Origin of the sequence: Aeromicrobium sp. IC_218, from assembly GCF_004336805.1 — a bacterium.
In the GTDB taxonomy this organism is placed as follows: Bacteria; Actinomycetota; Actinomycetes; order Propionibacteriales; family Nocardioidaceae; genus Aeromicrobium.
The window spans coordinates 1-47,251 of sequence record NZ_SJXM01000019.1 but is presented as its reverse complement, the minus strand read 5'-3'; the positions used below and the strand labels follow the sequence as shown (position 1 = coordinate 47,251).

The 47,251-nt window shown below is 73.8% G+C and carries 51 protein-coding genes and 1 riboswitch; of the genes, 18 read left to right on the top strand and 33 right to left on the bottom strand.

Features of this window, described 5'->3' with window-relative positions; translation table 11 throughout:
- The first annotated feature begins 41 nt into the window (after nucleotides 1-41).
- From E0W78_RS15775 to E0W78_RS15765, 3 genes are all read left to right on the top strand, one after another.
- Complete coding sequence (locus tag E0W78_RS15775) at nucleotides 42-956, top strand: DNA-3-methyladenine glycosylase (protein ID WP_131404890.1); 915 nt, start codon at nucleotides 42-44, stop codon at nucleotides 954-956.
- A gap of 5 nt (nucleotides 957-961) precedes the next feature.
- On the top strand, nucleotides 962-1,615 hold the full coding sequence (locus E0W78_RS15770; RefSeq protein ID WP_165570540.1) for a maleylpyruvate isomerase N-terminal domain-containing protein: 654 nt from the start codon (nucleotides 962-964) through the stop codon (nucleotides 1,613-1,615).
- A 72-nt stretch (nucleotides 1,616-1,687) separates the two neighbouring features.
- Nucleotides 1,688-2,185: a universal stress protein gene (locus E0W78_RS15765; protein WP_131404889.1), complete on the top strand. Its 498-nt coding sequence runs from the start codon at nucleotides 1,688-1,690 to the stop codon at nucleotides 2,183-2,185.
- A gap of 1 nt (nucleotide 2,186) precedes the next feature.
- Here the strand turns inward: E0W78_RS15765 and E0W78_RS15760 are convergent, their stop codons facing one another.
- On the bottom strand, nucleotides 2,187-2,636 hold the full coding sequence (locus E0W78_RS15760) for a GNAT family N-acetyltransferase (RefSeq protein WP_242686386.1): 450 nt from the start codon (nucleotides 2,634-2,636) through the stop codon (nucleotides 2,187-2,189).
- 22 nt (nucleotides 2,637-2,658) lie between these two features.
- The gene (locus E0W78_RS15755; protein WP_131404888.1) at nucleotides 2,659-3,282 is read right to left on the bottom strand and encodes an L-threonylcarbamoyladenylate synthase; all 624 of its coding nucleotides are present in this window, start codon (nucleotides 3,280-3,282) and stop codon (nucleotides 2,659-2,661) included.
- A 130-nt stretch (nucleotides 3,283-3,412) separates the two neighbouring features.
- Between E0W78_RS15755 and E0W78_RS15750 the strand changes: the two genes are divergently transcribed.
- Genes E0W78_RS15750 through cobA form a run of 4 tightly spaced genes read left to right on the top strand, consistent with a single transcriptional unit; the run spans nucleotide 3,413 to nucleotide 7,603 of the window.
- The gene (locus E0W78_RS15750; RefSeq protein ID WP_131404887.1) at nucleotides 3,413-4,195 is read left to right on the top strand and encodes a phosphoadenylyl-sulfate reductase; all 783 of its coding nucleotides are present in this window, start codon (nucleotides 3,413-3,415) and stop codon (nucleotides 4,193-4,195) included.
- Between the two features lie 11 nt (nucleotides 4,196-4,206).
- The gene (gene cysD / locus E0W78_RS15745) at nucleotides 4,207-5,118 is read left to right on the top strand and encodes a sulfate adenylyltransferase subunit CysD (RefSeq protein ID WP_131404886.1); all 912 of its coding nucleotides are present in this window, start codon (nucleotides 4,207-4,209) and stop codon (nucleotides 5,116-5,118) included.
- Entirely contained in the window at nucleotides 5,118-6,401 is a 1,284-nt protein-coding gene (locus E0W78_RS15740) for a GTP-binding protein (RefSeq protein ID WP_131404885.1), read from the top strand. The genes cysD and E0W78_RS15740 overlap by 1 nt, the downstream gene beginning before the upstream one ends.
- The gene (cobA, locus tag E0W78_RS15735; RefSeq protein ID WP_131404884.1) at nucleotides 6,401-7,603 is read left to right on the top strand and encodes a uroporphyrinogen-III C-methyltransferase; all 1,203 of its coding nucleotides are present in this window, start codon (nucleotides 6,401-6,403) and stop codon (nucleotides 7,601-7,603) included. Before E0W78_RS15740 ends, cobA begins: the two co-directional genes overlap by 1 nt.
- 34 nt (nucleotides 7,604-7,637) lie before the next feature.
- Here cobA and E0W78_RS15730 read toward each other — a convergent pair whose 3' ends face one another.
- Genes E0W78_RS15730 through E0W78_RS15720 form a run of 3 tightly spaced genes read right to left on the bottom strand, consistent with a single transcriptional unit; the run spans nucleotide 7,638 to nucleotide 8,917 of the window.
- Complete coding sequence (locus tag E0W78_RS15730) at nucleotides 7,638-8,117, bottom strand: hypothetical protein (protein WP_131404883.1); 480 nt, start codon at nucleotides 8,115-8,117, stop codon at nucleotides 7,638-7,640.
- Nucleotides 8,118-8,151: 34 nt separating this feature from the next.
- Nucleotides 8,152-8,559 carry a hypothetical protein gene (locus E0W78_RS15725; RefSeq protein WP_131404882.1) on the bottom strand — a complete coding sequence of 136 codons (408 nt, stop codon included), beginning with the start codon at nucleotides 8,557-8,559 and terminating at the stop codon, nucleotides 8,152-8,154.
- Entirely contained in the window at nucleotides 8,552-8,917 is a 366-nt protein-coding gene (locus E0W78_RS15720; RefSeq protein WP_131404881.1) for a hypothetical protein, read from the bottom strand. The genes E0W78_RS15725 and E0W78_RS15720 overlap by 8 nt, the downstream gene beginning before the upstream one ends.
- A 106-nt stretch (nucleotides 8,918-9,023) precedes the next feature.
- On the opposite strand from E0W78_RS15720, the gene E0W78_RS15715 reads away from it, so the two are divergent.
- Complete coding sequence (locus tag E0W78_RS15715) at nucleotides 9,024-9,764, top strand: alpha/beta fold hydrolase (protein WP_131404880.1); 741 nt, start codon at nucleotides 9,024-9,026, stop codon at nucleotides 9,762-9,764.
- Between the two features lie 3 nt (nucleotides 9,765-9,767).
- On the opposite strand, the gene gcvP is transcribed toward E0W78_RS15715, so the two are convergent.
- Entirely contained in the window at nucleotides 9,768-12,587 is a 2,820-nt protein-coding gene (gene gcvP, locus E0W78_RS15710; protein WP_131404879.1) for an aminomethyl-transferring glycine dehydrogenase, read from the bottom strand.
- Nucleotides 12,588-12,656: 69 nt separating this feature from the next.
- A riboswitch (glycine riboswitch) is annotated at nucleotides 12,657-12,742 on the bottom strand.
- 104 nt (nucleotides 12,743-12,846) lie between these two features.
- Here gcvP and E0W78_RS15705 point away from each other — a divergent pair.
- The gene (locus E0W78_RS15705) at nucleotides 12,847-13,623 is read left to right on the top strand and encodes an SDR family NAD(P)-dependent oxidoreductase (protein ID WP_131404878.1); all 777 of its coding nucleotides are present in this window, start codon (nucleotides 12,847-12,849) and stop codon (nucleotides 13,621-13,623) included.
- On the opposite strand, the gene E0W78_RS15700 is transcribed toward E0W78_RS15705, so the two are convergent.
- The 10 genes from E0W78_RS15700 to E0W78_RS15655 form a co-directional block, all read right to left on the bottom strand.
- The gene (locus E0W78_RS15700; RefSeq protein WP_131404877.1) at nucleotides 13,620-14,210 is read right to left on the bottom strand and encodes a MerR family transcriptional regulator; all 591 of its coding nucleotides are present in this window, start codon (nucleotides 14,208-14,210) and stop codon (nucleotides 13,620-13,622) included. The genes E0W78_RS15705 and E0W78_RS15700 overlap by 4 nt on opposite strands.
- Nucleotides 14,211-14,362: 152 nt before the next feature.
- On the bottom strand, nucleotides 14,363-16,000 hold the full coding sequence (locus tag E0W78_RS15695) for a RecQ family ATP-dependent DNA helicase (RefSeq protein ID WP_207392790.1): 1,638 nt from the start codon (nucleotides 15,998-16,000) through the stop codon (nucleotides 14,363-14,365).
- A gap of 65 nt (nucleotides 16,001-16,065) precedes the next feature.
- The gene (locus E0W78_RS15690) at nucleotides 16,066-16,530 is read right to left on the bottom strand and encodes a bifunctional nuclease family protein (protein ID WP_131404876.1); all 465 of its coding nucleotides are present in this window, start codon (nucleotides 16,528-16,530) and stop codon (nucleotides 16,066-16,068) included.
- A 5-nt stretch (nucleotides 16,531-16,535) separates the two neighbouring features.
- A complete protein-coding gene (locus E0W78_RS15685) occupies nucleotides 16,536-17,249 on the bottom strand; it encodes a MerR family transcriptional regulator (protein ID WP_131404875.1) in 714 nt (237 codons plus the stop codon).
- On the bottom strand, nucleotides 17,246-17,707 hold the full coding sequence (locus E0W78_RS15680; RefSeq protein WP_131404874.1) for an FHA domain-containing protein: 462 nt from the start codon (nucleotides 17,705-17,707) through the stop codon (nucleotides 17,246-17,248). The genes E0W78_RS15685 and E0W78_RS15680 overlap by 4 nt, the downstream gene beginning before the upstream one ends.
- 90 nt (nucleotides 17,708-17,797) lie before the next feature.
- A complete protein-coding gene (gene gcvH, locus E0W78_RS15675) occupies nucleotides 17,798-18,175 on the bottom strand; it encodes a glycine cleavage system protein GcvH (RefSeq protein ID WP_131404873.1) in 378 nt (125 codons plus the stop codon).
- A 29-nt stretch (nucleotides 18,176-18,204) separates the two neighbouring features.
- Nucleotides 18,205-18,897: a DUF881 domain-containing protein gene (locus E0W78_RS15670; RefSeq protein ID WP_131404872.1), complete on the bottom strand. Its 693-nt coding sequence runs from the start codon at nucleotides 18,895-18,897 to the stop codon at nucleotides 18,205-18,207.
- A complete protein-coding gene (locus tag E0W78_RS15665) occupies nucleotides 18,890-19,222 on the bottom strand; it encodes a small basic family protein (protein ID WP_131404871.1) in 333 nt (110 codons plus the stop codon). The genes E0W78_RS15670 and E0W78_RS15665 overlap by 8 nt, the downstream gene beginning before the upstream one ends.
- Complete coding sequence (locus E0W78_RS15660) at nucleotides 19,219-20,007, bottom strand: DUF881 domain-containing protein (RefSeq protein ID WP_131404870.1); 789 nt, start codon at nucleotides 20,005-20,007, stop codon at nucleotides 19,219-19,221. Before E0W78_RS15660 ends, E0W78_RS15665 begins: the two co-directional genes overlap by 4 nt.
- Entirely contained in the window at nucleotides 20,004-20,588 is a 585-nt protein-coding gene (locus E0W78_RS15655) for a CDP-alcohol phosphatidyltransferase family protein (RefSeq protein ID WP_131404869.1), read from the bottom strand. Before E0W78_RS15655 ends, E0W78_RS15660 begins: the two co-directional genes overlap by 4 nt.
- A gap of 227 nt (nucleotides 20,589-20,815) precedes the next feature.
- Here E0W78_RS15655 and E0W78_RS15650 point away from each other — a divergent pair, with 227 nt between their 5' ends.
- On the top strand, nucleotides 20,816-21,433 hold the full coding sequence (locus E0W78_RS15650) for a superoxide dismutase (protein ID WP_131404868.1): 618 nt from the start codon (nucleotides 20,816-20,818) through the stop codon (nucleotides 21,431-21,433).
- Nucleotides 21,434-21,563: 130 nt separating this feature from the next.
- Here E0W78_RS15650 and E0W78_RS15645 read toward each other — a convergent pair whose 3' ends face one another.
- Genes E0W78_RS15645 through E0W78_RS15630 form a run of 4 tightly spaced genes read right to left on the bottom strand, consistent with a single transcriptional unit; the run spans nucleotide 21,564 to nucleotide 25,326 of the window.
- Nucleotides 21,564-23,555 (bottom strand): cytochrome c oxidase assembly protein, encoded by a 1,992-nt coding sequence (locus E0W78_RS15645; RefSeq protein WP_131404867.1) that lies wholly within the window; start codon nucleotides 23,553-23,555, stop codon nucleotides 21,564-21,566.
- Nucleotides 23,552-24,082: a copper resistance protein CopC gene (locus E0W78_RS15640; protein WP_165570539.1), complete on the bottom strand. Its 531-nt coding sequence runs from the start codon at nucleotides 24,080-24,082 to the stop codon at nucleotides 23,552-23,554. Before E0W78_RS15640 ends, E0W78_RS15645 begins: the two co-directional genes overlap by 4 nt.
- Entirely contained in the window at nucleotides 24,063-24,776 is a 714-nt protein-coding gene (locus E0W78_RS15635) for a YcnI family protein (RefSeq protein ID WP_131404865.1), read from the bottom strand. Before E0W78_RS15635 ends, E0W78_RS15640 begins: the two co-directional genes overlap by 20 nt.
- A gap of 31 nt (nucleotides 24,777-24,807) precedes the next feature.
- Nucleotides 24,808-25,326 carry a hypothetical protein gene (locus E0W78_RS15630; RefSeq protein WP_131404864.1) on the bottom strand — a complete coding sequence of 173 codons (519 nt, stop codon included), beginning with the start codon at nucleotides 25,324-25,326 and terminating at the stop codon, nucleotides 24,808-24,810.
- Nucleotides 25,327-25,413: 87 nt separating this feature from the next.
- Between E0W78_RS15630 and rocD the strand changes: the two genes are divergently transcribed.
- Entirely contained in the window at nucleotides 25,414-26,616 is a 1,203-nt protein-coding gene (gene rocD, locus E0W78_RS15625; protein WP_131404863.1) for an ornithine--oxo-acid transaminase, read from the top strand.
- A 3-nt stretch (nucleotides 26,617-26,619) separates the two neighbouring features.
- Here rocD and E0W78_RS15620 read toward each other — a convergent pair whose 3' ends face one another.
- A complete protein-coding gene (locus E0W78_RS15620) occupies nucleotides 26,620-27,432 on the bottom strand; it encodes a fused MFS/spermidine synthase (protein ID WP_242686385.1) in 813 nt (270 codons plus the stop codon).
- Nucleotides 27,433-27,497: 65 nt separating this feature from the next.
- On the opposite strand from E0W78_RS15620, the gene E0W78_RS15615 reads away from it, so the two are divergent.
- Entirely contained in the window at nucleotides 27,498-27,995 is a 498-nt protein-coding gene (locus tag E0W78_RS15615; protein WP_131404862.1) for a MarR family transcriptional regulator, read from the top strand.
- 33 nt (nucleotides 27,996-28,028) lie between these two features.
- On the opposite strand, the gene E0W78_RS15610 is transcribed toward E0W78_RS15615, so the two are convergent.
- The 3 genes from E0W78_RS15610 to E0W78_RS15600 form a co-directional block, all read right to left on the bottom strand.
- Nucleotides 28,029-29,339: an HNH endonuclease signature motif containing protein gene (locus tag E0W78_RS15610; RefSeq protein WP_131404861.1), complete on the bottom strand. Its 1,311-nt coding sequence runs from the start codon at nucleotides 29,337-29,339 to the stop codon at nucleotides 28,029-28,031.
- 535 nt (nucleotides 29,340-29,874) lie between these two features.
- A complete protein-coding gene (locus E0W78_RS15605) occupies nucleotides 29,875-30,282 on the bottom strand; it encodes an NUDIX domain-containing protein (protein WP_242686384.1) in 408 nt (135 codons plus the stop codon).
- Between the two features lie 3 nt (nucleotides 30,283-30,285).
- Nucleotides 30,286-31,053 carry an inositol monophosphatase family protein gene (locus tag E0W78_RS15600; protein ID WP_131404860.1) on the bottom strand — a complete coding sequence of 256 codons (768 nt, stop codon included), beginning with the start codon at nucleotides 31,051-31,053 and terminating at the stop codon, nucleotides 30,286-30,288.
- A gap of 66 nt (nucleotides 31,054-31,119) precedes the next feature.
- On the opposite strand from E0W78_RS15600, the gene E0W78_RS15595 reads away from it, so the two are divergent.
- Complete coding sequence (locus E0W78_RS15595; RefSeq protein ID WP_131404859.1) at nucleotides 31,120-32,637, top strand: protein kinase; 1,518 nt, start codon at nucleotides 31,120-31,122, stop codon at nucleotides 32,635-32,637.
- Nucleotides 32,638-32,688: 51 nt separating this feature from the next.
- On the opposite strand, the gene E0W78_RS15590 is transcribed toward E0W78_RS15595, so the two are convergent.
- Both E0W78_RS15590 and E0W78_RS15585 read right to left on the bottom strand, forming a co-directional pair.
- On the bottom strand, nucleotides 32,689-32,871 hold the full coding sequence (locus tag E0W78_RS15590) for a hypothetical protein (RefSeq protein ID WP_131404858.1): 183 nt from the start codon (nucleotides 32,869-32,871) through the stop codon (nucleotides 32,689-32,691).
- Entirely contained in the window at nucleotides 32,868-33,731 is an 864-nt protein-coding gene (locus tag E0W78_RS15585) for a manganese catalase family protein (RefSeq protein WP_131404857.1), read from the bottom strand. Before E0W78_RS15585 ends, E0W78_RS15590 begins: the two co-directional genes overlap by 4 nt.
- Before the next feature lie 257 nt (nucleotides 33,732-33,988).
- Between E0W78_RS15585 and E0W78_RS15580 the strand changes: the two genes are divergently transcribed.
- On the top strand, nucleotides 33,989-34,738 hold the full coding sequence (locus tag E0W78_RS15580; protein WP_165570538.1) for a sigma-70 family RNA polymerase sigma factor: 750 nt from the start codon (nucleotides 33,989-33,991) through the stop codon (nucleotides 34,736-34,738).
- Nucleotides 34,735-35,475, top strand: coding sequence for an MBL fold metallo-hydrolase (locus E0W78_RS15575; protein WP_131404855.1), 741 nt, complete (start codon nucleotides 34,735-34,737; stop codon nucleotides 35,473-35,475). The genes E0W78_RS15580 and E0W78_RS15575 overlap by 4 nt, the downstream gene beginning before the upstream one ends.
- Nucleotides 35,476-35,481: 6 nt before the next feature.
- Here the strand turns inward: E0W78_RS15575 and E0W78_RS15570 are convergent, their stop codons facing one another.
- On the bottom strand, nucleotides 35,482-36,198 hold the full coding sequence (locus E0W78_RS15570) for a hypothetical protein (RefSeq protein ID WP_131404854.1): 717 nt from the start codon (nucleotides 36,196-36,198) through the stop codon (nucleotides 35,482-35,484).
- 146 nt (nucleotides 36,199-36,344) lie between these two features.
- Between E0W78_RS15570 and E0W78_RS15565 the strand changes: the two genes are divergently transcribed.
- The 3 genes from E0W78_RS15565 (at nucleotide 36,345) to E0W78_RS15555 (ending at nucleotide 38,251) form a co-directional block, all read left to right on the top strand.
- Nucleotides 36,345-36,731: an SPW repeat protein gene (locus E0W78_RS15565; RefSeq protein WP_131404853.1), complete on the top strand. Its 387-nt coding sequence runs from the start codon at nucleotides 36,345-36,347 to the stop codon at nucleotides 36,729-36,731.
- Between the two features lie 121 nt (nucleotides 36,732-36,852).
- Nucleotides 36,853-37,833 (top strand): NYN domain-containing protein, encoded by a 981-nt coding sequence (locus E0W78_RS15560; protein WP_131404852.1) that lies wholly within the window; start codon nucleotides 36,853-36,855, stop codon nucleotides 37,831-37,833.
- A gap of 13 nt (nucleotides 37,834-37,846) precedes the next feature.
- On the top strand, nucleotides 37,847-38,251 hold the full coding sequence (locus E0W78_RS15555) for a PPOX class F420-dependent oxidoreductase (RefSeq protein ID WP_131404851.1): 405 nt from the start codon (nucleotides 37,847-37,849) through the stop codon (nucleotides 38,249-38,251).
- Here E0W78_RS15555 and E0W78_RS15550 read toward each other — a convergent pair.
- From E0W78_RS15550 to E0W78_RS15525, 6 genes are read right to left on the bottom strand one after another with little or no spacing between them, the layout of a single operon-like run.
- Complete coding sequence (locus E0W78_RS15550) at nucleotides 38,205-39,398, bottom strand: hypothetical protein (protein ID WP_131404850.1); 1,194 nt, start codon at nucleotides 39,396-39,398, stop codon at nucleotides 38,205-38,207. The two genes, E0W78_RS15555 and E0W78_RS15550, sit on opposite strands and share 47 nt — an antisense overlap.
- A complete protein-coding gene (locus E0W78_RS15545; RefSeq protein WP_131404849.1) occupies nucleotides 39,392-40,462 on the bottom strand; it encodes a glycoside hydrolase family 6 protein in 1,071 nt (356 codons plus the stop codon). The genes E0W78_RS15550 and E0W78_RS15545 overlap by 7 nt, the downstream gene beginning before the upstream one ends.
- Complete coding sequence (locus tag E0W78_RS15540) at nucleotides 40,459-42,042, bottom strand: cellulose synthase catalytic subunit (protein WP_165570537.1); 1,584 nt, start codon at nucleotides 42,040-42,042, stop codon at nucleotides 40,459-40,461. The genes E0W78_RS15545 and E0W78_RS15540 overlap by 4 nt, the downstream gene beginning before the upstream one ends.
- Complete coding sequence (locus E0W78_RS15535; RefSeq protein WP_131404847.1) at nucleotides 42,039-44,867, bottom strand: glycosyltransferase family 39 protein; 2,829 nt, start codon at nucleotides 44,865-44,867, stop codon at nucleotides 42,039-42,041. Before E0W78_RS15535 ends, E0W78_RS15540 begins: the two co-directional genes overlap by 4 nt.
- Entirely contained in the window at nucleotides 44,864-46,048 is a 1,185-nt protein-coding gene (locus E0W78_RS15530; RefSeq protein ID WP_131404846.1) for a hypothetical protein, read from the bottom strand. The genes E0W78_RS15535 and E0W78_RS15530 overlap by 4 nt, the downstream gene beginning before the upstream one ends.
- The gene (locus E0W78_RS15525; RefSeq protein WP_131404845.1) at nucleotides 46,045-47,217 is read right to left on the bottom strand and encodes a glycosyltransferase; all 1,173 of its coding nucleotides are present in this window, start codon (nucleotides 47,215-47,217) and stop codon (nucleotides 46,045-46,047) included. The genes E0W78_RS15530 and E0W78_RS15525 overlap by 4 nt, the downstream gene beginning before the upstream one ends.
- Nucleotides 47,218-47,251 lie beyond the last annotated feature (34 nt).

The window sequence follows — 47,251 nt, the reverse complement described above, 5'->3', positions numbered from 1 at the left end:
CCTCCCCCTCGGGTGTCGGGTGCCCGTGTCAGGCTGGAGGCATGAGCCCTGACGTCGACGCCGTGGTCGAGCTCGGCTTCGGCGTCGACCTGTGGCGCACGCTCTCGCCGCTGCGGCGCGGCCCCGGCGACCCGACGATGCGGCGGCTGGGCGACGTCGTGTGGCGCACCAGCCGCATGCCGTCCGGGCCGGTCACCTACGCGCTCGTGCAGCTCGACCCTCGTCGGGTCCGGGTCCGGGCGTGGGGCGACGGCGCCGGCGAGCTGCTCGACGGGGTCCCCGACCTGCTCGGCGCCCGGGACGACCCGGCCGGGTTCGAGCCGATCCACCCGCTGCTGGCCGACGCGCACCGCCGCTTCCCCGGTCTGCGCGTGCCGGCCACCCACCGCGTCCTGGAAGCCCTCGTCCCGGCGATCATCGAGCAGAAGGTGGTCGGACTCGACGCCTTCGCGTCCTTCCGCCGCCTGGTCACCCGGCTCGGCGACGCCGCGCCCGGACCGGCTCCCGACGGCATGCGGGTCTTCCCCACCGCCGAGACGTGGGCCTCGATCCCGACCTGGGACTGGCACCGCGCCGGCGTCGGCCCCGAGCGCGCCCGGACGCTGCAGGCCGCCGCGCGCCTCGCGCCGAGCATCGAGCGGCTCGGTACCGACGACCCCGCCCGGCTCTACTCCGGGCTCCGCAGCATCCCCGGCATCGGCGTCTGGACCGCCGCCGAGGTCGGGCAGCGCGCCCTCGGCGACCCCGACGCCGTCTCGATCGGCGACTACCACCTCCCCGCCGTCGTGGGCGTCCCGCTGACCGGCCGTCCGCTGCCCGAGCCCGACGTCGAGGCGTTCCTCGAGCCCTGGCGCCCGCACCGGTGGCGGGTCTTCCGTCTGCTCGGTCTCAGCCCGCACGCGCAGGCACCGCGGCGCGGTCCGCGGATGTCTCGCATCGACTACCGGGCGCTGTGACGGCCGTGAGCACCGCCGACCTGCTCGCCGAGGTCTACGAGCGCGTCACGCAGGTGGTGCGCCGCCCGGAGACCTGGGCGCGTCCCACCCGCACGAGCTGGACCGTCCACGAGCTGCTCGCCCACCTGCTGCTCGACGCCCGCCGCGCCCTGGTCACGCTCAGCACCCCGGCCGACTCCCTGCCCGACACCGACCGCGTGTCGTACTGGCGCGGCTTCCGGCCCCAGGACACCGACGGCGCGCGGGCGCACGTCGCCCTCGTCCGTGCGACGGCGGCCGCCCACCCCGACCCGGCCGCGTTGGTCGACGAGTGGGTCGAGACCTCGCGCGCCGCGGCGCACGCGTGCCGCGTCGCCGAGCCGGACGTGCTGGCCACGCAGGGGCACGCGATCGCCACCGGCGACCTCGTGCACACGCTGCTGCTGGAGGCGACCGTCCACCTGCTCGACCTCACCGTCGACGTGCCGGACGCGCCGGAGCCGCCGGACGCCGCGCTGGCCGAGGTGCGCTCTGTGCTCGTGCCGCTCGCCCGCGGGCCGCTCCCGGCCGGCTGGGACGACCTCACCGCCGTGCTCAAGGGCACCGGACGCTCGCCGCTGGACGACGCCGACCGGGCCGAGCTCGGCGAGCAGGCCCGCCTGTTCCCGCTGCTCGGCTGAGCCCTGGTTGTGCCCCGCACCCGACCCGCCGGGCCCGGCCGACGCGGCACGGAGCGTGGATAGAGTCGGGTCATGAGCGCAGACAGCCACCTCATCCTGGTCGGTCACGACGGATCCTCGTTCGCCGACGACGCCCTCACCTGGGCCCTCGACCTCGCGCGCCGCTCCGGTGCGTCCGTCAAGGTCCTGCGGTCCTGGACGATGGCCACCGCGCCGCGTCCGGACACCTGGGAGCGCGGCTACGTCCCGCCGCTGTCGGACTTCGGCGACGCGGTGCGCAAGGCGCTGGAGGCCGACACCGCGGCCATCCGCGCGCGCTACGACGACGTCGCGGTCGAGCTGGACGCGCCGCACGGCTCGGCGGCCAACTCGCTCATCGAGGCCTCGTCCGGCGCCAACCTGCTCGTGGTCGGCCCGCGCGGCCTCGGCGGCTTCAAGGGCCTGGTGCTCGGCTCGGTGAGCGAGCAGTGCGTGCGCCACTCGCAGTGCCCGGTGGTCGTGGTCCGCGGCGAGATCGACGTCGCCGGCACCGAGCGCCAGATGCACCTCGACAGCACCTTCGAGGACTGAGCTACAGCTCCTTGGCGTAGCAGAGCGACCACGCCGATCCGACGTACGGGCCGAACGGCTCGATCGCGGCGTACCCGGACGACTCGTAGAGCCCGACCGCCTCGTGCTGGCGCGTGCCCGTCTCCAGCACGAGGCGCGTCCAGCCGAGGTCGCGGGCCTTCTGCTCGAGGGCGGCGAGCACGATCCTCGACGCCCCGCGACCGCGGTGGGCCGGGTCGACGAACATCCGCTTGAGCTCGCCGTGCTCGGCGTCGATCGCGCGCAGGGCGCCGCACGCCAGCGCCTCGCCGGACTCGTCCTCCAGCACCACGAAGACCGTCACGTCCGCCGCGCTCGGCGGCGTGCTCGGGTCGCTGTCGTCGGTGCCGTAGCGCTCAGCCATCTCGGCGCGCTGCGCGGCGCGGAGCCGCTCTCCGGCGGGGTCGTCCCAGGGACGCTCGTGCACGATCACCCGGCGATCGTGCCAGGTCGGCTCACTCGAAGCGGGACGGGTCCCCCGCGCCGACGCGGACGACCTGCGGCTCGTCCTCGGACAGGTCGACGACGGTGGTCGGCTCGCCCACGACCTCGTCGCCCGGGTCGACGATCGCGTCGACCTGGTTGTCCAGCGCCTCCTGGATCTCCCACGCCGTCGTCATGGCCGTGGTCTCCCCCGGCAGGATCAGCGTGGTCGACAGGATCGGCTCACCGAGCTCGGCCAGCAGCGCGGTGACGATCGGGTAGTCCGGGATGCGCACGCCGACGGTCTTCTTCTTGGGGTGCAGCAGCCGGCGCGGCACCTCGCGGGTGGCCGGCAGGATGAACGTGTACGGGCCCGGCGTCGCGGCCTTCACGGCGCGGAAGATCGAGTTGTCGACGTGCACGAACTGCCCCAGCTGGGCGAAGTCGCGGCACACCAGGGTGAAGTGGTGCTTGTCGTCGAGCCGGCGGATCTCCTTGATCCGGTCGATGGCGTCCTTGTCGCCGAGCTGGGCGCCCAGCGCGTAGCCGGAGTCCGTCGGGTAGGCGATGAGCCCGCCGTCGCGCAGGATGCCCACCGCCTGGTCGACCGTTCGCTGCTGGGGGTTCACGGGATGGATGTCCAGGTAGCGCGCCATGCCCCGAGCGTACGGTCCCGCGCCCCCTCCCGACACCCCGCGACGGGCCCGCGTCCGCGATGCGGATCGTCCCCGGACGCCTCGCCCGGCGACCGTAGGCTGGACACGTCCGCCAGGAAGGGGGTCGACCATGACCAGCACGTTCGCCGAGCAGCGTGAGCGCCAGCGCGCCCACGACGACGCCCGCACCGCCCACCACGAGGCCCGCGACCTGCCGCCCCGCCGCGACACCGCGACCCTGCGGGCGATCGCCGAGGAGGCGTCGCAACGGCTCGCCGGGGCGACGACCGACGAGGTGCTCGCCTGGGTCGCCGAGGAGTTCGGCTACCGCACGGCCGTGGCCTGCTCCATGCAGGACGCCGTCCTGCCGCACGTCGTCGCCGGACACCTGCCCTGGGTCGACACGCTGTTCCTGGAGACGGGCTACCACTTCGCCGAGACGTCCGGCACCCGCGACGCCGTCGAGTCGGCCATGGAGCTGACCATCGTCGACGTCATGCCGCGCCAGAGCGTCGCCGAGCAGGACGCCGAGCACGGCCCGCGCCTGTACGAGCGCGACCCGGCCCTGTGCTGCGCTCTGCGCAAGGTCGAGCCGCTCACCCGGACGCTCGCCGAGTACGAGGTCTGGATCACCGGCGTGCGCCGCGACGAGGGCCCCACCCGGGCCGACACGCCGCTGGTGACCTGGGACGAGAAGAACCACCTGGTCAAGGTCAACCCGCTGGCCGCGTGGACGTTCGACGAGCTGCTGGCCTACGCCGGCGAGCACGACGTGATCCTCAACCCGCTCATGGCCGACGGCTACCCGTCGATCGGCTGCGCGCCCTGCACCCGACGGGTGGCCCCGGGCGAGGACCCGCGGGCCGGACGCTGGGCGGGGTTCGCCAAGACCGAGTGCGGCCTGCACACCTGACGAGAGAGCCGATGACCGACACCGACACGCGTCGCCTGACCCAGCTGCAGTGGCTGGAGTCCGAGGCGATCCACATCATCCGCGAGGTGGGCGCCGAGTTCGAGCGTCCCGTCCTGCTGTTCAGCGGCGGCAAGGACTCCGTCGTCATGCTGCACCTGGCGGTGAAGGCGTTCTGGCCCGCGCCGGTGCCGTTCGGCGTCCTGCACGTCGACACCGGGCACAACTTCCCCGAGGTGCTGGCCTTCCGCGACGCGACGGTCGAGCGCCTGGGCATCCGCCTGGAGGTGGCCAGCGTCCAGGACTACATCGACGACGGACGCCTGCGCGAGCGGGCCGACGGCACGCGCAACCCGCTGCAGACCCAGCCGCTGCTCGACGCGATCGCCGGCCACCGCTTCGACGCGGTCTTCGGCGGCGGCCGCCGCGACGAGGAGAAGGCCCGGGCCAAGGAGCGCGTGTTCAGCCTGCGCGACGAGTTCGGCCAGTGGGACCCGCGCAACCAGCGGCCCGAGCTGTGGAACCTGTACAACGGGCGCCACCGCCCCGGCGAGCACGTGCGCGTCTTCCCGCTCAGCAACTGGACCGAGCTGGACGTCTGGCAGTACATCGCGCAGGAGAAGATCGAGCTGCCGGGCCTGTACTACGCCCACGAGCGCGAGGTCTTCGAGCGCGACGGGATGCTGCTGGCCGTCGGCGAGCACTCCCAGCCGCGCGACGGCGAGACCGTCGAGCGCCGCCAGGTCCGCTACCGCACCGTCGGCGACATGAGCTGCACCGGCGCCGTCGAGAGCGACGCCGTCACCGTCGCCGACGTCGTCACCGAGGTCGCCGCCACCCGGGTCACCGAGCGCGGCGCCACGCGCGCCGACGACCGGATGTCCGAGGCCGCCATGGAGGACCGCAAGAAGGAGGGCTACTTCTGATGAGCACGCTCCTGCGCCTGGCCACGGCCGGCTCGGTGGACGACGGCAAGTCCACGCTGGTCGGACGCCTGCTGTTCGACTCCAAGTCGGTGCTGGCCGACCAGTTCGACTCGATCGAGCGCGTCAGCCGCGACCGCGGGCTGGCCACCGCCGACCTCGCGCTGCTCACCGACGGGCTGCGGTCCGAGCGCGAGCAGGGCATCACGATCGACGTCGCCTACCGCTACTTCGCCACCGCGAACCGCTCGTTCATCCTGGCCGACTGCCCCGGTCACGTGCAGTACACGCGCAACACGGTCACCGGCGCGAGCACCGCCGACGTGGTCGTGCTGCTCGTGGACGTCCGCCACGGCGTGCAGGAGCAGACCCGGCGCCACCTGGCCGTCGCGTCGCTGCTGCGCGTCCCGCACGTCGTCGTCGTGGTCAACAAGATCGACCTGGTCGACTTCGACGGCGGCGTCTACGCCGACGTCGCCGAGCAGGTGCAGCAGACCGCACGCGGCCTCGGCCTCGCCGACGTCACCACGGTGCCGGTGTCGGCGCTCGAGGGCGACAACGTCGTCACCGCCTCCGCGCGCACGCCCTGGTACGACGGGCCGACCCTGCTGGAGCTGCTGGAGACCCTCTCCCCCGTCGGCGACCCCGACGTGGAGCCGCTGCGGTTCCCCGTGCAGCTCGTCATCCGCCCGCAGAGCGCCGCCGACGACCGGTTCCGCGACTACCGCGGCTACGCCGGCCAGGTCGCGTCCGGCTCGGTCCGCGTCGGCGACCCGGTCACCGCGCTGCCGAGCGGACGCACGTCCACCGTGGTCGGCATCGACACCGCCGACGGCGAGCTCACCGAGGCGTTCGCGCCGCAGTCGGTGACGCTGCGCCTGGCCGACGACATCGACCTGGCCCGCGGCGACCTGCTCGCCGGCTCCGACGACGTCCCCGTCGCCACGCAGGACGTCGAGGGCACGCTCGCGTGGCTGTCGGACGCGCCCCTGCACCCGGGTGCGCGCGTGCTGGTCAAGCACGGCACGCGCACGGTGCAGGCGATCGTCCGCACCATCGACGGCGTGCTCGACCTCGACGCGGCGGCGCTGGTGCCCGCGACGTCCCTGGGGCTCAACGACATCGGGCACGTGACGCTGCGCCTGGCCCAGGCCGTGCCGGCCGAGCAGTACACCCGCTCGCGGAGCACCGGCGCGTTCCTGGTCGTCGACCCGCAGGAGGGGCACACGCTCGCCGCCGGCATGGTCGGCGACGCGCTGCTCGCGCACGCGGCCCCCGTCGGCTGATGGAGCACCCGCCGCTGCCGCTGAGCCTGCGCCTGGCCGGCCGCAAGGTCGTGGTCGTCGGCGGCGGGCACGTCGCGACGCGGCGCGCGGCCAGCTACGTCGACGCCGGAGCCCTCGTGACCGTCGTGTCGCCCGAGCTGTCGGACTCGCTGCGCGCGAGCGTCGACCGCGGTGACGTCACCTGGGTCGAGCGCACGTACCGCACGGGCGACCTGGACGGTGCGTGGCTCGTGCAGACGGCCACCGCCGAGCCCGGGGTGGACGACCGGGTGTCCGCCGACGCCGAGGACGCGCGGGTCTGGTGCCTCAAGGGCGGCGACCCCGACGGCGCGACGGCCTGGACGCCGGCGGTCTCGCGGGTCGACGACGTCGTGGTCGCGGTGAGCGGCGGTGGCGACGCGCGCCGCGCCGCCGTGCTGCGCGACGCGATCGCCACCGCGCTCGAGGCCGGGGAGCTGCCGCTGCGCCACCGCACCCACCACCCCGGCGGCCGCGTCGCGCTGGTCGGCGGCGGGCCCGGTGACCCCGGCCTGCTGACCGCCCGCGGGCGCCGCCTGCTGGCCGAAGCCGACGTCGTCGTGGTCGACCGGCTCGCCCCGCACACCGTGCTCGACGAGCTCGACCCGGACGTCGAGGTGATCGACGTCGGCAAGAAGCCCGACCACCACCCCGTGCCGCAGGAGGAGATCAACCGCCTGCTCGTCGACCGGGCCCGGGCCGGCAAGGTCGTCGTCCGGCTCAAGGGCGGTGACCCGTACGTGTTCGGCCGCGGCGGCGAGGAGCGCGAGGCCTGCGAGTCCGCCGGCGTCCCGGTCGAGGTCGTCCCGGGCGTCACCAGCGCGATCGCCGTGTGCGCGGCGGCCGGCATCCCGGTCACCCACCGCGGCGTCGCCAACGGCTTCAGCGTGCTGACCGGCCACGAGGAGCTCGACACCCTGCCGGTCGAGCCGTCGCACACCGTCGTGCTGCTCATGGGCGTGCGCCGCCTGCGTGAGAGCGCCGCGGCGCTCGTGGCGGCGGGACGCTCGCCGGCGACGCCGGTCGCCGTCGTCGAGCGCGGCACCACGCCGCAGCAGCGGGTCACCGTCGGGACGCTGGAGACCATCGCCGACGAGGCGGTCCGCGTCGGCTGCCGCGCCCCGGCCATCACGGTGCTGGGCGACGTCGTGCGCCTCTCCCCCGCCTGGCGCCCCGCTCCCTGAGCCGCGACCCGCTCCCTGAGCCTGTCGAAGGGAGCTACTCCCAGCCGTCGACCGGCAGCTGCGGACGCAGCCAGCGGACGAACGCCTTGCGCCCCTGTCGCATGACCTGGCCGTGGGCGGCGACGAACGCCGGACGCGCGACCGGTCCGACCACGCGCATCCATCGGCGGGTGGTCTCGACCTCCCAGTCGATCTCGATCGCGCTGCACTCGCCGTCCGGCCGCACCCGCACGATGCCGTGGCCCTGCAGGTCACCGCTCGCGCGGACCGTCACGCGGTCGGGCCGTCGCACCTCGACGTCCGTCAGCACGAACCGCAGCACGTAGCCCAGGTGGCTGGCGGTGACGACGTGCATCCCCTCGTGGTCGTGCCCCTCGACGGTGACGGCGTCCCACCACACGAACGGGTCGCCGGAGTCGAGCAGCGACTCCACGACGTCCCAGGCGTGGTCGACGTCCGTCGGCAGCGCCCAGCGCGACTGCAGCCGGTACTGCGCGGTCCCCTCGACGCTCATGCGAGCCTCCCTGCGTGCGGCCGGCGAGCTCGGTCTACCGGCGTGCGGTGCGCCGCAGCCACCACAGCCCGACGAGCGGCAGCAGCAGCGGCACGTACCCGTAGCCTGCACCGAACCCGGACCACACGGAGTCGTCGGGGAACAGCTCGGCGTCCGCGAGCGACAGCACGCCGACCGTCAGGACCCCCACGAGCTCGAACCCGATGGTCACCACGGCGAGCCGCCGGTTCGACCGGGCGAGCGCCACCGTGGCCAGGACGTAGACCACGCCGGCGACCGCCGAGAGCAGGTACGCGACCGGCGCGGCCCCGAAGTCGGTGGCCAGCTGGAACGCCGACCGGGCGGTCGCAGCCAGGGCGAAGACCGCGTAGACGGCCACGAGCATCCGGCCGAAGCCGTGCGACGTGTCGTGCGGCGTGGTCGCCCCGCGCGGCTCAGACATAGCTCCCCGTCCAGATGTCGACGACCCGCACCATGAGCACGGCGACGGTCAGCATGGCCACGACCAGCACGCCGGTGCCCCACCGCGACTTCTCGGCGATGGCCCAGACCAGGGCGACGGGCACGGCCAGCACGGCGGCCAGGAAGTAGGAGACGAACAGCACGCCGTCGACGTCGCGGCTGGTGCCGGCCAGCGCGACGCACCCGGCGACGAAGGCACCGACGAGCACCAGCTCCAGCGCGGCGGTGGCGTAGAAGAACCCGTTGTCGACCTGCCGGTCGCGCACCATGAGCACCACCGCCCACGCACCCACCAGCAGCGCGCCGACCGCCAGCGCGTACCCGACGACCTCGTTCACCTGTGCTCCGCTCCTCGGCTCGACCGCCGACCAGTGTCCCACGCGGGTCCTCGCCCGTCGGCGGCCAGGGTCGGACGCTGACAGTGATGCTGTCATGATGGTGCGCATGTCCGACCCGATCGTGCTGATCTGTCCCGCCATGGCCGTGCCGGGCGCGTTCTACCGACCGCTCGTCGCCGGCTTCGCCGAGCGGGGCTGGGAGGCCGAGGCGCTCCCCCGCCGCGGCTTCGTCAAGGGCGAGCCGGTCGCGTCCCGGACGAACGACTGGTCGTACGCCGACGAGACGGCCGACGTCGCCCGCGCCGTCGAGCGGGTCCGCTCCGAGCGGCCCGACCGGCCCGTCGTGCTGCTCGGGCACAGCCTCGGCGGGCACCTGGCCGTGGCCAACCAGCTCACCGGCACGCCGGCCGACGGCGTCGTGCTCGTCGGTGCGGGCGCCCCCTGGTTCCGGCTCTACCCGCACGGCGGCGCCCACATCCTGCTGCTCAACGCGCTCGTCCGCGCCAGCAACGCGACCCGCGGGTTCGTGGCTCCGCCGCTGTTCGGAGCGCCTGGAGCCCGCACCATCATGGCCGAGTGGTCGCGGTTCTCGATGCGCGGCACGCCGCCGTGGGGTCCCGGCCGCGTGAGCCAGCCGACGCTGGCCGTGCACCTGCAGAGCGACCACTACGCCGTCTCGGCCGCCACCAAGTGGTTCGGCGAGCGGTTCGTCGATCCGGACGCGATGGAGCGTTGGGTCTACGCCCAGCACGCCGCGCCGGAGGGCGGCACGACCGACCACCTGCACTGGGTGCGCACCCCGGCACCGGTGGTCGAGCGCGTCCTCACCTGGTGGAAGGACCAGTAGCCCTCACGCCTCGGCGAACGCCTCCAGCGGCGGGCACGCGCAGACCAGGTTGCGGTCGCCGTACGCCTGGTCGATGCGCGCCACCGGCGGCCAGTACTTGTCGTCGGTGCTGCCCGACGGGAAGACACCGGTCGCGACCGGGTAGGCGTGCGACCACTCGAGCAGCTCGCGGGCGGTGTGCGGCGCGTTCACCAGCGGGTTGTCGCCCTCGGGGTACTCGCCGGCCGCGACCGCGTCGATCTCGCTGCGGATGGCCAGCATCGCCTCGACGAACCGGTCGAGCTCGGCCAGGTCCTCGGACTCGGTCGGCTCCACCATGAGCGTGCCCGCCACCGGGAAGCTCATCGTCGGGGCGTGGAAGCCGTAGTCGATGAGCCGCTTGGCGACGTCGTCCACGCTCGTGCCGGACGCCTTGCTGAGCGGACGGACGTCCAGGATGCACTCGTGCGCCACGAGTCCGTGCTCGCCGGCGTAGAGCACCTCGAACGCGCCCTTGAGCCGGGCGGCCACGTAGTTGGCGCTCAGCACGGCCACCGAGGTCGCCTGCGTCAGGCCCTCGGCGCCCATCATCGCCACGTACGCGTACGGGATGGGCAGGATGCCGGCCGAGCCGAACGGGGCCGCGCTGATCGCGCCGACGCCCTCGCGACGGGCCGGGTCCGGGTGCAGCGGGTGGGTCGGCAGGAACGGACGCAGGTGCTCGGCCACGGCGACCGGACCGACGCCGGGGCCGCCGCCGCCGTGCGGGATGCAGAACGTCTTGTGCAGGTTCAGGTGCGAGACGTCGCCGCCGAACTCGCCGGGCAGCGCGTGCCCGACGAGCGCGTTGAGGTTCGCGCCGTCGACGTACACCTGGCCGCCGTGCTCGTGCACGACGTCGCACAGCTCGGTGATGCCGTGCTCGTACACGCCGTGGGTCGAGGGGTAGGTGACCATGATCGCCGCGAGGTCGTCGGCGTGCTTCTCGCACTGGGCCCGCAGGTCGTCCAGGTCGACCTCGCCGCGCTCGGTGGACTTCACGACGACGACCTTCATGCCGGCCATGACCGCGGACGCGGCGTTGGTGCCGTGCGCCGAGCTGGGGATGAGGCACACCGTGCGGCCCTCGTCACCCCGGCTGCGGTGGTACGCCCGGATGGCCAGCAGGCCGGCGAGCTCGCCCTGCGAGCCCGCGTTGGGCTGGATCGAGACCGCGGCGTAGCCGGTCACGGCGGCCAGCCAGCCCTCGAGGGTGCCGACGAGCTCGATCATCCCGGCGGCGTCCTCGGCCGGCACGAACGGGTGCAGGTCGGCGAAGCCGGGGTAGCTGATCGGCTCCATCTCGGCGGCGGCGTTGAGCTTCATCGTGCACGAGCCGAGCGGGATCATGCCCCGGTCGAGCGCGTAGTCGCGGTCGCTGAGCTTCTTGAGGTAGCGCAGCAGCTGGGTCTCGCTGCGGTGCTGGGAGAACACCGGGTGGGTCAGGATCGCGTCGGTGCGCAGCAGCTCCTCGGGCAGCGCGCGGACGCCCTCGGGGGCGGTGGCGTCGGCGCCGAACGCCTCGAGCACGGCCTCGACGTGCGCGGCAGTCGTGACCTCGGACGTGGTGACGCCGACCGTGTCGTCGTCGACCCGGCGCAGGTGGATGCCGGCCACGCGGGCCCGGGCGACGACGTCGTCCGCCCGGCCCGGCACGCGGGCGGTGACGGTGTCGAAGAACTGCTCGTGCAGCACGTCGACGCCACCGGCGCGCAGACCGGCGGCGAGCGACGTGGCGTGGTCGTGGACGCGCTGGGCGATCTCCCGCAGGCCCTCGGCGCCGTGGTGCACCGCGTACATGGACGCGGCGACGGCGAGCAGCACCTGCGCGGTGCAGATGTTCGACGTCGCCTTCTCGCGGCGGATGTGCTGCTCGCGGGTCTGCAGCGCCAGGCGATAGGCCGGACGACCCTGGGCGTCGACCGAGACGCCGACCAGGCGGCCCGGCAGGTGGCGCTCGAGGCCCTCGCGGACGGCCATGTAGCCGGCGTGCGGGCCGCCGTAGAACATCGGCACGCCGAAGCGCTGGGTCGAGCCGACCGCGACGTCGGCACCGAGCTCGCCGGGCGAGGTGAGCAGGACGAGCGCCAGCGGGTCGGCCACGACGACGGCCAGGCCCCCGGCGGCGTGCGTCGCCTCGATGACCGCGCGCGGGTCGGACACGGCCCCGTCGCTGCGCGGGTAGGCCAGGATCGTGCCGCTGCAGTCGTCGACCGGCAGGCCCTCGCGCACGTCGGCCTCGACCAGCGCGATGCCGAGCGCCTCGGCGCGGGTCCGGACGACCGCCAGCGTCTGCGGGTGCAGGCCGGTGTCGAGGACGACGGGCGCGGCGTCGCGGCCCCGGACCGCGCGGCGCACCAGCGTCATCGCCTCGGCCGCGGCCGTGCCCTCGTCCAGCAGCGACGAGTTGGCCGTCGGCAGGCCGGTCAGGTCGCCGACCAGGGTCTGGAAGTTGAGCAGCGCCTCGAGCCGGCCCTGGCTGATCTCGGGCTGGTACGGCGTGTAGGCGGTGTACCAGGACGGGTCCTCGAGCACGTTGCGCCGGATGACCGCCGGCGTCGTGGTCGGGTGGTAGCCCAGACCGATCATGGCGACGCCCGGGTTGTTGCGGGCGGCCAGGTCACGCAGGCCGGCGAGCGCGGCCGCCTCGTCCACGGCCTCGGGCAGGCCCATCGAGGCGGCCGTGCGGATGCCCTCGGGCACGGCGGCGGCCATGAGCGCGTCGAGCGTGGGGTAGCCGACGGCGGCGAGCATCTCGTCCTGCTCGGCGGCGGTCGGGCCGATGTGGCGGGCGGCGAAGGTCACGGACGTGCTCCTGAGGGTCGGGGCCGGGACGCCCTCCCCTCCTGTCGCCGCGCGCGGTTCCAGGACTGCCTGTCACGCGGGGTCCGGGTGCCTGAGAGTTCCGGGAGGAATTGCCCCTTCGGCGCCGCCTGAGCGGTCTCTCCCCTGCGTGGTGATCAGCGCGGCCAGCCTAGCAACATCCGGCGGAGACGTCCGTCACGCGGGCACGGTACGGCCGCGCGCCGCTGGGTACGTCCCGTCCGACCCCCGAGGAGGAACCATGACCGACCACGACCGTCCCTTCGCCCTGGTGACCGGCGCCTCGTCCGGCATCGGCCTGGAGCTGGCCCGCGTCATCGCGGCGAACGGCTTCGACCTGGTCGTCGTGGCCGAGGAGCCGCGCATCCACGACGTCGCGGCCGAGCTCGGCGCGGGCACGCAGGCGTTCGTCACCGACCTCGCGACCCGCCAGGGCAACGAGGACCTGGTCGCCTGGCTGGACGCGCTGCGTCGGCCGATCGGGGTGGCCGCCCTCAACGCGGGCATCGGTGTCGGCGGGCCGTTCGTCGAGACGTCGCTGGACGCCGACCTGCGCCTGGTGGGGCTGAACGTGGCCTCGACGGTGCACCTGGCCAAGGCGGTGTCCCGCTCGATGGTGGCCAACCGGGGCGGACGGATCCTGTTCACGTCGTCCATCGCGTCGCAGATGCCGGGGCCGTACAACGCGACCTACGCCGCGTCCAAGGCGTTCGTGCAGTCGCTCAGCGAGGCGTTGCGGGTCGAGCTGGCCGAGCACGGGGTGAGCGTCACCGCGCTGCTGCCGGGGCCGACCGACACCGAGTTCTTCCGCCGCGCCGGGCTCGAGGGCACGCGGGTGGACGAGGGCACCAAGGACGACCCGGCGATGGTGGCGCAGGCGGGCTTCGAGGCGCTCATGGCCGGCAAGCACGAGGTGGTCACCGGGACGCGCAACAAGCTGCAGCGCCAGGCGGTGAAGGTGGCGCCGGACCCGCTGAAGGCCCGGCTGCACGGCCACCTGAACGAGCGGAAGGACTAGCCGATCTGGCGCGCGCGACGACGGGCGGCGAGCTCGTCGTCGGCGTGCTGCTCGGCCGAGACCGCGCGCTCGCTGGGCAGCTCGTGGAGCGAGCCCTCGATCTCCTTCCAGACACCGCCGATGGCGATGCCGAAGACGCCCTGGCCGCCGCGGAGCAGGTCGATGACCTCGTCGGCCGAACGACACTCGTAGACGCTGGCGCCGTCGCTCATGAGCGTGACCTGGGTCAGGTCGTCGGTGCCGCGCTCGCGCAGGTGGTCGATCGCGGTGCGGATCTGCTGCAGCGAGACGCCGGCCTCGAGCAGACGCTTGATGATCTTGAGGAGCAGGATGTCCTTGAAGGAGTACAGCCGCTGCGTGCCCGAGCCGGTGGCCGAGCGGACCGAGGGCTCCACGAGCCCGGTGCGCGCCCAGTAGTCGAGCTGGCGGTAGGTGATGCCGGCGGCGTTGCACGCGGTCGGACCACGGAACCCGGTGTCGTCCGGGACGGGGGCCAGGTCGTCGTCGAACAGCAGGCCCTGGTCGCCGGCCTGGGCCGCGACCTGCGCGGTGTCGTCCTGCGGGACGTCGTCGTGGGGCGTGATCATCGATGGGACCTTCCGGGTGCGGTCTAGGGGGAAGCGTACCGCGACGAATCCCACGCGTGTAGTCATCGCCAGCAGGTCTCAAGGTAAGGGTGAGGGTTACCCCGGTCAACGACCGACACCCGGCGCGGCGCGTGTCGCTTCGCGCGCCGTCCTCAGCCGGCCTTCGACGGCGTCGCGACGACGTCCAGCAGGTGGTGCTCGCGCACCGTCTCCAGGTCCAGCGTGCGGTACCCGGCACGGTCGAACAGCACCACCACGCGGTCGGCCTCGTACTGCACCGCCCGGCCCGCGCCCCACTCGTCGTGCTCGACCCGCGTGCCGATCGGGTACGGCCGCGTGTCCGCCGGCTCGGACGTGCCGGCCTCGCACGAGTCGCAGCGTCCGCACGGCTCGGGGTGCGACTCCCCCAGCAGCTCGAGCACCAGGCGCCGGCGGCAGTCGGTGGTCTCGGCGTAGCGCCGCACGAGCTCCACCCCCGTCTCCTGGCGGACGCGGACGCGCTCCACCCAGTCGACCGCGGCGGCGACGCGCTGGTCACGTCCGGGCCCGGGCCGCAGCCGGGCTCCCGGGCCGGACTCGCGCACCGAGCCGGTGCGCACGAGCACGTTGAGCGCCCGGCGGCTGCGGGCCGGCGACAGGCCGGCCGCCCGGGCCACGTCGGCCGGACGCAACGGCTCCGACGCCTTGCCCAGCGCGTCCACGACGGCGCGCAGGTCGTCCTCGGACGCCCCGGCCGACGCGGCGAAGAACCGGCGCAGGCCGTAGCCGTCCGGGCGCGACAGCAGCACCGCGCTCGCCGGCTCGCCGTCCCGTCCGGCGCGGCCCGCCTCCTGCCAGTACTCGTCGAGCGTGTCCGGCGGGTCGGCGTGGACGACCAGGCGGACGTCCGGCTGGTCGACGCCGAGCCCGAACGCCGACGTCGCGACGACGGTCCGCAGCGAGCCGTCACGGAAGCCGACGTGCACGCGCTCGCGCTCGGCCCGCTTCATCGCGCCGTGGTAGGCGACGGCGTCGACGCCGGCCTCGACGAGCTCGGCCGCGAGCTCCTCGGCGCGGCGGCGGGTGGCGACGTAGACGAGCCGCGACCCGCCGGACGCGTCCTCGTCGAGCAGCTCGCGGACGCGCTCGGCGACCGCGTCCTCGTCGCGCACCGTCTGGGCCGACAGGTAGATCTCGGGCCGGTCGGCTGCCCCGACGATCGTGCGGACGTCCCGCATGCCGAGGTTGTGCGCGATGGCCCGGCGCAGGTCCGGCGGCGCGGTGGCGGTGAGCGCCAGCACCCGCGGGCGGCCGAGCGCCTCGACCACCGGTCCCAGCGCGAGGTAGTCGGGCCGGAAGTCGACGCCCCAGACCGACACGCAGTGGGCCTCGTCGACGGCCAGCAGCCCGGGGCGCGCCGCGGCCAGGGCGGCGACCACGTCGTCGTCGGCCAGCTGCTCGGGAGCGAGCAGGACGACGTCGAGCTCGCCGGCGGCGGCCTGCTCGAGCACCGCGCGCCGGCGGGACGCGCTGCGCGTGCTGTTGAACGTCTCGGCCCGCACGCCGGCCTCGCGCAGGGCGGCGACCTGGTCGGCCTGCAGCGCGATGGTGGGCGAGACGACGACGGTCAGCCCGCCGAGCAGACGCCCGGCGACGACGTACACGAACGTCTTGCCCGAGCCCGTGGCCAGCACCGCGATCGTGTCGTCCTGCAGCACCGCGTCGATGGCCTCACGCTGCTCGGCCCTCAGGGTCGTGCCCTCGGGCAGGACGTCGGCGGCGGCGGTCTCGACGGGGTCGTTCCGGGACAAGCGGGGCTCCTTCGCTGGGTGGCGGCGGAGCACAGGTACCCGGTGGGGCGGAGCCGAACCGCCCGCTAGCGGTCGAAGTCCTCGGGCTCGATCTCGTCGAGGAACTCGCGGAACTTCTCGATCTCCTCGTCCTCGTCCTGGGACGTGGAGATGGAGGCGGCGTCGAGGACGTCCTCGGCGCACACGATGCGGGTGCCGCTGCGCAGCGCCAGGGCGATCGAGTCCGACGGGCGGGCGCTGACCTGCACGCCGGAGGCGAACACGAGCTCGGCGTAGAAGACGTTGTCGCGCACGTCGACGATGCGCACCTCGGTGAGCTCGTCGCCGAGCGCCTCGACCAGCGTGGCCATGAGCTCGTGGGTGAGCGGACGCGGCGAGACGGTGCCCTGGTGGGCGTAGGCGATGGCCGTGGCCTCGACGGCGCCGATCCAGATCGGCAGGTAGCGGTTGCCCTCGGCCTCGCGGAGCAGGACGAGCGGCTGGCTGGAGGGCATCTCCACCCGGACGCCGACGACCTCGACCTCGCGCACGGGACTCAGCCCAGCCCGTCCTGGAGCATCACGGTGTGCAGGCGGACGGCGAGCGCGGCCAGCTCGGCCACGGCCTGGGCGGCCTGCTGCGGGTCCTCGGACCGACGGCGCGGCTCGACGACCTGGTCGAACAGGCCGATCTCGCGGTCGACGGCCTGGCGGAAGATGCGCAGGTGACGCGGCTGGACGCCGAGCGCGGTGAACTCGGCGACCAGCGCCGCGACCTGCAGCGCGTGGCCGTCGTAGTAGGCCCGGTTGGCCCGGCGCACCAGGCCGAACTGCTCGGCGGCGTCGAGCATCTCCTCGGAGATGCGGGCCGAGGCCAGCAGCTCCTCGCGCGACAGCCGCACCTGGCTGCGCCGGCTCGAGAACGTCTCGGCGCTCGGCAGGCCGTCCTCGGCCAGCTTCAGGTGCGGGACGGCGACCGTCTCGCCCAGCTCGGTGGGCGGGACGACGCCCTGGTCCATGTCGTCCAGGACCTGGCGGATGTGGCTGAGCGGCCAGAAGTCGTCGCGCTGCTTGCGCAGCACGAAGCGGAGTCGCTCGACGTCGCCGTAGGTGAACTTGCGGTACCCGGACGGCGTGCGCTCGGGCTCGATCAGTCCCTGGGACTCCAGGTAGCGGATCTTGGTGATCGTCAGGTCGGGGAACTCGGGCAGGAGCTCGTCCAGGACCTTGCCGATCCCGAGCCGCGGAAGCTCGGCGAACGTCTCGGTCACACCGAGGCTCCCCCGACCGACGCGACGTAGATCAGGCGGTACTTGCCGATCTGCACCTCGTCGCCGTTGCTCAGGGCGATGTCACCGTCGATGCGGTCACGGTTGACGTAGGTGCCGTTGAGGCTGCCCAGGTCGCTGACCTGGAAGCCCGCGTCGACGCGCGTGAACGTCGCGTGACGCCGCGAGACGGTGATGTCGTCGAGGAAGATGTCGCTGTCGGGGTGACGCCCGACCGTGACCGTGTCGCGGTCGAGCAGGAACCGGGCACCGGCACCCGGACCACGCTGGACGAGGAGCAGCGCGCTGCCCTCGGGCAGGCCCTCGACCGCGGCGACGTCGTCGGTCGACATCTCCTCGGTGTCGACCTCGATGCCGCGCACCGAGATGGTCGACGTCTTCTCGACGTCGCTCTCCTCGGCCCCGGGGTTGTCGACCGGTCCGTCCGTGTCCGAGGACATCGCTCGCCTCCTGAAGCTTGCCGTCAAGGGAAGGGTGAGTGTTGGGCTCCAACCTACCAGTGACGGTCCGGCCGGCGCTGCCCGTTCGTGCTACGCGCGGGTGAGGGCGGCGTACGCCTCGGCCTCGAGCAGGCCGGCGCGCGGGTCGTCGTCGCTGGCGCGGATCTTGACCAGCCAGCCCTCGCCGTACGGGTCGGAGTTCACGACCTCCGGGCCACCCTCGAGGGCGTCGTTGCGGGCGATGACCTCTCCGGAGACGGGCGCGTAGATGTCGCTGACCGACTTGGTCGACTCCAGCTCGCCCACGACCGCGCCGGCCTCGACCGTGTCACCCACGGCCGGCAGGTCGATGTAGACGATGTCGCCGAGCGCGTCCTGCGCGTAGTCGGTGATGCCGACGACGGCCACGTCGTCGTCGAGGCGCACCCACTCGTGCTCCTCGGTGTAGTACAGGTCTTCGGGGGTCACTCAAACGCTCCTGGTCGGGGGGTGGGGGGTCATGAGCTGGGACGAGCGTACTCGGGGTCCTGGGTGTCGGCCAGGGCCGTGATGGTGACCGTGTCGCGGGTGTCGATGTCGAGGGTGCCGCCGCTGTTCTCGACCCGGTCGAGCAGGCCGCCACGGATGCGCATGGCCTCGGCGAGCGTGTCCGGATCACCGATCGCCTCGATGACGAACGGACGCGTCACGGTGCGTCCGCCGACCCGCACCTCGTCGCCCTCGTCGACGAAGTAGGTCTGCGCCACGACCCGCGCGGTGCCGTTGACGACGATCGCCTCGGCGCCGGCGTCGCGCAGCTCCTCGACGGCGTCCAGCAGGATCGCCGCGTTCACGTCGTCCTCGGGGTCGGTGATGGTCAGCTCGACGCCGGGACCGCGGGCGCCGAGCGTGCCGGCCAGGATGCCGAGCTGGGTGGCGCGCTTGTCGGCCTGGCGCTGCGCGGCCTGCGACTGCTGCGAGGAGCTGGCCAGCTCGTCGCGGGTGCGGGTGAGCTCGTCGACCTGCTGGGACGCCCGCTCGTTCGCGGCGTCCAGGCTGCGGAGCAGCTCGACCAGCTCGGTCTGGCGCAGCGTCGAGTAGGCCTCGGAGTCGTTGCCGCGCACCTGCACGGTGACCGCGAACGCCAGCCCGCCCAGCAGGACCGCCACCACCAGCTGCGGCACCAGCTTGCGCCGGCGGGGCTCAGGCATGGAAGACCCGTCGGCGGATGGCCGCCATGTTGGCGAAGATGCGGATGCCCAGCACCACCACGACCGCGGTCGAGAGCTGCGAGCCGACGCCCAGCTGGTCACCGACGAACACGATGAGCGCGGCGATGACGACGTTGGAGATGAACGACACCACGAAGACGCGCTCGTCGAAGCGCCGCTCCCCCAGCGCGCGACCGGCGCCGATGACGGCATCGAGCGCCGCGACGATCGCGATGGGGAGGTAGGGCTGCAGGCCGAGCGGCACCGTGGGCTGCAGCCACAGGCCGAGCCCCACACCGACGACGAGTCCGATGACCGGGATCACTTCTTCGCTCCCTCCCACACCTTCGCGTGGCGGACGCGGGCGCGCTCGCCGGGGACGGCCGGGAGCTGGAGCTCATCGGCGCGCTGCATGTCGAACTTCAGGCCCACCTCGTCCTGGCGGATGCGCCAGTACTCGCCGAACGGGCCCTCGGTGAATCCGTCGGCCAGGGCACGGCTGTCGCCGATCGCCTCGACCTTGTACGGCGGGTTGACCGCGGAGTAGTTGACCGTGATCGCGCCGCCGGCCTCGTGGATGGCCGTCAGCGTGCCGATGCGGTGGCCGTCGACCGCCACGGCCTCGGCCCCCGCGCCCCACAGTCCGTTGACGAGCAGGCGCAGGTCGCGGTCGGTCACGCGCACGGCGTCGGAGGCGTCGTCGACGCGCACCACCACGCCCGGGCCGTCGACCGGCACGTCGGCGGCCTGCACCTGGCGCACCGAGTAGTCGGGGTCCTCGTCGCCCGCGGCCGCCTGCAGCGCCGCGACCTCCGAGCGCAGCGTCCGCTGAGTGTCCTGGACGCGTCCGAGCGACTCCTGGCGGGCGCGAATGTCGGACACGAGCGTCTCGCGGGCCACCTGGCGGTCGAGCGACTCGTCGCGGGTCTGGACGATCGCGATGGTCACCATGACGCCGAACAGCACGAGCACCGACGCCGCGACCCACCCGCGCGACCGGGCGTACCGGCCCGCGCGGACCTCGTAGTAGTCGTCGTCGAGCGCGTTCGCGGCGATGGTGTCCAGGACGCTGGGCTCGAACGTGCCCGACGGGGTGCGGACGGGCGTCATGACGCCGCCCGGGTCACCCGCGGCATGGTCGAGAGGAGGCGCTGGACCTGGAAGGCGTAGAGCACGCCGGCCCACCAGTAGAGGCCGACGCCCCAGATGGTGAAGGCCCAGCCGAAGACGTTGGCGAGGTCGGCGACCGTGCCGGACCCGTCGCCGAGCAGCAGCAGCGGGAACGCGTAGAGCAGCGCCGCGGTAGCCGCCTTGCCCAGGAAGTGGACGGGCAGCGAGCTGTAGCCGCGGGTGCGCAGGAACGGCACCAGGCCGAACAGGAAGACGTCGCGCAGCGGCAGCAGGACGGCCAGCCACCACGGGATGATGTCGCGCATGCCCAGGCCGACGACGACGGCCAGGATGTACAGCCGGTCGGCGACGGGGTCGAGGATCGCGCCGATCTTGGACATCTGGCCCAGGTCGCGGGCGAGCTTGCCGTCGAGGTAGTCGGTGATGCCCGAGGCCATGAGGACCAGCAGGGCGATCTCGTCGAGCTCGGGGCCCAGGACGAGCCACAGGAAGACCGGCACGAGGAGCAGGCGCAGGAAGCTCAGCGCGTTCGGGATCGTGAGGATCCGGTCGTCCGCCACCGCGCCTCCTTGGCACTCCTGCGGGCCGGGCGGCCCGCGCGTCAGAGGACAGACTAGGTCATGGCTCCACGCCGCCCGCGTGGTCGGGGCCGACCCCCGCTCGTGTCGGTCGTGCGTCCGCCTGGCAGGACCACCCTTGCGCCCGCACGGGCGCCTGACAGGATGGGGTCACCACCCGACAACAGAACATGAGCCGGGCCACGAGCCCGGTGCCCTGAGGAGGATCCGTGGCTGACTACACCCTGCCCGAGCTGCCGTACGACTACGGCGCGCTCGACCCGTTCATCTCCGGCAAGATCATGGAGCTGCACCACTCCAAGCACCACAACACGTACGTCACCGGCCTGAACACGGCGATCGAGAAGCTCGAGGAGGCGCGCGCCACCGACAGCTTCGGCGCGATCGCCGGCATCGAGAAGAACCTCTCGTTCAACCTCGGTGGCCACATCAACCACTCGATCTTCTGGAAGAACCTCTCCCCGGACGGCGGCGACAAGCCGACCGGCGAGCTGGCCGCGGCCATCGACGACAACTTCGGCTCGTTCGACAAGTTCCGCGCGCACTTCGAGCAGGTCGCCCTGACCATCCAGGGCTCCGGCTGGTCCATCCTCGCCTGGGACACCCTGGGCCAGAAGCTGCTCGTCGTGCAGCTGTACGACCAGCAGTCCAACATCCCGGCCACGCTGATCCCGATCGCGCAGCTGGACATGTGGGAGCACGCCTTCTACCTGGACTACCTCAACGTCAAGGCGGACTACGTCAAGGCGTGGTGGAACATCGTCAACTGGGCCGACGCCCAGGAGCGCTTCACGGCGGCGACCAGCGGCGGCCAGATCATCTTCTGACCGCCCCGGCGCCACGACGGCCGGCATCCCTCACGGGGTGCCGGCCGTCGTGCGTCCCTGGGGTGATGCGACCGGCTGGTCGGGCGCCCCCGTTCCCTGAGCCTGTCGAAGGGACCCGTCACGACCGGGGTCAGCGCTGGATGCGGCGCTCGTGCGGCAGCTGGGCGAGCCAGGCGTTGTACTGCTCGAGCTCGGCGTCGCCGTCGCTGTCGGCCTTGCGGTCCTTGCGCCGCGCCTCGCGCTGGTCCGAGCGCACCCACTGCACCAGCAGCGCCCCCATGACCAGGATGAGCGGCACCTCTCCCAGCGCCCAGGCGACGCTGCCGCCGACGTACTGGTCGCGCAGCAGGTCGGTGGCGAAGGGCCGGTCGAGGTCGAGCCAGTAGCGGTCCGCGATGACCTGGCTGGCCGACATGACCGCCACCGAGAAGAAGGCGTGGAACGGGATCGTGAACAGCAGCATCGCGAACCGCAGCGGCGGAGCCAGCTGGCGAGGGCTGGGGTCGATGCCGATGAGGACGTAGTAGAACAGCGACCCGGCCAGCAGGAAGTGGACGTCCATGAGCGCGTGGCCCAGGTGCCAGCGCATGAGCGCCTCGAACAGCGGCGTGAAGTACAGCCCGTAGAGGCTGCCGACGAAGATGACCGCGGCCACGACCGGGTGCGTCCACAGGCGCGCGAACCGCGAGTGCAGCAGCGACAGCAGCAGCTGGCGTGGGCCGACCTCACCGGGCTGGCGCGGACCGGGCAGCGTCCGCAGCGCGAGCGTGACCGGGGCGCCGAGCACCAGGAAGATGGGCGCCACCATCGACAGCAGCATGTGCGCGATCATGTGCGCGCTGAACATCACGTGCGAGTACTCGGCGAGGCCGCCGAGCGTCGCCCAGCCGACGACGAGCATGCCCAGCAGCCACGAGATCGTGCGGCCGACCGGCCACCGGTCGCCGCGGCGACGCAGCTTCACGACGCCGTAGAGGTAGAGCGCCGTGCCCAGGGCGAGCACGGTGAGCCCGAACCCGCTGGCCGAGTGGCCGAGCAGGAAGCGCGAGACCGACGGGTCGGCCGGCATGGGGCCGCCGATGAGCGTCTCGGCGGCGCTCAGCACGTCCTCGCCGACCGGGGTCGGCGTGCGGGACAGGGCGACGGCCAGGCCGATGGTGCCGGCCATGACCAGCAGCTCGCCGGCGGCGAGGCGCAGGAACGAGCCGCCGCTCCCGGCGATGCGACGCCGGTGCAGCCAGCCGAGCGCGCCCAGGACGACCAGCGCGGCCGTCTTGGCCAGCAGCAGGCGTCCGTAGCCGGACGAGAACAGGTCCGACAGCGAGTCGATGCGGGTGGAGGCGTTGACGACGCCGGACAGCCCGACGATCACGAGCGACCAGGTGGCCAGCGGCGAGAACCGGGCGATCGCCGGCTCGAGCCGCTTGCTGCGGCGCAGCGCGACCCAGCCCAGCGCGCCGAGCCCGCCGACCCAGAGGGTCGCGCCGACGAGGTGCAGCAGCAGGCTGATGGTGGCCAGGTCGTGCCCGCCGGCGGACGCCGAGTGCCCGGTGAGCGCGACCGGCGCGAGGCTGGCCAGCGCGAGGCCGAGCGCCAGCGCGAGGGCCCGCACGCCGACCGTCCAGCGGAGCAGCACCGCCAGGACCAGCGCGAGCGCGGCCTGCAGCAGCATGCCGCGGCCCAGCTCGCTGTCGGCGAACGAGACCACGTAGCCCGGGCGTAGACCGGACAACGGCTGGGCGAAGGTGTCGGCCGCGGTCAGCACGTAGAGCGCCAGGCTGGTCACCGACCAGGCGACGGCCGCCGTGCGCGAGCGGGCGACCGCGTCGACCGCGAGGCCCTCGACCCGGTCGCCGCGGCCGGGAAGCAGGAACACGGCCAGCACCAGGAAGCCGACGACCGTGACCGCCAGGACGTCCGACAGCAGCTTGGCCACCGGCACCCCCCAGCCGACGACGAGGCCCGGGTCGGGGATGCCCGGCGGCGCCTCCTCGGGAGCGCCGCCGCCCAGGCTCAGGAAGGCGACGACGGCACCGAGCGCGACCACGAAGGCCACGGCGGTGAACCGCACGGTGCCGACGCGGGGCGCGGCGTCGCGGGGGGTGTCGGTGGCGGTGCTCATCGGGTGGACCTCCGGCGGAGCGGCACGAGCAGCAGGACGAGGGCGACCACGACGGCGGCTCCGGCCCACCAGACGTGCTCGCGGTGGCGGTGCAGGAACGACTCCTGGCTGGCGTCGGCGCTGGTCGCCACGGGATCGACGGTGTCGCCGGTCGTGGTGGTGAACACGACGGTGCCCTTGACGGGGTGGCCGTCGGCCGACACGACGCGGTACGACATCTCGTGGACGCCGCGCAGGCCGGACGGCTCGACGGTGGCGGTGACCGTGTGGTCGACCGCCTTCACGTCGGCCAGCTCGAGCTGCTCGCCGTCCGGCGCGGTGATCGCGACGTAGGCGGGGTTGCCGATGTTCTCGTTGAACGTCAGCGTGACCTGCTCGGGGACGGCCTCGACGGTGGTGCCGTCGGCCGGGTCGGTCGACAGCAGCGAGGCGTGCGCCGAGGCCGGCCCCGCCCCCACCGCGACCAGCACGGCGGTGAGGGCGAGGGCCAGGCCGAGCCGGACGGGCTCAGGAGTCGGTACGCGCACGACGTCGATTCTCCCGCAGCGCCAAAGCCACGCCGCCGACGCCCACGACCAGGCCGAGGCCGCCGAGGACGCGGGCCAGCGTGTCCGTGCCGTCGTCGGACGACCCGGCCGCCTCGTCGCCCTCGGTGTCGGCGGGCGCGCCGTGGCCACCGTGGCCGTCGTCGGAGGCCGCGGCGAGCGCCAGCGTCGGGGCCGGCTTCTCGGGCTCCTCGTCTCCCGTCGCCACCTGCGACCAGTCGGCCACCTCGCCGTCGGCGTACTCCTGCTTGGTGGGCAGGACGAGGGTGTCGGTCTCGGGCAGCGGACCGCCGGAGAGCTGGAACTCGTCGAACTGGCCGACCCCGATGCCTCCGGCGGTGGCGGTGTAGACGACCGAGCCCACCACCTCGGTGACGGTGAGGTCGCCGACCTCGACCGGCTCGTCGAGCTTCGTCATGACGACCTTCGCCGTCCAGCCCGGCTTGGGCTGGGTGCGGATCGAGGTGACGGGCGTGTCGGTCGGGAAGGTGACGGTCAGCCTCGTGGTGGCGGCGGTGTCTGACTCGTTCGGCACGCGCAGGACGAGCTTGCCGTAGCCGCCCTGGGCGGCGTCGGGCGACGAGACGGTCACGTGGGCGGACGCGGTGGACGGGACGAGCACGACGGCGGTGCCGAGGACGGCAGCGGCCAGCCGCGCACGGGTGGTGCGCTTCATGGGTTTCCTTCGATGGGTGCGGTTCGGTCGGTCAGCAGGGACCGGCCGGAGGACCGCGAAGGACCCGGGGCGTGCGGCGCACGGCCAGCACCGGACGCGGGTGCGCGTCGATGGCGGCGAGCCGGGCGGTGGCGGGCAGCGGGCGGACGTCCGCCAGGAGCCGGACGACGGCCAGGCCGAGCAGCTCGACGAGCCGCCAGCAGGCGGCCTCGCCGCTGGTCAGCACGACGGCGCTGACCGCGGTGGCGACGACGTGCCCGGCGAGCATCGCCGGACCGCCGACCTCCATCGAGCCGCCGGAGGTGTGGACGACCGCCTGGGCGAGCAGCAGCAGGCCGGTCATCTGGCCGGCGGTGAGCCGGCGGCCGCCGAGGGCGTACGCGACGGCGACGACCCCGGCGAGGACGACGGCGACCGAGACCGCGGAGGCGGCGCCACCCATCGCGACGTGGACGCCCGTGGCCGTGACCACGCACACGACGGCCGCCGCGACGGCTCGCACGAGCCGCAGCAGGCGTGCGGTCGGCACGCTGACGCCGGGAAGGTCCACGGCCCCGAGCATAGGCGGCGGGCTCGCCGGCCCGGCCAGGTGGCCGGGGGCCTGGACTTGCGCCGACGAGTCCGCGACCGTGGGGGCATGACGAGCTCAGCCGCGTACATCACCCTCGACGAGCAGTGGGGTGCCCACAACTACCACCCGCTGCCCGTCGTGGTGGCCCGTGCCGAAGGTGCCTACGTCACCGACGTCGAGGGCCGCCGCTACCTGGACTTCCTGTCGGGCTACTCGGCCCTGAACTTCGGGCACCGCCATCCCGCCCTGGTGGCCGCCGCCCACGAGCAGCTGGACCGGCTCACCCTCACGTCCCGGGCCTTCCACAACGACCAGTTCGGCGCGTTCTGCCGCGACCTGGCCGAGCTGACCGGCACCGACATGGTGCTCACCATGAACACCGGCGCCGAGGCCGTCGAGTCGGCGATCAAGGTGGCCCGCAAGTGGGCGTACGAGGTCAAGGGCGTCGCCTACGACAGCGCCGAGATCATCGTCGCGAGCAACAACTTCCACGGCCGCACCACCACGATCGTGTCCTTCTCCGACGACCCGGTCGCCCACGACAACTACGGACCGTTCACGCCCGGCTTCGTCACGGTGCCGTTCGGCGACGCCCAGGCCGTGCGCGACGCGATCGGACCCAACACGGCGGCCGTGCTGATGGAGCCGATCCAGGGCGAGGCCGGCGTCGTCGTGCCGCCCGAGGGCTTCTGGGCGGACGTCCGTGCGGCGTGCGACGAGCACGACGTCCTGCTGGTCGCCGACGAGGTGCAGTCGGGGCTCGCCCGCACCGGCGAGCTGCTGGCCCTCGACCACGAGGGCGTCCAGGCCGACCTCTACACGCTGGGCAAGGCGCTGGGCGGCGGCATCGTGCCGGTGTCGGCCGTCGTCGGGCGCGGCGACGTGCTCGGCGTGCTCAAGCCCGGCCAGCACGGGTCGACGTTCGGCGGCAACCCGCTCGCCTGCGCCGTGGGCAGCGCCGTCGTGGAGCTGCTGCGCACCGGCGAGTTCCAGGAGCGCTCGCGCAAGCTCGGCGAGCACCTGCACCGCCGGCTGGGCGACATGGTCGGCCACGGAGTCGCCGCCGTGCGCGGCCGCGGTCTGTGGGCCGGCGTTGACATCGAGCCGACGCACAAGACCGGTCGTGAGGTGTCCATGGCGCTGCGCGACGAGGGCGTGCTGTGCAAGGAGACGCACCTGCGGACGCTGCGCGTCGCTCCCCCGCTGGTCATCACCGAGGACGAGCTCGACCACGCGCTCGACGCCCTGGAGCGCGCCCTCGACGCCTGAGCCTCAGGCGAAGTAGGTCGCACCGCCCGGTGGAGGTGGCGACGCCTCGGCGTCCGCGTCGGTGAACGGCACGCCCTTCCCGACGCGGTCGTCGACGGCGTGGCCCTCGAGCACGCGGTACGGCAGCGGCGACCCGGCCGCTCGGCGCTGCAGGGACGCGACGGGCAGCGGGGCGGGCGAGGCGACGGCGAGCACGTTGCCGAAGCGACGTCCGGCGAGCGTCCCCGGCTCGGCGGACAGCAGCACGTCGCCGACCTCGGCGCGCAGGCCGGCGACGACCCGCCGGGTGTAGCCGAACGGCGCCCGGTCGGCGAGGTTGAGCGCGACGACGCCGGTGCCGCGCAGCACGCGGCGGAGGTCGGCCAGCGCCTCACGGGTCGTGAGCTCGGCCGGCACACGAGCGGCCGCGAAGGCGTCCACCACGACCACGTCGACGGAGTCGTCGGGGAACGCGGCGAGCCCCGAGCGTCCGTCGACCCCGCGCACCTTGATGCCGCTGCGCCGCGGGAGCGGCAGCTGCTCGCGGACGAACGCGGTCAGCGACTCGTCCGGCTCCAGCACGACCTGGGACGAGCGGGGGCGCGTCGCCGCGACGTACCGCGCCAGCGTCATCCCCGCTCCCCCGACGTGCACGATCCGCAGCGGCTCGCCGGCCGGCTCGATCGCGTCGAGCACGTCGCCGATGCGGCGCACGTAGTCGAAGGCCAGGTAGGTGGGGTCGTCGAGGTCGACGTGGGACTGGTCGGCGCCACCGACCCGGAGCACGTACGCCGAGGGCCGGGCTCCGTCGGGCACCAGCTCGCGGTCGTCGGTCACGGCTGCATCGTACGGACTTCCCGAAGATGGTTTAGCAGGCAACCATCCCGGGTAGGCTCCCCGTCATGACGCAGACCCCCTGGCTCACGCCCGACGAGCTGCGCTCGTGGGTGCGACTCATCGCGGTCGTCGAGATGCTCCCGGGCGCCCTGGACACGCAGCTGCAGCGCGACGCCGGCCTGAGCCACTTCGAGTACTTCACGCTGGCGATGCTGTCCGACGCCCCGGACCGCACCCTGCGGATGACGGAGCTGGCCTCGCAGACCAACGCCAGCCTCCCCCGCCTCTCCCACGTCGTGAAGCGCCTGGTCGCCCGCGGCTACGTCAGCCGCTGCCAGGCCGACGACGACCGCCGCGCCATCGAGGCCACGCTCACCGACGAGGGCCTGGCCAAGATCCAGGAGTCGGCCCCCGGCCACGTCCGCACGGTCCGTGAGCTGGTCGTGGACGCCCTCACCCCCGAGCAGCTGCGCGCCGTGGGCGAGGCGAGCGCGGCGATCCTGACCCGCCTGGACCCCGATGGCCGGATGAACGCGAGCGTGCTGGACAACCTCGAGCGCTGAGCCAGGACCTTTGACGAGCTCAGGCAGCGGGGGTCAGGCGGGTTCCACGACTCGGGGTCGGTGCTTGACGTGGCGGGCGTGGCGCAGCGGCCGCTGTCGTGGATCGATCCGGGGTGGCGGGATGACTTCGACGACGCCGTCCATCGCCAAGCGCGCTGACCAGTCGGAGTCGTGGAGCAGGTGGTGATGGAAGAAGCAGAACAGGGCACCGTTGTCGATGCTCGTGTCACCACCTTCACTCCATGGCTTGAGGTGGTGGGCTTCGCACCAGCCGGGTGGCCGGTCGCAGCCCTTCCACGAACAGCCGCCGTCCCGCTTCGTAAGGGCGATGCGCTGGGACCTGTCGTGGAGACGCCTCTGCTGACCGACGTCGAGCGGCTGGCTCGCGCCGCCGAGAACCACGGGGATCAGACCCGCGTTGCAGGCCAGGCGCCGTGCTTGGGAGGCGGAGAGTCCGGTGTCGGTGGAGAGCATCGCCCGGCCCAGGTCACGGACCAGGGCGTCGTGCTCCATCGAGATGGTCACCGTGGCCGCAACACCGCCGGCCTGCGGGAACGCGTCCTGGGGCAGGTGCTCGACGAGCTCGCAGAGGGCGAGTCCCATGCGACGGGCGTGGTCGAGGCGGCCGAACTCTAGGTCGGAGTGCTCGCCGTCGACGTCCCGGAAGACCGCCCCATCGCGTCGCGGTGAGGCAAGTCCTTCGAGGACGGTCCTGAGCATGTCGGCCTGCATGTCCGGCAGGACCCCGCGGATGGACGACCGACCCTTGCCCATCCGGATGATCGACAGGTGCGTCTCGTTCCAGGCCTGCTTCTCCTGGCGCTCCAGCTGAGCGCCGATGATCTCGTCGGCGGAGTCGGGATCGACGACCTCGACGATGCGGTTCGCGAGCCGGCGCAGGTCGTCCGCCCCGAACTCGCGAGCGTGCTCCAGCAGGGTGGCTTCGGCGTCGTCGTGCTGCTCGTCCACGAACCACTCCGGAAGCTGGTCGAGTGCCTTGAGGATGTTGTGGGCCTGCTCGGTGGTGAGCTGACCGGCGTCCCAGCGCTCGCGGGTGACGGCGCCGCGCGTGGGGTCGAGTCGGGTCAGCGACACGAGCTTCGAGGCCTCGCGACGAGAGACGTTCGTGGTGCTGGCCAGCCACACCGTCGGGGAGGTGCAGCCGTCCTCACGTGGGAGACCCCGGTCCGCCGCTGCCGCCGTGAGTCGGACGGTCAACGCTTGGAGCGCGGCCGCAGCCTGGGCGGCGGCCTGCAGCTCAGCGCGGATCTCACGGTCCGTCAGCGTCCACGGCTCGAGCGCGCTGGACTCCTCCAGCAGTGCCTGAACCTGGTCGCTGATCATCCGAAACCCCCGTCGAACGTTTGTTCTATCCTACCTCGCGGTGGTGACAGGAACAACGCGGAATCCCCGGAATTCCGGGTATTTTTGCGCTTTCGACAAGCTCAGCGAGCGGTACTCAGGCGAGCCGACAAGGCGACCCGGGCACGCACCCAGCCGCCTCGTCATCAGCCCCTCGGGCGACCAGGCACCGAGGCAAGCTCAAGGAGCGGGACTCGGGCGAGCCGACTCACCGCGTCACCCACCCAACCGCGTCGTCGTCAGCCCCTCGGGCGACCACACGAGAATGCTCCTTTCGACAAGCTCAAGGAGCGGGGCTCGGGCGAGCCGACGGACCGGCCCGACCACGCACCCAAGCTCCTTTCGACAAGCTCAAGGAGCGGGTCCGGGCGAGCCGACAGGCCCACCTGAGTACGCACCCACCGCCTCGTCATCAACCCCCGGGCGACCACGCACCGAGGCTCCTTTCGACAAGCTCAAGGAGCGGGGCCGTCGCTCAAGGAGCGGGAGCGCGGCGCTCAAGCAACGGAGCTCAGGCTCACGAACCGGTGCGCTCCGCGGCCAGGATCGGCAGCAGCACCTCGCGGCTGAGCGGCGCGAGGTCGACGTCGCCGGGGTCGGCGGGGTCGATCCAGCGCGCTTCCTCGATCTCGGCCGCGACGACGTGCTCGTCGTGCAGGTCGGCGCGCCAGACGCGGGCGTGGACACGGTGGCCCGGCTCGTTGGCGGCGTCCTCGTCGAACTCCCCCACCCAGGTGAACGCGTCCTCGGCCAGGCGCAGGCCGAGCTCCTCGTCGAGCTCGCGCCGCAACGCCTCCAGCCCGGACTCCCCCGGCTCGGGCTTGCCGCCGGGCTGCATGAACGCGGTGGTGCCGCGCTTGCGCACCATGAGCGCCCGCCCGTCCGCGCCCACGACCAGGCAGGCGACGACGTCGATCACCGGCACCGCTCAGCCCTCCAGCGCGGCGACGACCTCGGCGACGCTGCGGGCGCCGCCGGCGACCGACCAGGTGCGTCCGCCGACCTCGACCTGCCGGGTGGTGCCGCCGGCCCCGGCGACGATCGCCGCGCCCGGCAGCCAGTCCCACGACGGAGTCGTGTGCTGGAACCAGCTGCCGAGCCGTCCGGTGGCCACGCCGACCAGGTCCATCGACCCGGAGCCGAGCATGCGGATGGTGGCCGGCCGCGACACCGCCCGCGTCCACGGGTCGTGCACCGACGGCTCGCCGAAGAAGCCGGGGTGCAGGTAGGTGCCGGCGCTGACGAGCTCGAGCGGGTCGTCGTGCACCGGGCCGACCGGCTCGCCGTCGCGGGTGGTCGGCAGCCCTGGGCCACCCACCACGACGCTGCCCGTGGCGTGGTGCGCGACCGCGCCGAGCACGACCTCGTCACCGTCGACGAGAGCGAGCGCCGAGCACCAGTAGTCGGATCCGGAGGCGAAGTTGTAGGTGCCGTCGACCGGGTCGATGACCCAGCGGCGCCCGGAGCGCGACTCGACCGAGGCGCCCTCCTCGCCCAGCACCCCGTCGTCGGGACGCTCGCGCAGGAGCGTGCCGAGCACGAGCTCCTCGGCGGCGTGGTCGGCGTCGGTCACGACGTCCGAGACGGACGTCTTGCGGGAGATGGTGAGGGCGGCACCGGCCCGCATGCCCGCCGCGAGGGCGGCGGCCTGCGTGACCAGCTCCGCGGCGAGGCGGGCGTCGTCGTCGGTCGGCACGGGGCCGACGCTAGCCCACCGCGGTCGGACGCGCGGAACCGTCCGCCTGGCCCTACTGTCGACCGGGTGGGTAGGGTCATCAACGGTCGGTACGAGCTCGGCGAACGCCTCGGGGCGGGCGGCATGGGCTCGGTGCTGCGCGCCCACGACCGCAAGCTCGACCGCGCCGTGGCGGTGAAGCTGGTCCACGTCGAGCAGGCCCAGGACGAGGTGGGCCGCGCCCGGCTCAAGGCCGAGGCCCGGCTGGCCGGCGGCGTCCACCACCCCGGCGTCGCGGAGATCTTCGACTACGACGAGGACGACGAGACCGGCGCGCCGTTCCTGGTCATGCGCCTGGTCGAGGGCGAGACCCTCTCGCAGGTGCTGCGCCACGAGCGCACCCTCACGCCCGCCCGCACGATGAGCATGGTCGCCGACGTCGCCGAGGCCCTGGCCGCCGCGCACGCGCTGGGCGTCGTGCACCGCGACGTGAAGCCGTCCAACATCCTGCTGACCGAGCAGCGCGCGGTGCTCGTCGACTTCGGCATCGCCCGCTCGCCCGAGAGCGAGCCGCTCACGTCCACCGGCACCCTGCTGGGCACCGTCGACTACCTGAGCCCCGAGCAGGCCCTGGGCCGCAGCGCCGCTCCCCCGTCGGACGTCTACGCGCTCGGCGTCGTCGCCCACCACTGCCTCACCGGCGCCCCGCCGTTCCGACGCGAGACCGCCGTGGCCACCGCCATCGCCCACGCGAAGGACCAGCTGCCCCCGCTCGGCGACGACGTGCCCGACCCCGTCCGCGCGCTCGTCGCCAGCATGACGGCCAAGCAGCCCGACGACCGTCCGACCGCCGAGCAGGCCGCCCGCACCGCGGCGGCGCTGGCCGAGGGGCACAGCCAGGACGCGGCCCCCGCGCCGCGCGAGGTCGGCGCGCCCGCGCTCGAGGACCTGCCCACCGCCGTGACCCGTGTCCGCCCGCGTCGCCGGGCCATGGCCGTCGGTGCCGGTGCCGCGCTCGTCGTGGCCCTGCTCGCCGGCCGCGAGATGCTCGCCACCGAGCGCGAGGTGCCCGACGTCGTCGGCATGTCCGTCGCGGCGGCCACCACGGTGCTGCGCGACGAGGGCTTCGCCGTGGAACGCCAGGACGTCGACGACCCGCGCGCCCCGATGGGCCAGGTGGTCGACCAGACGCCCGACGCGTCCGACGACGGCAGCGACGGCGAGACCGTGGAGCTCTCGGTGGCCTCCGGCATGGTCGTGGTCGACGGACGCGCGCTGGTCGGCTCCACCTACGGCCAGGTGGCGCGCCGCCTGGAGGCGCTCGGGCTGGTGCCGATCCGGCACGAGCACGAGAACCGCACCCGCGCCGGCCAGGTGCTCAGCGTCGAGCGCGACGGCCGCGTCGCGCTCGGCAGCACCGTGCCCGTCGTCGTAGCCGTCAGCCCGGCTGTCGCGAAGGCGCCGGCACCGGCGACCACCCAGTCGGGCTCGCGCACCTCCGCGCCGGCCCCGCGCCCGGCCGCGACGTCGGCCAAGAGCAAGCTCAAGGGCAAGGGTCACGCCAAGGGCAGGAAGGGCGACAAGAAGGGCAACGGCCGCGGCTGAGCCGCGACCGTCGCCCTCGACGGGCCGGGACGTCTCGGTCCCTCCCGCCCTCTACCCGTGGACGCCGTGGCGTCCCCGCACGCGGACGACCGGCCGTCCGGGGTGCACCTCGTGCCACCGGTACGCGGCGCAGGCGAGCAGGAACACCGAGCCGAGCGCACCCCACGGGCCGGCGGCCAGGACGACGACCGCCAGCACCGTGCACGTGATCGCGCTGATCGTCGCGCTGCTCATGACAGCGCGTCCTTCGCCTTGTCGATCAGGCCCTTGGTCTCCTGCAGCGGGTTCGTGCCGTAGAGCCGCGGGTCGCCGGGCGCCAGCTCGGGCCACTCGCCGGTGGCCTGGATCAGCGCGGTGCGGAAGTCGCCGCGGCCGTCGGGGGCCGGGCCGGACGCCCACGAGCCCTCGGCCGCGGCCTCGCCGTCCGACGCCTGGATGAACGTGTGGCTGAACTCGTCGAACTCCTCCTCGAGCGGGAACGCCTCGGGGACGGGCAGCCCGTCCAGGCCGTCGGCCTTGAGCTCCTCGATCGCCGAGAGCCACTGCATCTGGTGCATGTGGTCGCGGGTGACCAGGAACCGGATCAGCTCCTTCACCCCGCGGTCGTCGGTCATGTGGAACAGCCGGGCGACCTGGAGCCGTCCCTGCATCTCGGCGGTGACGTTGAGCGTGAAGTCGGCCATGAGGTTGCCGCTGGCCGTGACGTACGCGCCGCTCCACGGGACGCCGTTGGAGTCGTGCGGGTAGGCGCTGCCGCCGTTGACGATGGTGTGCTGCGGGTTCTGCGCCCCGAACTCGCTCGCCTGGGTCGAGCCGGTGGTGTCGTCGGCCGACATCGGGGCGGGCTTGTCGAGGAGCTGGTCGATCATCTGCACGATCATCTCGACGTGGCTGAGCTCCTCGGTGCCGATCGCCATCAGCATGTCCTTGTACTTGCCGGGCAGCCGGGTGTTCCAGCCCTGGTAGAGGTACTGGAGGGCGACGGTCATCTCGCCCCACTTGCCGCCGAGGACCTCCTGGAACCTCATCGCGAACGCGGGGTCCGGAGCGTCCGGCCTCGACGTGAACTGCAGGGCCTTCTGGTGCGTGAACATGGGTGCCTCCTGGCGCGGTGCGGGTCTGGGATGCCCGCCGGGTGCCCCGTCCAGGTGACGTGTCACACGTCGTCGCCGTCTCGTCGCGAGGTGTTCACGACCACCGTCGCCCGGCTCGCGCGAGCCCGTCAGTACCCGTTCTCGTGGGGCGGTAACACGGACCCGCCGCCGGTCCCACGATGAGGAACCCGGGATGCACGTCCCGCGATGCCGACGTCCGATGGGAGGACACCCACTCCGCCCACCAGGGAGCCCCGATGACCCGTCGGCTCACGTCTGACCGCACCAGCCAGCACGACGTCCACGAGCTGCTCGGCGTCGAGCGCGCCGGGTCGGTCGAGCGGCAGGCGGCCGAGAACGACGTCGTCGGCCGGCACCTCCGGCTCGCCGCCGCCCTCGCCCGCCGCTACCGCGGCCGCGGCGTCGACGAGGAGGACCTGTTCCAGGTCGCGTCGCTGGCGCTGGTGACCGCGGCCCGGCGCTACGACGAGACGCGGGGCGACTTCGCCTCGTTCGCGACCGCGACCGTGCTGGGCGAGCTGAAGAAGCACTTCCGTGACCTGGGCTGGACCGTGCGTCCGCCGCGGCGCATCCAGACCCTGCAGGCCACGATCGCGGCCACCGACGCGCGGGCGTGGGACGACGCCGGCACCGGCCGGGCCACGGAGCTCGCCGCTCGCCTCGGCCAGCCCGTCGCGGACGTCCTGGAGGCCCTCCAGGCGCGCGGGTGCTTCCACCCGGACTCCCTGGACGCGTCCGAGGGCGAGCCGGTGCTCGGGAGCGTGGACGACCGGTTCGACCGGGTCGACGAGTGGGTGTCGGTCACCCACCTGTGCCGCGAGCTCGACGACGACGACCGGACGCTGCTGCGGATGCGCTTCTTCGAGGACCTCAACCAGCGCGAGATCGCCCGCCAGCTGGGCCACAACCCGATGTGGGTGTCACGCCGGCTCGCCGCCCTGCTCGACCGGCTCCGCAGCGAGGTCGTCGTCCGGGAGGCCGCGTGAGCGCGCAGGAGATCCTGCCCGGCATCCACCGCATCGCCCATGCGGCCACCTGCTGCTACCTCGTGCAGCGCGGCGACACCCTCGTGCTCGTCGACGCCTGCCTGCCGCGCAGCCGGCCACGGATCGAGGCCGCGCTGCGGTCGCTGGGCGCCGGCTGGCGCGACGTGGACGCCGTGGTGCTCACCCACGGCCACTTCGACCACCTCGGCGACCTGGGCAACGTCCAGCGCGAGCACGACGTCCCCGTGCTCGCCGCGCTGGGCGACGTGCGCATCACCGAGCACCCGTACCGCTACCGGCCCGGCGTGAACCGGCTGGCGTTCATCGCCACCCACCCGGGCGGCTGGCCCTACCAGGCGCAGATGATCGCGAACGGAGCGCTCAAGGTGCCCGGCGTCGGGCACGTCGAGGCGCTGCCGGAGGGACCGCTCGCGGTGATGCCGGAGCTGCACGTGCTGCCGACGCCCGGCCACACCGACGGCCACGTCGCGCTGCACCACGTCGCGGCGTCCGCCGTGCTCACCGGCGACGCGCTGGTCACGCTCGACCCGTACACCGGACGACGGGGCCCGCGGGTCGTCGCCCGGCCCGGCACCCGACGTCCCGGCCAGGCCCGCGAGTCGCTCGCCGCCATCGCCGCTACCGAGGCGGACGTCGTGCTGCCCGGGCACGGCGAGCCCTGGACTCAGGGCGCCCGGCGGGCCGCCGAGCTCGCGGCCGCCGAGCCCATCGGCTGACCGGCCTCAGGAGGACCGTTGCCGGCCGACAGAAGTTGGGGCGAGTTCCGAAGCCACCATTCGCCCGACTTCGCCCAGCACTCCATTGGCGCTCGCGGAACTGATCGCCTCCCAGATGACTTCAATCGCCGAAGCTATCCGTTCGTTCTGAGCTGACCGCAGGGAATCCCAGGCGGACTGATCGGCGGGACGTTCCAGCGCGTTTCCCATCAAGTTGCTCACATGCGGATCATCACGCGCTGCATTCTCAACGTCCCCCCAGGCATGTGCGGGATCGAAGACCTGCGGACTTCGGGCAAGTGAGTCGAGATAGAAGAAGCGTCCTGAACGCCCGTAGAGATCAAGTACTCGAATCAAGGGAGGCACGACGACGTTGCTTGCGATGGCGCCAACCTTCGCCCGGACAAACGGTGAAGCGTCACCAGCCCGTCGGACAAGCTCAGGGAGCAGACGGTGGTGCATCGCGGCAATCCCATGGCCCCAATCCTTCATCGCAGCCTTTGCCGGCCACGACCCCTCGTCGTCGAGGACGATCAGCCCCAACGCCAACTTGTGGAGCTTCTCCATTCCAATCGAAAGCATCGTGAGCACGGGATCTCTTGTCGTATCCCAGAACGGCGCGTCTCTCACCACGTAGGAGCCGTAGCCCAGAAGGTTGCGAGTGGAGGTGCACTCGGCGATAAGCGCGAAGCCCTGTTCGTTACTTAGCGACCCCAACGGCATGACAGGACTCTAGGTCCGCCGTCCCCTTAGATCAGAGTTTCCCGCCGAGCTCGCGGCCGCGGAGCCCATCGGCTGACCGGCCGCGTTTCGCGACGAGCGACCCGGGTACCCGCGGGTCACTGATCCATCCGACGAGAGGAAGCACCGTGCGCGTCATCGACAGCAGGACCCACACGATCATCGGGCTGGTGGTCGGCGTCGTCCTGATCGTCGCCCCCTGGTTGCTGACCTTCGCCGACGAGAGCGACGCGGCCACCTGGTCGGCCGTCGGCGTCGGCGTGTTCATCGTGCTCAACGAACTCATCACCACCAGCCCGGCCAGCCCGGTGAAGCTGGTGCCGATGAGCGTCCACCTGATCCTGGACATGGTCACCGGCGTGTTCCTGGCCCTGACCCCGTGGTTCTTCGGCTTCGCCGACGAGGACTGGTTCGTATGGGTGCCGCACGTCGTCGTGGGCATCCTGGTCGCCGGGTACGCGCTGATGACCCGGGCGGACGAGCCGGCGATCACCGGCCCGCGCACGCCCGCCTGACGCGCCCGCGCCGTCACGGCACCACCACCGGCGTCCGCACCCGACCGGGGCGGACGCCGGTGGTGTGCCCGGGCTCCGGGTGCGCCAGACTGGAGGTTCCACGACCGAGGAGCATCTCTACATGACCGAGCCGGGAGACACCCGCGTCGCCGTCTACATCGACTTCGACAACATCGTCATCTCGCGCTACGACCAGGTCCACGGACGTCATCAGTGGTCGCGCGACAAGAACAAGGGCTTCGACGCCGGCGCCCGCGAGGCCGACCCGGCCGTCGCCGACAAGCTGCGCCGCGCGACCGTCGACGTGGGCGCGATCATCGACTTCGCCTCGTCCTTCGGCACCCTCGTGCTGACGCGGGCGTACGCCGACTGGTCCGCGCCGGTCAACGCTGACTACCGCCACCAGCTGGTCAGCCGCGCCGTCGACCTCGTGCAGCTGTTCCCGGCCGCCGCGTACGGCAAGAACGGCGCCGACATCCGCCTGGCCGTCGACGCGGTCGAGGACATGTTCCGCCTGCCCGACCTCACCCACGTCGTGATCGTCGCCGGCGACTCGGACTACATCGCGCTCGCGCAGCGCTGCAAGCGCCTGGGCCGCTACGTGGTCGGCGTCGGTGTCGCCGGCTCCACCAGCAAGTCGCTGGCCGCGGCGTGCGACGAGCTGGTCACGTACGACGCCCTGCCGGGCGTCACCCCGCCGGAGGAGGCGGCCGAGCCCGAGACCCGCGAGCCGCGCAGCCGCAGCGCCAAGGGCGCCAACCCGGCCGTCCAGGACGAGACGTCGCCCGCGGTGGCCGACGACACGTCCGACGAGGGCGAGACCCAGGAGACCGCGACCCGACTGCTCGAGCGCGCCCTGCGCCTCGGGCACGAGAAGGACGACGCGGAGTGGCTGCACGCCTCGCAGGTCAAGACGCAGATGAAGCGCATGGACCCGTCGTTCAGCGAGAAGGCGCTCGGCTACCGCTCGTTCTCGGACTTCATCAAGTCGCGTGAGCAGGTCGCCGAGATCGACGAGTCGAGCACCGCCCGCCTCGTCCGCCTGACGCCGTCGCTGGCCGACACGCGGCGGGTCCTCTTCGCCGCTCCCCCGACGGCCTGAGCGAGCGATCGACGTGACCCGCGGCATCGAACGACTGACCGACGACGCGCACGCGTTCCTGACCGAGTACCACCTCGCGACGTTGACGACGCTGCGCCAGGACGGGCGTCCGCACGTCGTCCCGGTGGGGTTCACCTACGCCGACGGCGTCGTGCGCGTCATCACGAGTGGCACGAGCCAGAAGGCGCTCAACGTCGCCCGGGCCGGCCACGCCACGGTCTGCCAGGTCGACCGCGCCCGCTGGCTGACGCTGGGCGGCCCGGCGCGCGTGCTGGACGACCCGGAGTCGGTCGCCGACGCCGAGGCGCGGTACGCCGAGCGCTACCGGCCCCCGCGGGAGAACCCGCAGCGGGTCGTGCTCGAGGTGACCGTCACCGACGTGATGGGCCAGGCGGGCCTGCTGCACCCGCGTCGCTGAGCGACGCCACCGCCGCCCGCAGCGCGTCCACGTCGAGCACACCGTCGCCCGCGGTGGCGGTGACGTGGACGCCGGCCGGAGTCGGCACGAAGCACACCGTGACGGCCTCGGGGCCGGCGGGACGCCCCGCCACGACGAACGCGACCTCGTCCGTGCTGCGCCACGGCAGCCCCCGCAGGTCGAGCCGCCCCTGGTGGCTCAGCGTCACGTCCGCCCGAGGCGGCGAGCCGGCGGTGGCCGGGGCCCGGCCGGGGCCGGTGAGCAGGTTGCGGGCGGTGAGCGCCCCCAGCAGCACCAACGGGGTGCCGTCGGACGCGGCCCGGGCCACCGCGGTGCCCAGCGCGATCGGGTCGGTGGCGTCGACCTCGAGGTAGGGCCCGGTGGCGAAGTTGCCCGAGACCGGCCGGTCGCCGGGCAGGTGACGGCGGCAGTCCATCATCACGCGCACGCCCGGACCCACCGGCAGGTGCTCGGCGAGCGCCTGCGCGGTGCGGGCCATGAGCACCGACGCGGTCGACGTGCCCGGCGCGTGCTCGTCGCGCCAGGCCCGCAGCCCCTCGAGCGCCGTCGTGGGGACGCGCGCGGAGACGAGCCGCACCGTGCCGAGGTCGGCGGACCCGTGCGGGCGGTCGTCCGGCGGCGAGAGCGGCAGGGCGCCGCGGACCGCGCGCACCGCGCGACGGGGGTGGCGGGCGAGCGCGAGCCCGGCCCGCAGCAGCGGGGTGCGCGCGGACGGCGCATCGGGCGGCGGGACGTCGTCGCCGAGCAGCCAGCGGAACCAGGCGTTCGCCGTGGCCCCGTCGGCGAGGACGTGCGCGACGTCCATGCCGGCCGCGCGGGGCGCGAGCACGAGCCGCAGCGGGAGCTCCTCGCGCGGGGCGGCGACGAGGCGCTCGGCGAGGGCGTCGGCGTCGACGTCCTCCGGCACCTCGACCACGAGGTCCTGCAGGTGCGTCTCGAGGTCGGTGGCCGGCACGAGGCGGTGACCGTCCAGGCGGCACAGCAGCGGGTGGCCGGGTGCGCGACGGGCGAGGTCACGCAGCCGGTCGCGCACCGTCGCGGCGTCCGGCACGTGCAGCGGCCCGGCGGCGCGGGCGGTGCGGAACCGCGCCCAGGTGCGGTCGCGCACCGGCACCCGGGTCACCACCCGGCCGCCTCGGCCAGGCGGTCGGCCTGCTCGGGGAACGGCTCGCCGGCCGGCGGCTGGCCCTCCCCGCAGCTGCCGTCGGACTCGCCCGGCGGCTTCACCCAGAGGAACGCGTCGACGAGCTCGCGCGGAGCGGACGTCGGCCGCTCCCCCAGCGCGGCGCCCTCGGGGTTGCACCAGGTGTCCTGCGGACCGTTGCCGTTGCGTGCGGTGTCGACGACGAACGGCTTCCAGCCGACGGTCGGGCTGATCGCGCGGCCGTAGGCGACCTCGTCGTCGGTGCGGCCGAAGCCGGAGACGTTCACCGAGAACCCGCGGGCGGCCGCGACCCCCGCGTCGGCCAGCCGCTCGGCCATGACGTCGGGCTCCACCCAGTCGCTGTGGCCGGCGTCGAGGTACACCGCGGTCGAGGGCACCCGGGACAGGGCGGACGTCGCCGCGCGCAGCAGCTCGAGCCGCTCGCGCCGGCGGTCGGCGGGCAGCCGGCCGAGGAAGGCGAGGGCGTCGGGCTCGAGCACGACGGCGACACCCGGACCGTCCTCGGGGCGCCCGTCACGCAGGCCGTCGGCCACCGCCTGCGTCCAGGCGGCGTACTGCTCGCCGGACTCGGCGCCGCCGCCGGACTCCCCGCCGCAGTCGCGCAGCGGGACGCCGTAGACGACCAGCGTCGCGACCCCGCGGTCGTCGGCCGCCGCGCGGACGGTGCGGGCGACGTCCTGACGCACCTGCGCCGCGGGCTGCGCCGGATCGGTGAGCCACACCCCGTGCGGCTGGTCGAGCACCCGCTGCACCCGGTCACGGTCGACGTCGGCGTCGTCCGCGACCGGCGCGGCCGGCGGGCCCCACGGCTCGGCGTCGTCGAACGGCGAGTCCGGCGAGGCCGGGCTCAGGTCGTCCTCGAACGAGCCCGGCTCGTCCATCTCGTCGGCGGCGTCCACGCACGCCGCGTCCGGGGTGCGGGTGGCGCTCGGCGAGGACGCGCCCTCCTCGTCCGCGCCGCTGCACGCCGACACGACGAGCAGCGTGGCGACCAACGGGCCGACGAGGCGTCGGGCCCGGCTCACGGCGCGGGCACCAGGCGGCCGACGACGTCTTCGTCGTGCGGACGCCCGTCCGAGCTGCCCCAGCGCGACTCGCCCGGGGCCACCGTGGCGGCGCGACGCTCGAGGAAGCTCGGGCGCAGCGCCCACGAGATGCCGGTGCCGATGACGAGCACGTGCAGCAGGCAGAACGCGACGTTGTTGAGCATGCCGGCGTCGCGGCTCTGGGCCAGGCCCCAGCCGGCCGTGCCGAGCAGGGCCAGGCAGAGCAGCAGGCCGGGCCAGACCGACAGCGGCTGCCACAGGCCGGCACCGTCCTTGGGGGTGACGACGAAGCGGCCCTTGCGGCGGGTCAGCACCTGCAGCGACGCGACGACGTGGATCCAGCAGGACGCGGACGCCAGCGCGAACGCCGAGAACGCGTACGTGCCGGCGCCGCCGACCGCCACCGTGGCGATGGACAGCACGAAGTAGGGCGCGAAGTGCAGCAGGAACGAGTCGGCGCTCGCGGCGGCGACGGCCTGCTCCCCAGTGAGGATGCGCACGATCGGCAGCGACACGTAGACCAGGACGGTCCAGCCGCTGAGGAAGTACATGCTCGACAGCACGTACTGGAGGCGCGTGCGCCAGGGCAGCCGCGCGGTCAGGCCGCGGCCTAGCGCCGACAGGCAGCCGCGCGCCCAGCGCAGCTGCTGGCCGACGTACGCCGACATGTCCTCGGGGCCCAGGCCCTGGACGAGCACCTCCGGGACGTACTCCGAGCGCCAGCCGCGCTGGTGCAGCCGCAGCGACAGCTCGAAGTCCTCGGTGACGGAGTCCTGCGGGAAGCCGCCGACGTCGTCGAGGGCGGAGCGGCGGAACAGCACGTTGGTGCCGCAGCAGAACATCGCCCCCAGGTCGGCCTTGCCGCGCGCGATGGAGCCGAAGAACAGCGCCTGCTGCGACCAGGCGGCCGCGGCGACCGGGTTGCGGTCGGCGTTGGCGTAGTACTGCGGCGTCTGGACGAACGCGACGCGCTCGTCGGCCAGGTGGCCCATGGTGCGGCGCAGCAGCTCGGGGTGCGGCACGTGGTCGCAGTCCAGGACCAGCACGAGCTCGCCGTCGACCAGGCCCAGCGCGTGGTTGATGTTGCCCGCCTTGGCGCCGGCGTGCTCCGCGCGGGTCACGTAGTGGACGCCGTGGCGGGCGGCGAGGGCCGCCATCGCGGGGTCGTCGCCGTCGTCGAGCAGGTGCACGCGGACGTCGGCTCCCCGCAGCGCGGTGGCTGCGGCGACGACCGGCTCGACGACCGAGGCCGGCTCGTCGTAGCGCGGCACCAGGACGTCCACGGTCGTCCATCGGGCCGGCGGCACGGCCCGGCGGCTCGGGCGGTCGTGCAGCAGCGTCCACCAGAACCCGAGGGCCTGGACGACGTTGAACACCTCGGCGACGACCAGCAGGCCGTACAGCCACGGGTTCCCGATGCGTCCGGGCACCAGGAGCCAGGAGAAGTACCAGGCCGAGGCGGTCAGGGCGAGCGCGACGAGCAGCTGCACGCGGCGCCGGTTCGGCGGGTGGAGGACCGCGGCCGTCGTGGCGGCGGTCGGGGCGGGAGCGAGGGTCACTGCGCGACCTCCTTGTCGTGGGTCAGCTGCCAGACGGTCACGTTGGCCACCTCGTGGGTCTCGGCGCGGGTCCATCCCTGCTGCTCGAGCTGGGCGAGCGTCTGGCCGACCTGGGCCGACGTGCCCTGCTCGTCCAGGAAGCTGGCGAAGACGAAGATCGAGTCGTCGTCGCCGAGCGTCCGGGGCAGGCCCATGCCCGGCGTGCCGGGCTCCAGGCTGGCGGTGGACTCGGCCCGGATGCCGGCCGAGTAGTACGCGAGCTCGTCCTCCAGGAAGGCCGGGGCGTAGAGCATGAGGTCGCCCGGCTCGGCGGTCCGCTCGACCCACGACACGGCGCCGCGGAAGTCGTAGGTGCGCGGGTTGGACTGGTTGACCTGCTGGTCGGCCAGGCCGGCCAGCAGCGACACCACGACGACGCCGGGCAGCACGAGCCGGCTCACCGGCCCGCGGGCCCAGGTCGCGACCAGGCGCGAGACGAGCAAGAGCAGCACGGGCACGGTGCTGGTGAAGTACCGCAGCTCGAAGAGCTGGCGGCGCTCGAACCCGATGCCGAACAGCACCACCACGGGGACGACGGCCGCCGCGACGAGCACGCCGACGGGGATCGACCGGCCGCGGCCGAGGGCGGCCAGGCAGAGCAGCAGCAGGACCGGCCACAGCGCGCTCGCCTGCACCATGAGCTCGTCGGCGTGGTAGCCCCACAGCGACCAGATGGTGTTCGCGAGCACGGCGTAGACGTCGGGGCTGTCGCTCACGACCTCGGACGCGCCGACGCCGGTCTGGCCCGGTGTCGTGGACGAGGCGGACATGACGCTGCGGGCCTGCGCCAGCAGGAACGGGACCAGCGGGGCGAACAGCGCGAGCGAGACCAGGCCGGAGACGATCCAGCGCGGCGCGAGGCGGCGCAGGTCGGCCCGGAACAGGCAGGCCAGGAACAGGGCGTGCTGCACGAGCACCGGCAGCACCGCGAACCACTGGAGGTAGACCAGCGCGGTGCTCGACAGGACGAAGACCGTCCAGTCGCGCCACCGGCCGCGTCCGCCGTCGCGGACGTCGCGCAGGATGCGCACCTGCATCCACAGCGCGACCGTCGTGGCCAGCATCCACAGCGAGTACATGCGCGCTTCCTGGGCGTACCAGACCGCCACCGGGGCGACGGCCACGACGAGCGCGGCGACGACGCCGGTGCGGCGGTCCCACAGGTCGCGGCCCATGGCCCAGAAGACGGCGATCAGCGCGACGCCGGCGGTGAGGCTCGGCAGCCGGACGACCAGCTCGGACGTGCTGCCGGTCAGCTGGACGACGGCCCACAGCAGCAGGTTGAACCCGGGCGGGTGGACGTCGTTCTCGCGCAGGTCCACGAGCATGGTGCCGATCGGCTGCTGGACCTGGCGGATGGAGATCGCCTCGTCCAGCCAGATCGACCGGGTCACCATGAGCCGCAGGACGGTGCCGACCACCAGGGCGACCAGCAGCGGCCAGCCGTCGCGCAGCCGGTCGCCGAGCGTGCGGTGCGGGCGACGGTGCGCGGACGGGGCCGTCTGCTCGGGCTCGTCCGCCGGCTCGGTGACCGGGCGGCTCGGCACGACGTCCGTCGCGGACCGCGCGACGACCGGCGTGCGGACCGGGACCAGCACGGTCGCCGCGGCGCAGGTCACCAGGAACAGCCCGGAGGCGGCCGCGGTGGCGCGGACGACGTCGGCGACGTCACCGGCCTGCAGCAGCAGCGCGAGCTGGACGACGACGGCCAGGCCGGCCAGGGCGGCGGCCACCGGGCTGCGTCCGGTCATGCAGAGCCGGGCAGCGAGCACCTTGGCCACGCCGAGCGCGGCCATCGCGGCGACGTAGCCCGTCGCGTACGGGCCGACCTCGGCGTACCGCTCCCCCAGCACCTGCGCGTACAGCGAGGCGGGCACGAGCGCCACGACGGCAACCAGGGCGAGCGACACCGCGGTGGCCGCGCCCAGCGCCACGAGCAGCGACCCGCGCGAGGACGTGTCGCCCCCGCTGGGCAGGAGGACCATGGGGATCGTGGCGGTGGCGAAGTAGGCGGCGCCGCCGATCGTGGCGACGGCGGCCACGAAGCCGGCCTCGTCGCCGGCGAGCAGCCGGTTCGCGACGATCACGTCCTGCGCGGCCATGACGGCGACGAGCAGGAAGGCGACGGTCACCGCGGCGGACGTGCGGGCGTGACCGGTCCGCACCGTGGCGGCGTCGGCGCCGCGTCCGGCGAGCAGGGCGACGAGCAGCGAGAGGTAGCCCGCGGCCACGACGCCGGCGGCGGCGCCGACCGGGCCGAGGACGGGCGCCAGGGCCAGGCCGACCGCGCCGCGCACGAGCGGCTCGGTGACCAGCGCCGCGGCGGTGCCGCCGGCGCGGCCGAGGCCGTAGAGCCGGCCGCGGGCCAGCGCCAGCAGCGTGGCCGACGGGGCCGACCAGGCGAGCAGCAGGACGAACGCCGGGGACAGGCCCAGCGCGTCCGACAGCAGCGGTGTGGCCAGGACGCCGGCCACCGTGACGGCGAGGCCGGCCATGGCGGCGCGGTCGCGCAGGCGTCCGTGCAGGTCGGGGTCGAGCGCGGTGGCCGCGGTGACGCTGGACGCGACGGTGTGCAGCAGCACGTAGCCGGCCAGGAACGCGGTCAGCTCGGCGTACTCGCCGGGCAGCAGCACCCGGGCCAGCAGCACGCTGACCACGAGGTTGCCGGCGCCGGCCGCGAGCTGACCCAGGAGCGCCACCGACTGGCGGCGGGTCGCGGTGCGGACGCCCGAGGGTGCCGGGGCGTGGGCGCGCGGGCGGACGCGGGACTCGGTGACGGCGGTCATCGCGTCACCCCCGGCGGGCGCAGGCCGCTCGGGGCGGGCCGGCCCTCGACCCCGGGGGCGGACGTCGTGGTGGAGGCGCCCTGGGCCGCGGGGTGGGCGGCGGCGTCGCCCTCGCTGACCAGCAGCGTGAGCAGGTCCAGGACGTCGCCGGCCGCGGCGACGTGGCGACGGGCGGCCGAGTGCACCGAGCCGGCCCGTCCGGCCGCGGTCTCGACGGCGAGGTCGACGCCGCCGGGCAGCTCGTCGGCAGCGCCGACGAGCGGGATCTCCAGCTCGCGAGCGGCGGCCCGGCCCCGGGCGTCGACGGCCCAGCCCAGCACCGGGACGGCCGCCGCGGCGGCGGCCATCATCGTGCGCGGGTCGCCGCAGAGGGCGAAGCCGCTGCGGCCCAGCTCGTCGCGGCGCGTCGAGAGCGTCGTCGCAGCCGGCTCGACCGTGGCGGGAGCGCCGGTGGCCGTGAGGGCGGCCGCGACGGCGTCGGCGGCGTCGAGGTCGTCGCCGGCGCTCTCGCCCCGGCGGCGGGCCTGCACGACCACGTCGCCGGCGGACGGACGCTGGGCGCGCACGGCGTCCAGCACGGGCCGCAGCAGGGTCGCGAGGGCGGCGGCTCCCCCGGCGGCGGACAGCTCGTCGCTGCCCACGGGCAGCCGGACGGGTCCGTGCGGGGCGGGCGGCGGCGGAGGTGCCTGGAGGTCGAGCCACGCCAGGTCGGGACCGACCCGGAACGGCGGCGGGACACCGACCGACGCGACGTGCGCGGCGGAGGCGTCCGAGTCGAGCACCGTCAGCGCACTGCCCAGCACGGTCTGGCGCACGAGTCGTCCGCCACGGCCGGTGGTCTCGCCCGCGCCCACGCCCACGAGGGCGACGCGCTTGCCGGCGAGCCGGTAGGCGGTGGCGACGGAGTAGACGGCCGACAACCCCAGCGTCTCGGTGCCGGCGTCGGCCTGGAGCGGCCGGCCGCCGAGCACGACGAGCGTGTCGACGGTGGTCATGAGGCGCAGCAGCGACGCGGAGGTGGCCGGGACGACCGGCAGGTCGACGGCCCGGGACGTGCGATCGGGGTCGGCGGTCGCGGCGACGACGTTCGCCGGGAACAGCGCGCGGGCGACCGCGCCCAGCGCGGCGTCGTCGGCGACGTCGCGGCGGCGGGCGGTCTGCAGGACGAGCACGGCGCTCATCGGGTCCTCCCCTCGTAGACGGCCAGGTGGCGGCGGGCGACGGCGGGCCACGTGCGGTCGGCGGCCATCGCCCCGACCTCGGCCCGGACGGCGGCCAGTGCCTGCGGGCTCGCGGCCAGCGTCCGGAGCCGGTCGGCCCAGGCGGACGGGCCGTCGGCGACGGTCAGCTCGGGGCTGGCCCCGACGACCTCGCCGAGCCGGCGCGAGAGCAGCACCGGCGTGCGGTGGGCGAGCGCGAGCGCCAGCGGTCCGCTGGACGCGTGCGGCTCGGGGTAGCACTGGAGCGCGACGTCCGCAGCGCGGAACCAGTCGGCGACCTGGTCGTCGGGCACGTAGCCGGTGAAGCTGCTCGTCGCGCCCCAGCGGCGCTTGAGCCGGTCGGCGTAGTCGTCGCCCTGGGCGGCGAGCCGCGGGTGGGCCCCGCCGGCCACGACCACGTGCACGGGCGCTCCGGCCAGCTCGCCGGCCTCCAGCGCGGTCTCCAGGCCCTTGTAGGGCGCGACGAACCCGAAGCACAGCGCCACGAAGTCGTCGGCCGGCACACCGAGCCGGCGACGGACGTCGGCCGGGGTCTCGGACGTCTCGCCCGGCACCTCGATGCCGTGCGGCACGACCACCGCGCCGCGGACGACCTCGCGGAAGGACGGCTCGTGGACGAGCACGGTGTCGGCGAGCCGCGGCAGCGCGCGCTGGACCGCGGCGATCGCGGCCCGGGCGGCGAACGGCGGCACGGCGACCCGGTGCATGGCGGTGTAGTCCGACGTCACCGCCGACGGACGCACCACCTGGTGCATCGTGATGGTGGTCGGCGGGCCGGACGCCTTGTGACGGGCGAGCGCCGCCATCGTGGCGGGCAGGCCGGACGCGCCGGAGTACAGGAACAGCTCGTGCTGCAGGTGCACGTGGTGCGGCTCGGTGGCGCGGGCGGCGGCGAGGGCCTGCGGCACGGCGCGGGGGTGGCCGCTGCGGAACGCGCGGCGCACCTCGACCGGGCCGTCGTGCCCGGACTCGGGCTCGCCGGGCACCTCGGGCGCGACGACGCAGACGCGGGCGCCGGCGTCGCTCAGCGCATGGGCGAGGTTGGCGGTGTACGAGGCCACGCCGCTCTCCCCGTCGTGGCGGGTGCCGAGGCGCGGGTAGGGGCTGATCAGGGTGACGTCAGGACGCATGGACGGTTCCCTCCTGGGCGGCCGGCGCGGGGCC

Excerpts from the sequence above, each read along its gene's own strand:
- E0W78_RS15775 (WP_131404890.1), top strand. The coding sequence starts at position 42 with ATGAGCCCTGACGTCGACGCCGTGGTCGAGCTCGGCTTCGGCGTCGAC.
- E0W78_RS15765 (WP_131404889.1), top strand. The coding sequence starts at position 1,688 with ATGAGCGCAGACAGCCACCTCATCCTGGTCGGTCACGACGGATCCTCG.
- E0W78_RS15755 (WP_131404888.1), bottom strand. The coding sequence starts at position 3,282 with ATGGCGCGCTACCTGGACATCCATCCCGTGAACCCCCAGCAGCGAACG.
- E0W78_RS15750 (WP_131404887.1), top strand. The coding sequence starts at position 3,413 with ATGACCAGCACGTTCGCCGAGCAGCGTGAGCGCCAGCGCGCCCACGAC.
- cysD (WP_131404886.1), top strand. The coding sequence starts at position 4,207 with ATGACCGACACCGACACGCGTCGCCTGACCCAGCTGCAGTGGCTGGAG.
- E0W78_RS15740 (WP_131404885.1), top strand. The coding sequence starts at position 5,118 with ATGAGCACGCTCCTGCGCCTGGCCACGGCCGGCTCGGTGGACGACGGC.
- cobA (WP_131404884.1), top strand. The coding sequence starts at position 6,401 with ATGGAGCACCCGCCGCTGCCGCTGAGCCTGCGCCTGGCCGGCCGCAAG.
- E0W78_RS15730 (WP_131404883.1), bottom strand. The coding sequence starts at position 8,117 with ATGAGCGTCGAGGGGACCGCGCAGTACCGGCTGCAGTCGCGCTGGGCG.
- E0W78_RS15725 (WP_131404882.1), bottom strand. The coding sequence starts at position 8,559 with ATGTCTGAGCCGCGCGGGGCGACCACGCCGCACGACACGTCGCACGGC.
- E0W78_RS15715 (WP_131404880.1), top strand. The coding sequence starts at position 9,024 with ATGTCCGACCCGATCGTGCTGATCTGTCCCGCCATGGCCGTGCCGGGC.
- E0W78_RS15705 (WP_131404878.1), top strand. The coding sequence starts at position 12,847 with ATGACCGACCACGACCGTCCCTTCGCCCTGGTGACCGGCGCCTCGTCC.
- E0W78_RS15700 (WP_131404877.1), bottom strand. The coding sequence starts at position 14,210 with ATGATCACGCCCCACGACGACGTCCCGCAGGACGACACCGCGCAGGTC.
- E0W78_RS15680 (WP_131404874.1), bottom strand. The coding sequence starts at position 17,707 with ATGTCCTCGGACACGGACGGACCGGTCGACAACCCCGGGGCCGAGGAG.
- E0W78_RS15670 (WP_131404872.1), bottom strand. The coding sequence starts at position 18,897 with ATGCCTGAGCCCCGCCGGCGCAAGCTGGTGCCGCAGCTGGTGGTGGCG.
- E0W78_RS15660 (WP_131404870.1), bottom strand. The coding sequence starts at position 20,007 with ATGACGCCCGTCCGCACCCCGTCGGGCACGTTCGAGCCCAGCGTCCTG.
- E0W78_RS15645 (WP_131404867.1), bottom strand. The coding sequence starts at position 23,555 with ATGAGCACCGCCACCGACACCCCCCGCGACGCCGCGCCCCGCGTCGGC.
- E0W78_RS15635 (WP_131404865.1), bottom strand. The coding sequence starts at position 24,776 with ATGAAGCGCACCACCCGTGCGCGGCTGGCCGCTGCCGTCCTCGGCACC.
- rocD (WP_131404863.1), top strand. The coding sequence starts at position 25,414 with ATGACGAGCTCAGCCGCGTACATCACCCTCGACGAGCAGTGGGGTGCC.
- E0W78_RS15615 (WP_131404862.1), top strand. The coding sequence starts at position 27,498 with ATGACGCAGACCCCCTGGCTCACGCCCGACGAGCTGCGCTCGTGGGTG.
- E0W78_RS15610 (WP_131404861.1), bottom strand. The coding sequence starts at position 29,339 with ATGATCAGCGACCAGGTTCAGGCACTGCTGGAGGAGTCCAGCGCGCTC.
- E0W78_RS15590 (WP_131404858.1), bottom strand. The coding sequence starts at position 32,871 with ATGAGCAGCGCGACGATCAGCGCGATCACGTGCACGGTGCTGGCGGTC.
- E0W78_RS15585 (WP_131404857.1), bottom strand. The coding sequence starts at position 33,731 with ATGTTCACGCACCAGAAGGCCCTGCAGTTCACGTCGAGGCCGGACGCT.
- E0W78_RS15580 (WP_165570538.1), top strand. The coding sequence starts at position 33,989 with ATGACCCGTCGGCTCACGTCTGACCGCACCAGCCAGCACGACGTCCAC.
- E0W78_RS15570 (WP_131404854.1), bottom strand. The coding sequence starts at position 36,198 with ATGCCGTTGGGGTCGCTAAGTAACGAACAGGGCTTCGCGCTTATCGCC.
- E0W78_RS15560 (WP_131404852.1), top strand. The coding sequence starts at position 36,853 with ATGACCGAGCCGGGAGACACCCGCGTCGCCGTCTACATCGACTTCGAC.
- E0W78_RS15535 (WP_131404847.1), bottom strand. The coding sequence starts at position 44,867 with ATGACCGCCGTCACCGAGTCCCGCGTCCGCCCGCGCGCCCACGCCCCG.
- E0W78_RS15530 (WP_131404846.1), bottom strand. The coding sequence starts at position 46,048 with ATGAGCGCCGTGCTCGTCCTGCAGACCGCCCGCCGCCGCGACGTCGCC.
- E0W78_RS15525 (WP_131404845.1), bottom strand. The coding sequence starts at position 47,217 with ATGCGTCCTGACGTCACCCTGATCAGCCCCTACCCGCGCCTCGGCACC.